This is a genomic window from Sphingomonas sp. ID1715, assembly GCF_013044515.1.
In the GTDB taxonomy this organism is placed as follows: domain Bacteria; phylum Pseudomonadota; class Alphaproteobacteria; order Sphingomonadales; family Sphingomonadaceae; genus Sphingomonas_B.
In genome coordinates, this window is the sequence record NZ_JABEPR010000001.1 from 56,691 (window position 1) to 112,173 (window position 55,483).

General features: G+C 66.2%; 56 protein-coding genes and 1 tRNA gene (2 of these 57 only partly in view). 30 read left to right on the forward strand and 27 right to left on the reverse strand.

The genetic code is table 11. The features are described from left to right. Window positions 1-249: the beginning of a UDP-glucose 4-epimerase GalE gene (gene galE, locus HJG53_RS00260; protein WP_171127249.1), read on the reverse strand. It extends 762 nt beyond the left edge of the window; 249 of the gene's 1,011 nt are visible here — the first part of the coding sequence; the start codon lies at window positions 247-249; its stop codon lies off the left edge, out of view. 74 nt (window positions 250-323) lie between these two features. Between galE and HJG53_RS00265 the strand changes: the two genes are divergently transcribed. Beyond that, entirely contained in the window at window positions 324-1,148 is an 825-nt protein-coding gene (locus HJG53_RS00265) for a metallophosphoesterase (RefSeq protein ID WP_171127250.1), read from the forward strand. An 86-nt stretch (window positions 1,149-1,234) separates the two neighbouring features. Here the strand turns inward: HJG53_RS00265 and HJG53_RS00270 are convergent, their stop codons facing one another. From HJG53_RS00270 to rplU, 3 genes are all read right to left on the reverse strand, one after another. Further along, window positions 1,235-1,786: a GNAT family N-acetyltransferase gene (locus tag HJG53_RS00270; RefSeq protein WP_171127251.1), complete on the reverse strand. Its 552-nt coding sequence runs from the start codon at window positions 1,784-1,786 to the stop codon at window positions 1,235-1,237. A 167-nt stretch (window positions 1,787-1,953) separates the two neighbouring features. Then, on the reverse strand, window positions 1,954-2,226 hold the full coding sequence (gene rpmA / locus HJG53_RS00275; RefSeq protein ID WP_171127252.1) for a 50S ribosomal protein L27: 273 nt from the start codon (window positions 2,224-2,226) through the stop codon (window positions 1,954-1,956). 29 nt (window positions 2,227-2,255) lie between these two features. Further along, window positions 2,256-2,651, reverse strand: a complete 396-nt coding sequence (gene rplU / locus HJG53_RS00280; protein WP_171127253.1) for a 50S ribosomal protein L21 — start codon at window positions 2,649-2,651, stop codon at window positions 2,256-2,258. Window positions 2,652-2,869: 218 nt separating this feature from the next. Here rplU and HJG53_RS00285 point away from each other — a divergent pair, with 218 nt between their 5' ends. The 4 genes from HJG53_RS00285 (at window position 2,870) to HJG53_RS00300 (ending at window position 8,259) form a co-directional block, all read left to right on the forward strand. Then, window positions 2,870-5,524 (forward strand): TonB-dependent siderophore receptor, encoded by a 2,655-nt coding sequence (locus tag HJG53_RS00285; RefSeq protein ID WP_171127254.1) that lies wholly within the window; start codon window positions 2,870-2,872, stop codon window positions 5,522-5,524. 125 nt (window positions 5,525-5,649) lie between these two features. Further along, window positions 5,650-5,913: a 30S ribosomal protein S20 gene (gene rpsT / locus HJG53_RS00290; protein ID WP_171127255.1), complete on the forward strand. Its 264-nt coding sequence runs from the start codon at window positions 5,650-5,652 to the stop codon at window positions 5,911-5,913. A 432-nt stretch (window positions 5,914-6,345) separates the two neighbouring features. Continuing rightward, on the forward strand, window positions 6,346-7,710 hold the full coding sequence (gene dnaA / locus HJG53_RS00295; RefSeq protein ID WP_171128059.1) for a chromosomal replication initiator protein DnaA: 1,365 nt from the start codon (window positions 6,346-6,348) through the stop codon (window positions 7,708-7,710). A 36-nt stretch (window positions 7,711-7,746) separates the two neighbouring features. Further along, window positions 7,747-8,259: a GNAT family N-acetyltransferase gene (locus HJG53_RS00300; RefSeq protein WP_171127256.1), complete on the forward strand. Its 513-nt coding sequence runs from the start codon at window positions 7,747-7,749 to the stop codon at window positions 8,257-8,259. A gap of 641 nt (window positions 8,260-8,900) precedes the next feature. On the opposite strand, the gene HJG53_RS00305 is transcribed toward HJG53_RS00300, so the two are convergent. Then, window positions 8,901-9,068: a hypothetical protein gene (locus tag HJG53_RS00305; protein ID WP_171127257.1), complete on the reverse strand. Its 168-nt coding sequence runs from the start codon at window positions 9,066-9,068 to the stop codon at window positions 8,901-8,903. Window positions 9,069-9,523: 455 nt separating this feature from the next. Here HJG53_RS00305 and HJG53_RS00310 point away from each other — a divergent pair, with 455 nt between their 5' ends. After that, entirely contained in the window at window positions 9,524-9,712 is a 189-nt protein-coding gene (locus HJG53_RS00310; protein WP_171127258.1) for a hypothetical protein, read from the forward strand. Window positions 9,713-9,971: 259 nt separating this feature from the next. Further along, window positions 9,972-10,181 carry a hypothetical protein gene (locus HJG53_RS00315; RefSeq protein ID WP_171127259.1) on the forward strand — a complete coding sequence of 70 codons (210 nt, stop codon included), beginning with the start codon at window positions 9,972-9,974 and terminating at the stop codon, window positions 10,179-10,181. Window positions 10,182-10,287: 106 nt separating this feature from the next. On the opposite strand, the gene HJG53_RS00320 is transcribed toward HJG53_RS00315, so the two are convergent. Then, window positions 10,288-10,956 (reverse strand): DUF4136 domain-containing protein, encoded by a 669-nt coding sequence (locus HJG53_RS00320; protein ID WP_171127260.1) that lies wholly within the window; start codon window positions 10,954-10,956, stop codon window positions 10,288-10,290. Between the two features lie 214 nt (window positions 10,957-11,170). Between HJG53_RS00320 and HJG53_RS00325 the strand changes: the two genes are divergently transcribed. Next, window positions 11,171-11,809, forward strand: coding sequence for a PEPxxWA-CTERM sorting domain-containing protein (locus HJG53_RS00325; protein WP_217352551.1), 639 nt, complete (start codon window positions 11,171-11,173; stop codon window positions 11,807-11,809). Between the two features lie 30 nt (window positions 11,810-11,839). On the opposite strand, the gene trpS is transcribed toward HJG53_RS00325, so the two are convergent. The 3 genes from trpS to secB all read right to left on the reverse strand — a co-directional run bounded on the left by trpS (window position 11,840) and on the right by secB (window position 15,050). Then, on the reverse strand, window positions 11,840-12,856 hold the full coding sequence (gene trpS / locus HJG53_RS00330; protein ID WP_171127262.1) for a tryptophan--tRNA ligase: 1,017 nt from the start codon (window positions 12,854-12,856) through the stop codon (window positions 11,840-11,842). 1 nt (window position 12,857) lies between these two features. Further along, window positions 12,858-14,450: a murein biosynthesis integral membrane protein MurJ gene (murJ, locus tag HJG53_RS00335; protein WP_171128061.1), complete on the reverse strand. Its 1,593-nt coding sequence runs from the start codon at window positions 14,448-14,450 to the stop codon at window positions 12,858-12,860. Window positions 14,451-14,543: 93 nt separating this feature from the next. Continuing rightward, complete coding sequence (gene secB / locus HJG53_RS00340) at window positions 14,544-15,050, reverse strand: protein-export chaperone SecB (protein ID WP_171127263.1); 507 nt, start codon at window positions 15,048-15,050, stop codon at window positions 14,544-14,546. Between the two features lie 173 nt (window positions 15,051-15,223). Between secB and HJG53_RS00345 the strand changes: the two genes are divergently transcribed. The 6 genes from HJG53_RS00345 (at window position 15,224) to HJG53_RS00365 (ending at window position 21,835) form a co-directional block, all read left to right on the forward strand. Then, window positions 15,224-15,877, forward strand: a complete 654-nt coding sequence (locus tag HJG53_RS00345; protein ID WP_171127264.1) for a Tim44/TimA family putative adaptor protein — start codon at window positions 15,224-15,226, stop codon at window positions 15,875-15,877. Next, window positions 15,874-17,118, forward strand: a complete 1,245-nt coding sequence (locus HJG53_RS18450; protein ID WP_368039471.1) for a murein transglycosylase A — start codon at window positions 15,874-15,876, stop codon at window positions 17,116-17,118. Before HJG53_RS00345 ends, HJG53_RS18450 begins: the two co-directional genes overlap by 4 nt. Further along, complete coding sequence (locus HJG53_RS18455; protein ID WP_368039472.1) at window positions 17,093-17,641, forward strand: Smr/MutS family protein; 549 nt, start codon at window positions 17,093-17,095, stop codon at window positions 17,639-17,641. The genes HJG53_RS18450 and HJG53_RS18455 overlap by 26 nt, the downstream gene beginning before the upstream one ends. A 63-nt stretch (window positions 17,642-17,704) precedes the next feature. Beyond that, window positions 17,705-19,372, forward strand: coding sequence for a bifunctional diguanylate cyclase/phosphodiesterase (locus HJG53_RS00355; protein WP_254447452.1), 1,668 nt, complete (start codon window positions 17,705-17,707; stop codon window positions 19,370-19,372). Window positions 19,373-19,516: 144 nt separating this feature from the next. Beyond that, window positions 19,517-20,860: an MFS transporter gene (locus tag HJG53_RS00360; protein WP_171127266.1), complete on the forward strand. Its 1,344-nt coding sequence runs from the start codon at window positions 19,517-19,519 to the stop codon at window positions 20,858-20,860. Window positions 20,861-20,932: 72 nt separating this feature from the next. Further along, the gene (locus tag HJG53_RS00365; protein WP_171127267.1) at window positions 20,933-21,835 is read left to right on the forward strand and encodes an iron-containing redox enzyme family protein; all 903 of its coding nucleotides are present in this window, start codon (window positions 20,933-20,935) and stop codon (window positions 21,833-21,835) included. Here the strand turns inward: HJG53_RS00365 and HJG53_RS00370 are convergent. From HJG53_RS00370 to HJG53_RS18465, 14 genes are all read right to left on the reverse strand, one after another. Next, on the reverse strand, window positions 21,829-23,091 hold the full coding sequence (locus HJG53_RS00370; protein WP_171127268.1) for a folylpolyglutamate synthase/dihydrofolate synthase family protein: 1,263 nt from the start codon (window positions 23,089-23,091) through the stop codon (window positions 21,829-21,831). The genes HJG53_RS00365 and HJG53_RS00370 overlap by 7 nt on opposite strands. Before the next feature lie 4 nt (window positions 23,092-23,095). After that, window positions 23,096-23,962, reverse strand: coding sequence for an acetyl-CoA carboxylase, carboxyltransferase subunit beta (gene accD, locus HJG53_RS00375; protein ID WP_171127269.1), 867 nt, complete (start codon window positions 23,960-23,962; stop codon window positions 23,096-23,098). Next, complete coding sequence (gene trpA, locus HJG53_RS00380) at window positions 23,959-24,777, reverse strand: tryptophan synthase subunit alpha (protein ID WP_171127270.1); 819 nt, start codon at window positions 24,775-24,777, stop codon at window positions 23,959-23,961. Before trpA ends, accD begins: the two co-directional genes overlap by 4 nt. Next, on the reverse strand, window positions 24,774-26,006 hold the full coding sequence (trpB, locus tag HJG53_RS00385) for a tryptophan synthase subunit beta (protein ID WP_171127271.1): 1,233 nt from the start codon (window positions 26,004-26,006) through the stop codon (window positions 24,774-24,776). Before trpB ends, trpA begins: the two co-directional genes overlap by 4 nt. Continuing rightward, window positions 26,003-26,641 (reverse strand): phosphoribosylanthranilate isomerase, encoded by a 639-nt coding sequence (locus HJG53_RS00390; RefSeq protein WP_171127272.1) that lies wholly within the window; start codon window positions 26,639-26,641, stop codon window positions 26,003-26,005. The genes trpB and HJG53_RS00390 overlap by 4 nt, the downstream gene beginning before the upstream one ends. A gap of 66 nt (window positions 26,642-26,707) precedes the next feature. After that, a complete protein-coding gene (pyrF, locus tag HJG53_RS00395; protein WP_171127273.1) occupies window positions 26,708-27,382 on the reverse strand; it encodes an orotidine-5'-phosphate decarboxylase in 675 nt (224 codons plus the stop codon). After that, the gene (locus HJG53_RS00400) at window positions 27,379-27,705 is read right to left on the reverse strand and encodes a hypothetical protein (protein WP_171127274.1); all 327 of its coding nucleotides are present in this window, start codon (window positions 27,703-27,705) and stop codon (window positions 27,379-27,381) included. Before HJG53_RS00400 ends, pyrF begins: the two co-directional genes overlap by 4 nt. A 32-nt stretch (window positions 27,706-27,737) precedes the next feature. Then, complete coding sequence (locus HJG53_RS00405) at window positions 27,738-30,029, reverse strand: patatin-like protein (RefSeq protein WP_171127275.1); 2,292 nt, start codon at window positions 30,027-30,029, stop codon at window positions 27,738-27,740. Window positions 30,030-30,052: 23 nt separating this feature from the next. Further along, the gene (locus HJG53_RS00410; RefSeq protein ID WP_171127276.1) at window positions 30,053-30,745 is read right to left on the reverse strand and encodes an endonuclease/exonuclease/phosphatase family protein; all 693 of its coding nucleotides are present in this window, start codon (window positions 30,743-30,745) and stop codon (window positions 30,053-30,055) included. A gap of 49 nt (window positions 30,746-30,794) precedes the next feature. Continuing rightward, window positions 30,795-32,741 (reverse strand): S9 family peptidase, encoded by a 1,947-nt coding sequence (locus HJG53_RS00415; protein WP_171127277.1) that lies wholly within the window; start codon window positions 32,739-32,741, stop codon window positions 30,795-30,797. 61 nt (window positions 32,742-32,802) lie between these two features. Continuing rightward, window positions 32,803-35,079: a UvrD-helicase domain-containing protein gene (locus HJG53_RS00420; protein WP_171127278.1), complete on the reverse strand. Its 2,277-nt coding sequence runs from the start codon at window positions 35,077-35,079 to the stop codon at window positions 32,803-32,805. Window positions 35,080-35,130: 51 nt separating this feature from the next. After that, window positions 35,131-36,048: a DMT family transporter gene (locus tag HJG53_RS00425; RefSeq protein WP_254447453.1), complete on the reverse strand. Its 918-nt coding sequence runs from the start codon at window positions 36,046-36,048 to the stop codon at window positions 35,131-35,133. A gap of 71 nt (window positions 36,049-36,119) precedes the next feature. Then, entirely contained in the window at window positions 36,120-36,641 is a 522-nt protein-coding gene (rsmD, locus tag HJG53_RS18460; protein ID WP_171127279.1) for a 16S rRNA (guanine(966)-N(2))-methyltransferase RsmD, read from the reverse strand. Continuing rightward, on the reverse strand, window positions 36,638-37,534 hold the full coding sequence (locus HJG53_RS18465) for a pseudouridine synthase (protein WP_254447454.1): 897 nt from the start codon (window positions 37,532-37,534) through the stop codon (window positions 36,638-36,640). Before HJG53_RS18465 ends, rsmD begins: the two co-directional genes overlap by 4 nt. A 122-nt stretch (window positions 37,535-37,656) precedes the next feature. Between HJG53_RS18465 and HJG53_RS00440 the strand changes: the two genes are divergently transcribed. Then, the gene (locus HJG53_RS00440; RefSeq protein ID WP_171127281.1) at window positions 37,657-38,097 is read left to right on the forward strand and encodes a response regulator; all 441 of its coding nucleotides are present in this window, start codon (window positions 37,657-37,659) and stop codon (window positions 38,095-38,097) included. A gap of 15 nt (window positions 38,098-38,112) precedes the next feature. Here the strand turns inward: HJG53_RS00440 and HJG53_RS00445 are convergent, their stop codons facing one another. Next, entirely contained in the window at window positions 38,113-39,240 is a 1,128-nt protein-coding gene (locus HJG53_RS00445; protein WP_171127282.1) for an aromatic ring-hydroxylating dioxygenase subunit alpha, read from the reverse strand. 84 nt (window positions 39,241-39,324) lie between these two features. Between HJG53_RS00445 and HJG53_RS00450 the strand changes: the two genes are divergently transcribed. From HJG53_RS00450 to HJG53_RS00460, 3 genes are all read left to right on the forward strand, one after another. Then, window positions 39,325-40,134 carry a phosphate/phosphite/phosphonate ABC transporter substrate-binding protein gene (locus HJG53_RS00450; protein ID WP_171127283.1) on the forward strand — a complete coding sequence of 270 codons (810 nt, stop codon included), beginning with the start codon at window positions 39,325-39,327 and terminating at the stop codon, window positions 40,132-40,134. A gap of 66 nt (window positions 40,135-40,200) precedes the next feature. After that, a complete protein-coding gene (locus tag HJG53_RS00455; protein ID WP_171127284.1) occupies window positions 40,201-40,614 on the forward strand; it encodes a DUF805 domain-containing protein in 414 nt (137 codons plus the stop codon). Window positions 40,615-40,661: 47 nt separating this feature from the next. Then, window positions 40,662-40,746, forward strand: a tRNA-Leu gene (locus tag HJG53_RS00460). Window positions 40,747-40,764: 18 nt separating this feature from the next. On the opposite strand, the gene HJG53_RS00465 is transcribed toward HJG53_RS00460, so the two are convergent. Beyond that, a complete protein-coding gene (locus HJG53_RS00465) occupies window positions 40,765-42,531 on the reverse strand; it encodes a cation:proton antiporter (protein WP_171127285.1) in 1,767 nt (588 codons plus the stop codon). A gap of 53 nt (window positions 42,532-42,584) precedes the next feature. Between HJG53_RS00465 and HJG53_RS00470 the strand changes: the two genes are divergently transcribed. Beyond that, the gene (locus tag HJG53_RS00470; protein WP_171127286.1) at window positions 42,585-43,796 is read left to right on the forward strand and encodes an FAD-dependent oxidoreductase; all 1,212 of its coding nucleotides are present in this window, start codon (window positions 42,585-42,587) and stop codon (window positions 43,794-43,796) included. On the opposite strand, the gene HJG53_RS00475 is transcribed toward HJG53_RS00470, so the two are convergent. Beyond that, window positions 43,793-45,013 carry an NADP-dependent isocitrate dehydrogenase gene (locus HJG53_RS00475; RefSeq protein ID WP_171127287.1) on the reverse strand — a complete coding sequence of 407 codons (1,221 nt, stop codon included), beginning with the start codon at window positions 45,011-45,013 and terminating at the stop codon, window positions 43,793-43,795. The genes HJG53_RS00470 and HJG53_RS00475 overlap by 4 nt on opposite strands. 112 nt (window positions 45,014-45,125) lie before the next feature. On the opposite strand from HJG53_RS00475, the gene HJG53_RS00480 reads away from it, so the two are divergent. Both HJG53_RS00480 and HJG53_RS00485 read left to right on the forward strand, forming a co-directional pair. Further along, window positions 45,126-45,860 carry a phosphatidylserine decarboxylase gene (locus tag HJG53_RS00480; protein ID WP_171127288.1) on the forward strand — a complete coding sequence of 245 codons (735 nt, stop codon included), beginning with the start codon at window positions 45,126-45,128 and terminating at the stop codon, window positions 45,858-45,860. Beyond that, window positions 45,860-46,660, forward strand: a complete 801-nt coding sequence (locus HJG53_RS00485; RefSeq protein ID WP_254447455.1) for a phosphatidylcholine/phosphatidylserine synthase — start codon at window positions 45,860-45,862, stop codon at window positions 46,658-46,660. The genes HJG53_RS00480 and HJG53_RS00485 overlap by 1 nt, the downstream gene beginning before the upstream one ends. Here the strand turns inward: HJG53_RS00485 and HJG53_RS00490 are convergent. Further along, entirely contained in the window at window positions 46,593-46,817 is a 225-nt protein-coding gene (locus HJG53_RS00490; protein ID WP_171127290.1) for a hypothetical protein, read from the reverse strand. The genes HJG53_RS00485 and HJG53_RS00490 overlap by 68 nt on opposite strands. Window positions 46,818-47,027: 210 nt before the next feature. On the opposite strand from HJG53_RS00490, the gene rpsB reads away from it, so the two are divergent. The 9 genes from rpsB to bamA form a co-directional block, all read left to right on the forward strand. Further along, window positions 47,028-47,801, forward strand: coding sequence for a 30S ribosomal protein S2 (rpsB, locus tag HJG53_RS00495; RefSeq protein ID WP_171127291.1), 774 nt, complete (start codon window positions 47,028-47,030; stop codon window positions 47,799-47,801). Window positions 47,802-47,924: 123 nt separating this feature from the next. Then, window positions 47,925-48,872, forward strand: coding sequence for a translation elongation factor Ts (gene tsf, locus HJG53_RS00500; RefSeq protein WP_171127292.1), 948 nt, complete (start codon window positions 47,925-47,927; stop codon window positions 48,870-48,872). Between the two features lie 135 nt (window positions 48,873-49,007). Then, on the forward strand, window positions 49,008-49,730 hold the full coding sequence (pyrH, locus tag HJG53_RS00505; protein WP_171127293.1) for a UMP kinase: 723 nt from the start codon (window positions 49,008-49,010) through the stop codon (window positions 49,728-49,730). Window position 49,731: 1 nt separating this feature from the next. After that, the gene (frr, locus tag HJG53_RS00510) at window positions 49,732-50,289 is read left to right on the forward strand and encodes a ribosome recycling factor (protein WP_171127294.1); all 558 of its coding nucleotides are present in this window, start codon (window positions 49,732-49,734) and stop codon (window positions 50,287-50,289) included. Window positions 50,290-50,363: 74 nt separating this feature from the next. Beyond that, window positions 50,364-51,032: a polyprenyl diphosphate synthase gene (uppS, locus tag HJG53_RS00515; protein ID WP_171128067.1), complete on the forward strand. Its 669-nt coding sequence runs from the start codon at window positions 50,364-50,366 to the stop codon at window positions 51,030-51,032. Next, window positions 51,029-51,814 carry a phosphatidate cytidylyltransferase gene (locus tag HJG53_RS00520; protein ID WP_171127295.1) on the forward strand — a complete coding sequence of 262 codons (786 nt, stop codon included), beginning with the start codon at window positions 51,029-51,031 and terminating at the stop codon, window positions 51,812-51,814. The genes uppS and HJG53_RS00520 overlap by 4 nt, the downstream gene beginning before the upstream one ends. Next, window positions 51,811-52,971 (forward strand): 1-deoxy-D-xylulose-5-phosphate reductoisomerase, encoded by a 1,161-nt coding sequence (locus tag HJG53_RS00525; protein WP_171127296.1) that lies wholly within the window; start codon window positions 51,811-51,813, stop codon window positions 52,969-52,971. The genes HJG53_RS00520 and HJG53_RS00525 overlap by 4 nt, the downstream gene beginning before the upstream one ends. Continuing rightward, a complete protein-coding gene (rseP, locus tag HJG53_RS00530; protein ID WP_171127297.1) occupies window positions 52,968-54,101 on the forward strand; it encodes an RIP metalloprotease RseP in 1,134 nt (377 codons plus the stop codon). Before HJG53_RS00525 ends, rseP begins: the two co-directional genes overlap by 4 nt. Before the next feature lie 100 nt (window positions 54,102-54,201). Next, a protein-coding gene (bamA, locus tag HJG53_RS00535; protein ID WP_171127298.1) for an outer membrane protein assembly factor BamA crosses the window boundary here: on the forward strand, window positions 54,202-55,483 show its start. 1,418 nt of this gene lie beyond the right edge of the window; 1,282 of the gene's 2,700 nt are visible here — the first part of the coding sequence; its start codon is at window positions 54,202-54,204; its stop codon lies off the right edge, out of view.

The window sequence follows — 55,483 nt, forward strand, 5'->3', positions numbered from 1 at the left end:
TGGGACAATGATAGAACCCGCGAAATGCATGATCGCGCCCACTTGGTGCTGGCGGAGCGTCTCCCGAACCAGCACTTCGTCGTCGATCGAGCCCTGGAAGAACGCCGCGCGCTCATCGACCGCCCAGCGAAAGCCGGTCACCAGGTTGTCGATCACCACCACCGGATAGCCGGCGTCGAGCAGCGCGAGCACGGCATGGCTGCCGATGTAACCGGCGCCGCCGGTCACCATCACGGTAAGCTTGGTCATGAAGTCCCCTTAGAACGGCGTGTTGACCGGTAAAAGCCTGCGACCCATTGGGGGTTCCTGCGTTAGGGGCCTCGATGACCAGACTCTTCCATATCAGCGACGTGCATTTCGGCTGCGAGGACAGCCAGGCCATCGATTGGGTGCGCGAACGCATCGCGGCCGAGAAGCCGGCGGCCGTGCTGCTGACCGGCGATCTGACGATGCGCGCACGCACCCGTGAGTTCCAGGCTGCCTGCGACTGGATCTTGTCGCTCGACGCGCCGGTGACGGTTGAGGTGGGCAATCACGACCTGCCTTATTTCAACCTGCTCGAGCGTTTCTTCACGCCTTATCGACGCATTCGCCGCATCGAGCGGCTCGTCGAGCGCGAACTCGCGCTGCCCGGCGTATCGATCGTGCCGCTCAAGACGACCGCGCGGGCGCAATGGCGGCTGAACTGGTCGCGGGGCTGGGTCGGCCCGCGCGCGCTTGCCCGCAGCCTCAAATGCATCGACGTCATTCCCGATCGCAAGGTGGTGCTGGTCACGGCGCATCATCCGTTGGTGGAGATGCGCCGCGGCAAGTCGCTGACCAAGGGCGGCGAGCGTGCGCTGGCCGCGCTCGCCGAGGCGCAGGTTACCGCCGTGCTCAGCGGCCATGTCCATGATCCGTTCGACCTGGTTCATGAGACGCCGAATGGTCCGATGCGGATGATCGGCGCCGGCACCCTGTCGAGGCGCGTCCGCTCGACGCCATGCAGCTTCAACGAACTGACGATCGAGGACGGCGAGGTGCGGGTGAAGGTCCGCACCTTCGGCGAGCAAGTGCCGACGCCCGAGATGCAGATCGACGACGTACCCCCGAACGCGCTGCCGCCCAAGGCCGGCGAGCCGGTCGCCCCAGTCGCGGCGAGCGTCTAACAACTCCGTTCGTTTCGAGCGAAGTCGAGAAACGCATTTGACGTCCTCGACGCTTCTCGACTTCGCTCGAAGCCAACGGTTGAAGGCTAGGCCGCCTCCAGGCAGCGCATGCCTGCCTCACATTCCGCCCCGTCCGCATACAGCACGCAGTCCACCTCGCCCCCGCGCGCGACGCTGTGACGCCGGACGACGCGGCCGGTCGGCCGAAAGCCCAGCTTGCGGAGCACTCGGCCGGAGGCGGGATTGTCGACGAAATGGCCGGAGCGGATGCAGTCGAGCTTCAGCGACTCCCGGCCCCCGCGCAGCAATGCCGCGGCGGCCTCGGTCGCGAACCCCAGGCCCCAATAAGAGCGGGCGATCCAATAGCCGAGCTCATGACCATTCCCGTCCGGATGAATGCCGACGCCGCCGACCAAGCGCGGCGCGCCTGACGTGCGGGCGAAGACGAGCAGGCTCAGCGGCCACTCGGCTTCCTGCTGGGCGCGGAGATACGCTTCGGCATCGTCGAGCGTGTAGGGGGAGGGGATGCGCGCGGTGTTGCGCGCGATCGCCGGATCGCTGGCGATGGCACGCTGCACGGCAGCGGCATCCTCGATCCAGCCGGGCCTCAGCAACAGCCTGTCGGTACGCACGAACATCCTCGCTCTCCTTTTATCGAGCGCGCCTTGCCGTCATTCGGTGACGGCGCGGCGACAATGGAGAGGGAGAAAAACAAAAGGGAGACCGGGGCTACCCGTCTCCCTCGTCATCCACCTTGGTGGACTTTCGGGTCGCCCCAGTGGCGACCCGTTTTCACGTTCGCCCGTTACTCGGCCGCTTCGGCCATAATCGCGTCGACCGAGACATATTTGCGGCCGAGCTTGCCCTGGTGGAATCGCACGCGGCCTTCCGCGGTCGCGAACAGGGTGTGATCCTTGCCCAGGCCGACATTGCGGCCCGGATAGGTCTTGGTGCCGCGCTGACGCACGATGATGTTCCCGGCGAGGACTTCCTCACCGCCGAACTTCTTCACGCCGAGGCGGCGGCCCGCGGAATCGCGGCCGTTGCGCGAGGAGCCGCCTGCTTTCTTATGCGCCATGACTAACTACTCCTGATCTTCGTTTCGGCTCAGGCCTCGGCGGCCGGGGCGGCAGCCTCGGCAGCGGGCGCTTCGGCGGCCGGCTTGGCGGCGCGCGCCTTCTTGGCCTTGGGTTCGTCGTTCTGCTGCGCGCCGACGCTCAGGATCTTGAGGATCGTGTGCTGCTGGCGGTGGCCGTTGCGACGGCGATAATTGTGGCGGCGACGCTTCTTGAAGACGATGACCTTCTCGCCCTTCGCCTGCGCGACGATCTCGGCCGCCACGGTCAGGCCGTCGGTCGACTTCAGTTCGCCGCCTTCGCCGGCCAGCAGGACGTCGCCCAGGGTCACCTTGGCCCCGGCTTCACCGTCGAGCTTCTCGACAACGATCTTGTCTCCTGCGGCAACGCGATACTGCTTGCCGCCCGTGCGCACGACTGCGAACATGGCCCTCATCAATCCATCAAAGCTGAACGCCGCGCGGAAACCCTTCCGCACGGGAAGTGGCGCAGCTAGGTGAGCCGGCCCGGCTTGTCAACCAAAACCGCGACTGTGGCGCAGCGGTCACAGCATTGCAGAATCGTGACACGCCGGCGCACGGACGCTTTGCGCCCGTGCCGAAACAGGACAGTCTCGGCCTATCACACGAAACGGGGAATTATCCTATGAACCGAATGATCTATCGTGCCGCACTGGTCGCCGCCGTGTCGCCGCTGGCGCTGTCGGCACAGCCGGTGTTCGCGCAGGCGGTGGTGAGCGCGGCCGACGACAATGCCCCGGCCGATGCCGATGCGACCATCGTGGTGACCGGCACGCGCCGGGCCGACCGCACGCTCGCCGACAGCCCGGTTCCCGTCGATGTGATCACGGCAGAGAGCCTGACCACATCGGGCTATACCGAGACGAACCGGCTGCTGAACCAGCAAATCCCGAGCTTCAACTTTCCGCAGCCGTCGATCACCGACGGGACCGACGTCGTGCGACCCGCGACGCTGCGCGGCCTGAATCCGGATCAGACGCTGGTGCTGCTGAACGGCAAGCGCCGCCACACCTCGGCGTTGCTCAACATCAACGGGTCGGTCGGTCGCGGCACCTCGGCCGTCGACATCAACCTCATTCCCTCGATCGCCCTCAGCCGGGTCGAAGTGCTGCGCGACGGTGCCGCCGCCCAATATGGCTCCGACGCGATCGCCGGCGTGATCAACTTCCAGTTGCGGGATCAGCCGGAAGGCGGGCGGATCACCGTCAACTACGGTCTCTATAATACCAATGTGCGCGGCATCCGCGACGTGACGGGCATCGTGCAGGGTCCTGGCGGCACGCCGCTGCTCAACCCGGACGGCACGCTGCAGGTCACTCGCGCGGACAGCGACCGGCATGTCACCGATGGCCACACGCTGACCGTCGCCGGCACGATCGGTCTCCCGATCGGCGATGGCGGTCACCTGAACCTTTCGGCCGAACTGCAGCGTCGGGGGCCGACCAACCGCACCGGTCCCGACGTGCGCCGCCAGTACAACCTGATCGCCGGCGCCTTCGATCCCCGCGAGCTCACCTTCGACCGCTACAGCCACCGCTATGGCGACGCGAAGACGTCCGACCTGAAGCTGTTTATGAACTTCGGCACTCCGCTCAGCGACGCGGTCGAGCTCTATGGCTTTGCGACCTATGGCTATCGTGACGGGGAGAGCGCGGGCTTCTACCGGCTTGCCAACGACGCCCGCAACGTGCCGGCAATCTATCCGGACGGCTTCCTGCCGTTCATCAACACCGACCTGAACGACTATCAGGGGCTGATCGGCCTGCGCGGCGAGGCTGCCGGCTGGCGCTACGATCTGTCGGGCAGCTATTCGCGCAACGCCTTCGACTTCAAGATCACGAACACGCTGAACCGCTCCTTCGGTGCGGCTTCGCAGCTTGCCTTCGATTCGGGCGGACTGCGTTACACCCAGGCCATGGCCAATCTCGATGTCAGCCGCGACTTGAGCGTCGGCTGGCTCAAGGACCTGACGGTCGCGGGCGGTCTCGAATATCGCCGCGAGACTTTCGACATCCGGCCCGGCGAAGTCGCCAGCTATGCCAATGGCCCTGCCGGCGGTGCGCCGGGCGCCCAGGTGTTTCCAGGCTTCCAGCCGGTGATCGGCGGCCAGCGCGTCGACCAGCAGCGGGCGCGGCACAATGTCTCCGCCTATGCCGAGGTCGACGCCGACGTGAACGACCGCATCAACGTCCAGCTCGCAGGCCGCTACGAGGATTATTCGGACTTCGGCTCCAGCTTCAACGGCAAGCTTGCCGGCCGCTTCGAGTTCGTCGACGGCTTCGCGGTCCGAGGCGCGATTTCGACCGGCTTCCGCGCGCCCTCGCTGCAGCAGCAATTCTATGCGGCGCAGGCGACCAACAACGTCAACGGCGTGCTGCTCGACACCGTCACGCTCCCGGTCGACAATCCGGTGGCGATCGCACTCGGCGCGACGCCGCTCGATGCCGAAAAGTCGCTCTCCTATTCAGCGGGCTTCGTGTTCACCGCCGTCCCGCGGCTGAACGTGACGGTCGACTTCTATCAGGTCGATATCGACGATCGCATCGTCGTCACCGACAACCTGACCGCCAGCCGCGATGCAGCCGGCAACCCCAGCGGCGCCAATCCGGGCCGCTCGATCGCCCAGATCCTCAACAATGCGGGCTTCAACACGGTCAGCGCCGCGCGCTTCTTCGTGAACGGCCTCGACTCGCGCACCCGTGGCATCGACGCGGTGGCGACCTACCGGTTCGAGCTGGGCGATTTCGGCCGGCTCAGCGCGACTGCCGGCTTCAACTACAACAAGACCAGCATCCGCCGCGTTCTCGCAGCGCCCGGACCGCTCGCCAACATTCCGGGCCTGGTGCTGTTCGGGCGCCAGGAACAGGGCCGCCTCGTCCGGGGCCAGCCACGCACCAAGATCAATCTCGGCCTCGATTACGATGTCGGGCGGTTCGGCCTGACGTTCCGCGCCAACCGCTTCGGCAAGGTGGAAGCGACCGGCGGCGAGATCGGCCCGGCCGGCAGCGGCGTGTTCAATGACAACTTCCTGAAGGCGCAGTGGGTCAGCGATGCGGAAGCCCGCTTCACCTTTGCCGAGCGGTTCGAGGTCGCGGTCGGCGCCAACAACATCTTCGACAGCTATCCGACCCCGGTGCCGGTCGGCCAGGCGGGCGTCAGCGCGACCAACGGCGCTGCCGTCTTCTACCCGCAGACCAATTATGTCGCGCCGTTTTCGAACTATTCGCCGAATGGCTTTAACGGCCGTTTCATCTATGCGCGCGCAACGGTGAAGTTCTGACGCCTTAAGCGGAGGAGCGAGCCGGTTGACCCGACTCGCCCCTCCCGCTATGGGGACCTGCTTCCGGGGCGCGGGCTCAAATCCGCGCCCCTGTCACATTCCAGCCGAACCCTAGAGGACCATCAATGGCGAATACGCCGCAAGCCAAGAAGCGCATCCGTCGCAACGCCCGTCGCGCCGACATCAACCACGCGCGCATCAGCCGCATCCGTACCTTCGTCAAGAAGGTCGAGGCCGCGATCGATTCGGGCGACAAGGCTGCGGCGACCGCCGCCATCGCCGCCGTCCAGCCGGAGCTGGCGCGGGGCGTCGCCAAGGGCGTGCTGCACAAGAACACGGCGTCGCGGAAGTTCTCGCGCCTGACGAAGCGGGTCTCGGCGCTCGCCTGAGCGCCTCCGCACGCCAGTTCAGCGGTTCGACAAAGGGCTCGTCGGCAGGGATGCCGGCGAGCCCTTTCGTTTGTGACGATGTCGTTACGGCCAAGTTACGGTTCTTCCATGATTCGTTCTGCGGCCATTTGGAACAACAGGTGAAAACCCGCAGAAATCGGCCGTTTTTCAGCGTTCAAACGGGAAAATGGCGGAAATCCGAGTCAACCTGGATTATTTCCGAAATGCGACAAAGCATCGCTTGATCGACTCACGAACCGAGCCCTACAACCCGATTCCCGGCGCTCGAATCGATGCTCCGGGGCCTAGTTTTGAGAGACAGTCAGCAGGCGCTGGAAACCTCGGTTTTTGGCGGTGGGACGACTTGTCTTCAGCAAACCGCCAGGCAGCCGGGGGGCTGGGACGGGCACAGGGGAGGGGCGATTGGGTCCAATGCTGGTGCGTGAGAAAAATATGGATCGGGGCGAACAGGTCTCGGGCGCCTGGGCGGCTATCCGGGAAGGCCTGAAGCGCGACTGCGGGGCACGGCTGTTCGACCATTGGTTGAAGCCGATCATGCTGTCGGGGATGAGCGACAAGGGCGACGTGGTGCGCCTGACGCTGCCGACGGAGTTCCACGCGAACTGGGTGCGCGCCCATTATGCCGACCGGCTGCTGCTGGCCTGGCGTGCGGCGCTGCCGAGCGTCCGCGAAGTCCGCATCGATGTCGCGCCGAACGAGATCGTTACCCGCATCTACACCGCCGACGAAGCCGAAGTGGTGCCGACCGCGCCTCCGGCGCCCGGCTTCGACGCGCGCCAGACCTTCGACCGCTTCGTCAGCGGCGACGAGAACCGCGTCGCGCTCAATGCCGCCAAGGCGCTTGCCAATGGCGAACTGAGCTTCTCGCCCTTGTTCATCCATTCGGCGACGGGGCAGGGCAAGACCCACCTGATGAACGCGATCGGCGCCGCCTATCGCGCCCGCGTGCCCTCGGCGACGATCCTGTTCATGTCCGCCGAGCGTTTCATGGTCGAGTTCGTCTCGGCGATGCGCGACAAGGATACGCTCAACTTCAAGCAGCGGCTGCGCTCGGCCGACCTGCTGATGATCGACGATGTGCAGTTCATCTCGGGCAAGGGCTCGACCCAGGAAGAGTTCCTGCACACGCTCAACGAGCTGACTGGCGCCGGCAAGAAGGTGGTGATCAGTGCCGACCGCGCCCCCCAGGCGCTGGACGGCGTCGAAAGCCGCATCCTGTCGCGGCTGGCGAGCGGCCTGGTGGTCGACATCAAACCCGCGACCTTCGCGCTGCGCCTCAAGATCGTGAAGGCAAAGCTCGCCACCATGGCCGACGTGCAGATGCCCGAGGCAGTGGCGGAACTGCTCGCCGCCCGCATCCAGACCAGCGTCCGGGAACTGGAAGGGGCGCTCAATCGGTTGACGGCCTATGCGCTGCTCAACGATCGGGCGATCGACCTTGCGTTCGCGCAGGAGGTGCTGGGCGAGATGCTGAACGCATCGACCCGCCGCATCACCATCGACGAGATCCAGCGCGCCGTCTCCGCACATTACGGCATGCGCCAGGCTGAGATGGTCTCGGCCCGCCGCGCCCGCGCCGTCGCCCGTCCGCGCCAGATCGCGATGTATCTGGCCAAGCGCCTGACGCCGCGCTCGCTGCCGGAAATCGGCCGGCGCTTCGGTGGCCGCGACCACACGACCGTGATCCACGCCGTCAAGCAGATCGAGCGGCTGCGCGGCGAAGACGCCGACCTTGACGCCGACGTCCGCACGCTGATCCGTCAGCTGGAGGCATAAGGCGCGGCGCTGCGGTCGCGGCGCTGAGAGGCGGCCGTGCCAGAAATCCGGACCGAACGGCTTCGGCTGCGACCCGCGCTGGCGTCCGACGTGGCGGCGTTTCACGACATCTTCAGCGACCCTGCCGCGATGGCATTCTGGTCCACGCCTCCGCACAGGGACCTGGCCGAAACCCAAGCCTGGGTCGCCGGGATGATGGCGATCGATGCCGGCGAAGGGGAAGACTTCGTCATCGAACGAGAGGGCCGGCTGATCGGAAAGGCAGGTCTGTATCGCTTTCCCGAGATCGGGTTCATCCTGCATCCCGCGGCCTGGGGGCAGGGCTATGCCCGCGAGGCTCTGATCCCGATCCTGGACCGCGCCTTTTCCCTACACCGGCTGCCCTTCGTCGAAGCGGACGTGGACCCCCGCAACACCGCTTCGCTCCGCCTTCTTGAGGGCCTCGGCTTCGAGGAGGTGGGCCGGGCCAGCCGCACCTGGAACGTCGGCGGAGTTTGGTGCGACAGCGTCTATCTGCGGCGTGATGCCGACAAGGCCAAGGGCAGCTAACGACCCGTAGCGGACCTTCATTGCACACTCGCCGCCGGACAAGCCGCGACGACCAGCCTTCGGCAGATCAGGCAGGCTTATCAAGCGGCCGAACGGGTGTGCCCTTTTTGGTAGGCGCGGACGCGTTCTGCTTGGGCGGTCCCTCCTTCTTCGCCTTACGTATCTCTTTGTTGCTCTTCCGCTGACCCTTGGCCATCTACTCTTCCTTTATTTCGTTCGTCGGGCTCTCCGCTCGAAACGCGCCATGCTCCCAGCCCGCCGCCCAACTTCTCGCCTCCACATGCGCATCCGGGAATGGACAGGCTCCACGATCGAGCTTGTCTCGGTAAGCGGCCATGCCCAACCAAAAGGGATCAGTGCGCACCGCTGGATGCTGGCCGTTGTCATTCACTCAGGGGGCTCCTCGGGTGCGGAGCGGCGTCCTCGTTATTCTCCCTTCCAGGATCTGGCTCTTGAAGGCTCTGGCAAACTGCGCTGCGGCATCGGCGCTCGCGAAAACGACCCTCGTCCCCGCCGGGTGGAGCGACTCTATGGACGTTATTCGCGCCTTTTGCCTCAGTGCCGTGGCTTCCACCTCGGCGCGGGTGGCACTCAGATTTAAAGCTCGGCTCATGCAAACGACTCCGACTGTTTGGCCCTGCTCAGACGGTTGCGATCTGGACCACGTTGCGGTGGGGGTACCGTGTTCCGGCCAGCCTCTCGGCGAAGCCGACCGCATCCGCGACATGCCTTGAGCGGCTCGCAAGCGCGCCAAACCTGGCGTGCAGCAACGAGTGCTGCTCGCCAGCCAAAAGCTTGATGATGTCCATGGTTCTCTCTTCCGTATGCGACAGCCGGGATCGGCGAAATGTCACGGGAAGCGCGCTACGACCGCACGTGATAGCTAGGCTGTACCATGCTTTCCTAAAAAGACCCCATGTAATCGCCAGTTTTCTGACGTGCGTGGCGAATGAGAGAAAAAAAAGACGAAGAATCTAAGAAATGTTGCGGTGTTTTCATCATTGGATGTTACAAGGGCCTATCACCGGAATGATTGACGCTCATCTCGTGCCAGAGGGGAATTGATCCTTTCGAAGACGAAGGAGCTTGTCGCATGAACATTCTCATAAGGCCCGCTCAGGACCGGGGCAGGCTTTCTCCGATTATCACGCCTGCTCAAGTGCTGCGCGGCCATGCTGCCCAAGCGGCGGCTCCTGTGACGGCGAACGTTCGCGGCACAAAGGGTGCGGGTCGGAAATTCTAAGCAAGTGGAAGGAGGCTTCGGATGGCCGATATCACCCGAACTGTGTCTAACCCGACTTCGAGCGACGCCGCCGAAATGGAGCGGCTGGGTATCACCGCGACGACCGCTACATATTTTCACTGGCGCGGCTATCGCTACACGACAGCAAGGGACGCATTGCACGCGGCGAGACATGCCGAGCGTGCCAGCCCAGCGACCGCCAGTGGCTAATCTGCTCCACAACCTCATTGGTCATCACAAGGCCGATCCGTCCCAGAATCACTGGAACCGGGGGCGCTTCGCCAGCGCGTGCGCAACATGCGGGCGCGCAATGGAAAAGCTCCCCGGCCTGGAGTGGAAGCTCACAGGGAAATCTCGACCATTCTGACAAAAGGGGTGGTTGTTCCGTTCGTGCGCGTCACGCTCCTCCCAGTCCCAGCTGGACATCGATCACATTCATCAATGCCGCACGCGGCAAAGGAGACTTACCATGGCTCTCGATTATGACCGAACGCTTTCGCAGCTCTACGATGAGCGCGAAGATATCCGCATCCGACTCAGCCTCGCCGGCGATGTGCCCCGCCCCGATACACGGGCCCTGCTCAACGGACGCGCCAGGCTGATCCTCCTGGAAGCCGACATCGTGGCACGCCGCCGCGCCCTCGGCCACGCGCAACCCATCCAAGTTGCGCTTAGGTAGCTCGGAAAGAACAACCGGCAGGTCTGCCACCTAAATGAGCCGAGGGCGATGTCTGCTTTCCACTCATTGCGGACATCCTCTGGAAGTCACGCGCTGACTTCCAACCCTACGATGCCGGACGCCTGCTCGGAAGCGGGATGCTGATCTTCACGGTCTGTCCGGAATTGCCGGGGAAGCCGGTGAACATCGCCTGGATTAGGTTCGGGACCAGCCAGGGCAGATCGTCGGAGCGGGAGGTCGCGCGCGCGGTGCCTTCGAACACGCGCTCGCCGCCATTGGTGCGGTTGATCTCCATCCGCAACTGGCTGTCATAGACGGTGTAGCTGCGCACTTCGCTGCCCCAGTCCGAGCCCCAGAACGGATCGTAGAAGCCCCAGCGGCCCCAGCCGCCTCGGCCCCAGCCTCCCCAGCCGCGATAGGGGTAACCCCAATAGCCGCCCCAGCCCCAGCCGCTGAAGCCGGGCGTGGTCGTCACCTTTTCGCGGCCATTGTCGACATAATAATCTAGCGAGACGACCAGATTGGCCGAGCGGGCGTCAGTGGCCGGGCGGTAGCCGAAACGCTGCAATTCCTGCGCGACCAGGCCAGCATAGGAGCGGAACTCGATGCTGCCGTCGAGCTTCGGGTCGACCGGCTGGATCGTGAACGTCTCGCCTTGCGGCGCGGGCAGCATCGAAAAGCGGTTCACCCGCGCATCGAATGTCTGCGCGCAGCCGCCAAGCGCCGCCAGCGCCAGCGGTGCCGCAGCGACTGCCAGCATCTTCTTCCTGAACATCGATCGACCCCTCGCGCGAATTTATGCGATCTGAATGGCTTGGTGCAGCTGAACTTCGCTTGAACGCCGATATAGCTCTTCTCATCGTCACTTTCGAGCCGGGCGTTGCCCCGACCGAGGGAACGGACCGCGCGAGTAATGGTTAACGCCCCAGATCGCGGCCAACGCGACACTGCCGGGTCGCACCCTGATGGCAATGATAAAGGGGTGTTCCATGGTCTATCGAAGAAGCGCTCTCGCAGCGGCGATGCTGATTGCGGGCACGGCCGTGCCCGTGGCGGCAGCGCCTTTCACCTATTTCACCGATTTCAGCACCGGCGTAGGCCCCGAGTTCACGCTGACCAATGTCGGCGTGAACAGCAACGACGCAGGGATACTGGGTCAGCTGGAAGGCGGGGTGGTGACGCTCGCGCAGACCACGCCCGGCGCCGGGTCGGGCACGATCCGCTTCGACCTGCTCGGCTTCCGCTCGATCGACGGGGCGAATTGCTGCACCGACACCTTCCGCTTTTCGGTCAATGACACCGAGGTGTTCAATGGCGTGTTCGCGCTCGGCGGTGGCGGCGGTGAAGGCTTTAACGGTCCGCCGGGCACCACCGTAACCGGCGGCGGGCCGGTGCGCACGATCACCATTCCCGTCACGCTCCTCGCCGGAGCCAACAGTTTCGCTTTCACTTATGGCACGCTGCAGGGCTTTGACGACGAAGCCTGGGGCTTGGACAATGTCGGCATCGACGCGCAGGTCGCCGTCAATGGTGTTCCCGAGCCTGCCACTTGGGTGGCCATGGTGGCCGGCTTCGGCTTGTTGGGCGGGGCGACGCGCCGGCGCGTCGCAAGGTCCGGGATCGCCTGACGCGAGAGGAGGCCGGAGCGTCCGGCCTCCTTATCCGCGCGAAGTGCAGAGGCCCAGCGCGGCATAGGCTCCGTCCAGCCGCGGCTGAGCCAGCGCCCGCGCACGGGCCGCGCCCTGCTCAAGGATGCGGTCGAGTGCTGTGGTGTCGGACCGCAGCTCCAGGAACCGCGTGCGGATCGGGCGTAGCGTCTCGACCAGCCGTTCGGCGAGTGCGGGCTTGAACGCGCCGAACCCCTGGCCTGCGAAGTCGGCCAGCACCTGGTCGACGCTCTCGTCATTGAGCGCTGCATAGATCGCGACCAGGTTCTTGGCTTCGGGACGGCCGTCCAGCTCAGCCGCGGTTGCGGGCAGAGGCTCGGGATCGGTCTTCGCCTTGCGGATCTTTTGCGCGATCGTGTCGTCGTCGTCGGCCAGGTTGATGCGCGACGCGTCCGACGGGTCGGACTTTGACATCTTCGCGCTGCCGTCGCGCAGGGACATGATCCGCGCCGCCGCCGGCGGGATGGTCGGCTCGGGCAGCACGAACAGCTCGGTGCCAAAATCCGTGTTGAACTTGGTCGCGATGTCGCGCGCGAGCTCCAGATGCTGCTTCTGGTCCTCGCCGACGGGCACATGCGTGGTGCCGTAGAGCAGCACGTCGGCCGCCTGTAGCACCGGATAGGCATAAAGGCCGATGCTCGCGCCTTCGCGGTTCTTGCCGGACTTTTCCTTGAACTGGGTCATCCGGTTCAGCCAGCCGATCCGCGCGGTGCAGAAGAGCAGCCAGGCGAGTTCGGCATGGGCAGGCACCCGCGCCTGGTTGAACAGGATGGCCTTGTCCGGGTCGACGCCCGCCGCGAGCAGGGCAGCCGCCATCTCGCGGGTGTTGGCGGTCAGCTCGGCCGGATCGTTGTACACGGTGATTGCGTGCAGGTCGGCGAGGAAGAAGAGCGTGTCGCCGCCCTTGGCCGCATTCTCGTCCTGCATCCGCACCCAGTTGCGAATCGCGCCCAGATAATTGCCCAAATGGAGATTGCCGGTCGGCTGGATGCCGGAGACGATGCGCATGTCAGTCCTTCGTTGCGGTCGCGGCGCGCCGGCTCACCAGCGCCCGCAGGTCGCTGACCCGATACGCACCCGTCGCAAAGCAGGCCAGAGCGTAAATCGCTGCACCGCCGCCGGTCAGCACGCCCAACGCCACGGCGCGCTGCAGGAGGTGGCCGGTCAGGTACGGCCAGGCGAGCGGCGCCAGCAGGTAAAGCGCACCGCCCATCAGCAATGCCGCGAGCGCAAGGCGCGGCAGCCGCCGCTTCAGCCGCGCATCGGGGGCGAAATGGCCGCGCTTCCTGAGCGTTCGGTAGAGCAGCGCGACGTTGATGCACGAGGCGAGCGCGGTCGCGAGGGGCGGGCCGACATAGCCGAAGCCGAGCGCGCCGAGGCCCGGGATCAGGAGCAGGTTGCCGACCAGGTTCACGCCGACCGACATGGTCGCGAACCGCACCGGCGTCCGCGTGTCCTCCCGCGCGTAAAAGCCCGGGGTCAGCACCTTCACCAGCACATAGGAGGGCAGGCCGATCGAGAAGGCCGAGAGCGCGAAGGCGCAGGCGCTTGTGTCTTCGGCGGTGAACGCGCCATGCTCGAACAGCCCGCGTACGATCGGCGCCGACGCGAAGATGAACGCGACGGTGGCGGGCAGCGTGAGGAACAGCGCCAGCTCGATGCCGCGATTCTGCGTGTCCATCGCCTCCGCTTCCTTGCCCGAGCCGAGCAGGCGCGAGATGGTGGGGAGGAGGATGGTGCCGAGGCCGATGCCGATGATGCCGAGCGGCAGCTGATTCAGCCGGTCCGCATAATAGATGTAGGAGATCGAGCCCGGATCGAGCAGCCCGCCGGCGAGGGCCGTCGAAATGGCGAGGTTGATCTGCACCGCGCCCGCTCCCGCGGCGGCCGGCAGGATCAGCTTCATCAGCTGCCGCACATCGTCGGTGAGCTTGGGCATGCGCAAGCGCAGGCTCGCGCCCGCCTGCCGGCACGCGATCACCAGCCAGGCGAGCTGCAACGCACCGCCGGCGGTCACCGAGACCGCCTGCGCCCGCGCCGTCTCATAGGGGCTGTCGCCGTGGAAGAAGACCAGGGCGACGATCATGGCGATGTTGAGCAGGATCGGCGCCGCCGCATTCACCCAGAAGCGGTTGAGCGAGTTCAGGATGCCGCCCAGCAGCGAAGCGAGCGAGATCAGCATCAGATAGGGGATGGTGATCCGCGACAGCGTCACCGCAAAGGCGAATTGCTCCGGCGTCGGATCCTTGAACCCGCCCGACAGCCCCCAGGTGATCGGCCAGGCCGCCACGATCATCGCCGCGGTGAAGAGCAGCAGCACCGGGAACAGCACCGCCAGCGCCTGTTCGGCAAAGCGGATGCCGGCGCTCGTCTCGCCCGTCTCGCCGACCTTGCGGTTGAACATCGGGATGAAGGCGGCCGAGAACGCCCCTTCCGCAAACAGCGCGCGGAACATGTTGGGCAGGCGGAACGCGACGAAGAACGCGTCCGAGGCAAAGCCCGCGCCGACATAGCTCGCCTGCAGCGTGTCGCGCACCAGCGCCAGTACGCGGCTGACGAGCGTCAGCCCGCCGACCGAAGTGAGGGAGCGGGCGAGGGACACCTTAGCCATGTGCCCGATCACCGTTCGCTTCGAGCGAAGTCGAGAAGCGTATCTCGACTTCGCTCGATACGAACGGAGCTGCGTTCAGCCGGCTCAGGCCTGCCCCGCCGCTTCGCCCTGGGCGAGCTGCCCGGCTTGCTGCGCCTGCTGCATGTAGAGGCCGGCAAAGTCGATCGGCTCCAGCATCAGCGGCGGGAAGCCGCCGTCGCGCACGGCATCGGCGAGAACCCGGCGGGCGAACGGGAAGATCAGCCGCGGCGCTTCGGCATAGCAGAAGGGCTGGATCTGCTCTTCCGGGACATTGCGGATGCCGAACAGCCCGGCATAGGAAAGTTCGACCGCAAAGGCGACGCCCTGATCGCCATGCGCCTTCACCTCGACCTTCAGCACGACTTCGTAGACGTCGTCGGCCGCCTTGTTCGAGCTGATGTTGAACTGCACGTCGATCTGCGGCTGCACCTGCCACTGGTAGACGGCCGGCGAGTTCGGGTTCTCGAAGGACAGGTCCTTCACATATTGGGAGATGATGCCGACCTGCGGCATGTTGTCGGCGCCATTCGCGAACTGTTCTTCGCCCTGCGCGCCCGTTTCCTCGACCATGAACCTCGAACCTTTCATCGGGATGATTAGGGGCCTTGCCCCATCGGAGCGGGCGGTTAGCAGCTAGGGGGCGGGCCGGCAATGCTCGGCGGGGGATCGGAACCGCTTGCCCAAGCATTTGAAACACGCGCGCGGCGCGCCTATGTTGCACAGGTTCTCGTTTCGGAGGTTAGGTGGTCGGCATCGTTCTGCTCGCTATGGTCGCGGCCTTTCTGGCCCTGCGGCTCTACATGGTGCTCGGCAAGCGCAGCGGCCATGAACAGGCGCTGCCGCCCAAGCCGGCCGAGGAACGGCTGGCGCCGGTCCAGGCGCCGCGCGCCACCGCCGAGCCGATCGCCGATGCCGGTCAGCCGAGCGACAGCGTGATTGATCCCGATGCGGCGCAGGGCGTCCGCGCGATCCTCTCGGCCGATCCGAATTTCGACGTCGCCCGCTTCGTCGAAGGCGCCAAGGCCGCTTACCGGATGATCCTCGAAGCCTTCTGGCGCGGTGACGAGGACGAACTTGCCTGGCTGGTGGCGCCCGATGTGCGCGAGGCGTTTGCCGTCGCCATCGCCGAGCGCAAAGAGGCTGGCCACACGCTCGACAATCGTCTGATCGCGATCGAGACGGCGCGCATCGTCGAGGCGCGGATGGAAGGCCGGGTGGCGTTCGTCACCATGCACTTCGTCGCCGACATCGCGGCGGTCACCCGCGATGCGGAAGCCAATGTGGTCGCCGGCACGCTCGAAGACGCGGTGTCGACCAACGATCACTGGACGTTCAGCCGCAACCTGCGCGAGTCCGATCCGAACTGGCTGCTGGTCGAAACCGACGAGGCGGCGTGATCCGGCGCCGGGGGGCACTCGGCCTCGCCCTGCTGCTCGGTGCCTGCGTCCCCAAGCCGAGCCCGCCCATCGCGCCGCCGCCGATTGCGCGTCCCGCTCCCGTGCCGACTCCGACGCCCAGTCCCGTACCGCCCGCCAACGCGCGTAGTCTCGGTCTGCGGCCTGGACCGGCGGTCGCATCGCTTCCCGTCTCCACAGAGGCTGCTCAGCGTGCGCTCGCGGCCTTTCGGATCAGTTGCCCCAGCCTCCTCCGTCGCAACGACACGTCCGGCATCCGCGCGGATTGGCGCGCCGCGTGCGATCACGCCCGCACCGAAGCCGACGCCCAGGCCTTCTTCGCCACCGCCTTCGAAACCGCACAGGTTGGCGACGGCGCGGCGATGGTGACCGGCTATTACGAGCCGGAAATCGCCGCCGCCCATGATCCGGCGCCCGGACTCGTCCCCGTGCTGCGGCTGCCGCCAGACCTGGTCGAACAGCAAGTGCCGGTCTGCCCGCCCGCGATCGATCCGCTCACCCAGCAGCCCAATCCGGCTGCCTGTCCGTTGCAGAAGCAGCGCGGCCGGATCGTCGACGGCCAATATATCCCTTATTACGACCGGGCGGAGATCGAACAGGGCGCGCTTGCCGGCCAGGGGCTGGAGATTGGCTGGGCCGATCCGATCGACCTGTTCTTCCTGCAGATTCAGGGGTCCGGGCGGCTGCGCTTCGCCGACGGCAGCATCGTGCGCATCGGCTATGCCGGTCAGAACGGTCATCCCTATACCGGTATCGGGTCGCTGATGCGGCAGCGCGGTCTGCTCGGTCCGGGCCAGGCGAGCATGCAGGGCATGGTCGCGTGGCTGCGCGCCAACCCGGAAGCGGGCACGGCGCTGATGCACGAAAATCGCAGCTATGTGTTCTTCCGCGAACTGACCGGAGCCGGACCGCTCGGCGCCCTCGGCCTGCCGGTCACGCCGCAGGGCAGCGTCGCGGCCGATCCGCTGTTCACGCCCTTGGGCGCACCCGTCTTTGTCGATGTCGAGCATCAGGTGGCCGACGGGCTGTGGATCGCGCAGGATACTGGCGGGGCGATCAAGGGACCGAACCGGTTCGATACGTTCTGGGGCGCGGGCGAGCAGGCCGCGCAGATCGCCGGCGGCCTGCTCAGCCGCGGCAAGGCCTGGCTGCTGCTGCCGATCGGCACGCTCGACCGCTTGGCGCAGGAGGGCAACAGTGCAGGGGCGCCGGCTCAGCGCTGAGGAAGCCGATCTCTGGGCCCGCGTGATCGCCAGCGTGGAGCCGCTGGAGGGGAGGGCGGCGCGCCAACCTCCCGACCTGCCGCTCCAACTTCCGAGCTCCCCGGCAAAAGCCGGGGCCCGGGAGTCCCCCCCACCGAGGCAAAAAGGAGCTGGACCCCGGCCTGCGCAGGGGAACGCGAACACCCTGGACGGCAGCTGGGACCGCAGGCTCGGGCGCGGTATCGTCCAGCCGGACTTTGCCGTCGATCTGCACGGCCACACGCTCGACAGTGCCTATCGCACACTGGATGCCGGACTCGACCGCGCGATCGCCCAAGGCGCGCGCGTTCTGCTGCTGGTCACCGGCAAGCCGCGGGCGCCCGGATCCGGCCGCGGTGCCATTCGCGCGGCGGTCGGCGACTGGCTCGCCGCTTCGCGTCACGCCGACGAGATCGCGGCGGTGCGCGGCGCGCATCCACGCCATGGTGGTGCCGGCGCGCTCTACATCATCCTCAAACGGCGCCGTGAGAGGGCAAGTTTTTAACTGTTTCTCAGCCACGATGTGCGCTTCGCAAGGTTGAAGGTGCGCGCTGCCACGATGGAGAGGATGACGCTGAAAAGCAGGGCGATCGCGTTCGCCTTTTGCACCGGCGCCGTCGCGTTCATCCTGGCGCTGCTGGCGACGGCACGCAGCGGCATCGAAAGCGGCGATTTCGGCCACTCGCTCATTATCGCCATCGTCTGCGGAGTGATGTGCTGGGCATCGGCCGAGCGCGCCATTGCGGGCTATGCCGAAGCCGTCGACGACTCGATCGAACGGCTCGCCCGCGCCGCGGACGGTGACCTGAGCACACCGACGCCGTCGCGCGTGGCCACGGTGCTGCCGGATCTTGCGACATCGCTCGACGGGCTACTCAGCCAGGTGCGGACCAACTTCGACCGCGTCCATTCGCTCGCGATGTTCGATCCGGTAACCCAGCTCCCCAACCGTACGCACTTCCGGCGCGAGGCGGCTGAGCTACTGGACGCGCTGGCACCTGCCGATCTCGCTGCGCTGTTCTTCATCGACCTCGACAAGTTCAAGTCGGTGAATGATAATTTCGGCCATGCTCAAGGCGATCAGCTGCTTGTAAAGGTTGCCGACCGCTTGCGGGCGGTGAGCGAATCCGGTGAGCGGCTCGGTTTCTGCCAACCGCCGCTGATCGCGCGGCTTGCCGGAGACGAATTCACGATGCTCGTGCCCCGCCTCGGCTGCGCCGAGGAAGCGGAGCGGATCGGCGATGCGCTGCTCGACGCGCTCAGCGAACCTTATGAGCTGCTCGGCATCGAAGTCGATGTCGGCGCCTCCATCGGCGTCGCGCTCAGGCCGGACCAGGGGCAAAGTCTGCACGAGCTGATGCGCGCGGCCGACATTGCCATGTACCATGCCAAGGCGAATGGTCGGGCGCGCGTCCAACTGTTCACGCCCAGTCTTGCCGCGAGGATGGCCGACCATCTGCGACTCGAGACGGAGCTGCGCCAGGCCATCGAGTCGGAACAGCTCGCCTTCTTCTTCCAGCCGCAAATGTGCGTCGCGACCGGGGCCGTCATTGGCGCCGAAGCGGTGTTGCGCTGGCGGCACCCGGCGCTTGGCTTGCTCACCCCCGACCGGTTCCTGCCGCATGCCGAGAAATCGGGCCTGATTCACGAAATCGGCTATTGGGCGGTGGAGGAAATCGCTGCGGCGCTCGGCAGATGGGAGCGGCTCGGCCTCACCACGCGCATCGCCGTCAACGTGAGTGCCCGTCAGATGGGGCGGCCGGATTTCTTTGCGCAGGTGCGCCACGCGCTCTTGCACCATCGTGCCTCGGCCGATCTCCTTGAACTGGAGATCAATGAATCGATCGCGATGCGCTGCGACGAGAGCGCGATTGCGGGCCTCAAGCGGCTGCGGGAACAAGGCGCGACCGTCGCAATCGACGATTTCGGCAGCGGCTATTCGAACCTGTCGCGCTTGCAGGACATGCCGATCGATCGCGTGAAGATTGCCGGCACGCTCATTGCCGATCTCGCCACCTCTGAGCAGACGCGCGCCGTGGTTCAGTCGGTGATCGCGCTGGTTCATGGCCTGGGCTTCGGCGTCGCGGCGGAAGGGGTGGAGAGCAGCGCCCAACGAACGATATTGGAAGTGGCGGGCTGCGACTATCTCCAGGGTGCCGCGATCGCCGCCGCGATGACCGAGACGGACTTTCACGCCTGGATCGGCGAGCGATCGAGCGGCCTCCGGCGCGCCTGAGCTTTTTCGCTGTCCTACCATGCGGTCGCTGTGCCAGCATGGGCGGATGAGCACTCTTTCCCGGACCTTCCCGACAGCGAAGATTCACATGTTGCACGTGCAGAATGTGCGGAATGTGCGGAATGTGCGTTTTGAGGTGCTGGCATGACGGACACGGCCGCGAGATCCGCGCCCCAGCCGGAGCCGGGATTGCTCGCCTCCATCCGCCCCTATCTTGAAAAGGCGCCGCTCGCCTCGCTGGCCCTGGGCCTGTCGTCCGCCTTTCCGCTGACGATGATCACCAGCACCCTGTCGAGCCGTCTGGCCGAAGCGGGCATCGACAAGAAAAGCGTGACCGCCTTCTCGCTGGTCCTGCTCGCCTATAACTTCAAATTCCTTTGGGCGTGGATCATCGAGGGCGTGAAGCTGCCGCTCCTCCACCGGCTGGGGCAACGCGTCTCCTGGCTCATCCTGCTAGCGGTGCTCGTCTCCGCGGCCGCATTCAACCTCGGCCTGGCCGACCCGAACACTTCGGTCATGCAGGTGGCGGTCGCCGCCATCCTGCTCGGCTTTGCAGGCGCCAGCTTCGACATCGTCATCGACGCCTATCGCATCGAACTGCTCGAACCCCGTCAGCTCGGCGTCGGCTCCGGCATGGGACAATATGGCTGGCGTATCGGCTCGGCGCTGGTCAGCGCCGGCGCATTGCTGATCGCGACCCGCGCCGGCTGGACGGCCGCCTATATAGCGAGCGCGGTCTTTGCGCTCCCGGCGGTGCTCACCGCCCTGATCATGGGCGAGCCCTCGCGGCACAAGGCCGTGCTCGGCCGCGATGACAGGCCCGGCATCGTCCAAGCCGTGGTCGGGCCTTTCGCCGAGTTTCTGAAGCGGCGGGGCGCCCTGCTGGTCCTGCTCTTCATCTTGCTGCACAAGATCGGCGACACGCTCGCCAACCTGACGCTGCGGCTACTGTTCAACGATCTCGGCTATTCCAAGGACGAGATTGCCGTCTACGATGTCGGCGTCGGCTTCTGGGCTTTGCTGATCGGGGTGTTCGTGGGCGGCGTGCTCTATGCCCGGCTGGGCATGAAGCGATCGGTGCTGTTGAGCCTCGTCCTGATGGCCGTCTCCAACTTCGGCTTCGCCGCTCTCGCGCTCGCCGGCCATAGCAACACCGGCATGGCGGGCGCGATCGGGTTCGAGAATTTCGCCAGTGGTATCGGCGGCGTCACCGTGGTCGCCTATTTCTCCGCCCTGACCGATCTGCGCTTCACGGCCGCGCAATATGCACTGATCTCGGCCTTTTCGAGCATCGTCGGCCGCGTGCTGACCGGCATCACCGCCGGCGCGCTGGTCGAATCCTTCGGCTATGTGAATTTCTATCTGCTCACCACCGTGGCGGCGGTGCCGGGCATCCTGCTGTTCTGGGCGATGATGCGGGCCGGGCTGATCGACTCGTCGATCGGCAGCGCGGGCCGCGAAACGGCTAATCCAGATCAGTCGGACTGAGGGGGAGGGGAACTCAAAACGTTGCCGGTCCGTTCTAGCGGCATACCTCGCCCCTGACGGAGCCCCTCAAAAGTGGCAACAAAGCTTAATGCGGCCAACACGCCGCAGTTCTTGAATAATGCCTTTCAGCGGACCCTCGCCAAGTGGAACCGCGAGCGGCTCGCCCCCGGTTTTCCAGACGAGGATTGGCGGCGCGGCTTCGACCGGCAGATGCAGATGCTCCGCCTCGAAGGCGCGTTCCTCGACGAGCTGCGCGCGGAAGTGCAGGACGACCTCGCCGATGTGCCGGAACAGGCCGACGCATTCGTCGCCTGGTTCGAGGCGCTGCAGGACAAGGGCCCCGGACAGAACCACCCGCTCTTCTCCTGGCTGGCGGAGACGGCGACCGAAGGCCAGATGCGCTGGTTCCTGACCCAGGAAGCGGCAGGCGAAGCGGGCTTCGACGATCTCGTCGCCATGACCCAGGTCAAGCTTCCGCATGGCCCGAAACTCGAGCTTGCGGAGAATTACTGGGACGAGATGGGTCGCGGCCAATATCGCGGAATCCACGGCCTGCTGCTCACCGAACTCGTCGAGACGATGCAGATCAAGCCGGACATCGATACCACGGTCTGGGAGAGCCTCGCGCTCGCCAACGCCATGACCGCGATGGCGTCGACGCGGCGCTATGCCTGGCTGTCCGTCGGTGCGCTCGGCGTCGTCGAGCTGACGGCGCCGTGGCGGTGCGAATATGTGTCGGCGGGCCTGAAGCGCCTCGGCTACGGTCAGCGCGAGCGGCTTTATTACGACCTCCACGCCAAGATCGACATCAAGCACAGCGAAGGCTGGAACAACAACGCGCTGAAGCCGCTGGTCGAAGAGGATCCGCGCCGGGCCCGCTTCATCGCTGAAGGTGCGCTGATCCGCATGCGCTGCGCCGAACGCTGCTTCGAACGCTATTCGGAGCTGCTGGAGAACGGCGCCGAAATCTACTGAGGCAGTTCGCCGTTCAGCTCCAGGATCTGGCCGGCGAGGTAGAGCGAGCCGGCGATCAGGATTGGCGACTCCAGACCCGCGAGCGCTGCCGGCACATCTGGCGCGGTGCTCGCGCCCAGGCTTAGGCCTCGGGCGAGGGCAGCAATGTCGTCCGGCGCGTGGTGGTCATGCCCGTCGATCGGCACCGCAGTCACTGAGCGGACCACCGGCGCCAGCAGCCGCAGGAAGGACGACACGTCCTTGTTGGCGAGCATGCCGATGACGAGGTGCAGCTTTCGTCCGGCGAGCGCCGCTGCCAGCGCTTCGGCAGCCGAAACATTGTGACCGCCGTCCAGCCACGCCTCGCGGCTGCCGACCAGTGGTCCGGCGCCGAGCTGCTGCAGCCGCGCCGGCCAGCGCGCGCCTTCTATTCCTGCGAGCATCACCACGTCGGGAAACCGGATCGCTTGCTGGTGCCGCAGCATGGCGACGGCCAGGGCAGCATTTTCCAGCTGATGGGCGCCGGCGAGCTGCAGGGGAGGAAGGACGAGTTCGCCGTACCCGTCGCGATAGAGCCGACCTTCGAGGAACCATGCCTCGCCCCGCTTCAGCCGTCGCGCGCCTGCTCGGACGACAGCCGCGTCGACGCTGCGCTCCGCCTCATCGGGGTAGGCGAGCGTGACGATCGGCACGCCTGACCGCGCGATGCCTGCCTTTTCGCCGGCAATCTCGGCCAAGGTGTCGCCGAGAAAGCTCTGGTGGTCGATCCCGAGGGCAGCGATGCCGCAACAGGCAGGGGCGGGAACGACATTGGTCGCGTCGAGCCGCCCCCCCAAGCCGACTTCGACGATGCAGGCGTCCGCCGGTGTCCGGCTGAACACGAGGAAGGCTGCGGCCGTCGTCACTTCGAAGAAGCTGGCGTTCAGATCCTCCGCCCGGTCGAGCACTTCCTCCAGCAGCGCCGCGAGCATTGCGTCTTCGAGCAGCGCGCCCGCGACCCGGATACGCTCGTTGAACCGCACCAGATGCGGGCTGGTATAGACATGGGCGGTAAGGCCCGCGGCTTCGATCGCCGCGCGGAGAAAGGCGCAGGTCGACCCCTTCCCATTGGTCCCGGCGACATGGAAGACCGGGGGCAGGCGCCGTTCGGGGTTGCCCAGCCGCGCGAGCAGCGCCGTGATCCGCTCCAGCCCCAGAATGTCGCGACCGGGCGAGAGGCGGGCGAGCCGCTCCAGCTGCCGCTGCACGGCAGGATCGGCCGAGCGGGCAAAATCCATCGGGCTAGGCGGCGGCCTTCACCGGCGCGAGATAGGCGAGCAGCCGCGCAAGCGTGGCGGGCAGCTCCTTACGCTCCACGATCATGTCGAGCATGCCGTGTTCGAGCAGATATTCAGAGGTCTGGAAGCCCTCGGGCAGCTTCTCGCGAATCGTATTCTCGATCACGCGGCGGCCGGTAAAGGCGAGCGTCGCCTTGGGCTCGGCCAAGTGCACGTCGCCGATCAGCGCATACGACGCCATGACGCCGCCCGAAGTGGGATCGGTCAGCACGACGATATAGGGCAGACCCGCTTCCTTCAGCTCGGCGACAGCGACCGTCATGCGCGGCATCTGCATCAGCGAGAGGATGCCTTCCTGCATGCGCGCGCCCCCGGACGCCGTAAAGACGATGTAGGGCAACCGCTCGGCAATGGCCGCGTGGATGCCGGCGATAAACGCCTCGCCGACGCCGACGCCCATCGAGCCGCCCATGAAGGCGAAGTCCTGCACGCCGACGATGGCATCAAGCCCGCCGATCGCGCCGCGCGCGTTCAGCAGCGCATCGGGTTCATTGGTGCTCGCTCGCGCGGCCTTCAGCCGGTCGGCATAGCGCTTGGAATCGCGGAACCTCAGCGGATCCTCGGGCACCTTCGGCGGCGGCAGCAGCGTGAACCTGCCCTCGTCGAAAATCTGGCGGAAGCGGGTGCGTGCGCCGATGCGGCCATGATGGTCGCAGCTCGGGCAGACCGACAGATTCTCTTCATATTCCTTGGTGAAGATCATCTGCCCGCAGCCGGGGCATTTGTGCCAGAGATTGTCTGGCGTGTCCTTCGCGGTGACGGATTGCGTGACCGACGCGATGGCGTTGCGGACGCGATTGAGCCAACTCATGCGGCTTGCTCCTGGCGAGCGCCGGCCAAAGCCTGGGCCAGCGAAGCGGTGAAATGACGTACGGCGCTGGGCGCATTGGCGCCCTCCGAACCGACCAGCTCGACGATCGCGGAGCCGACAACGACGCCATCGGCCACACGCCCGATTGCAGCAGCCTGGTCGGGGCTGCGGACGCCGAAACCGACGGCGATCGGCAGGTCGGTGCCGCTCCGCAGGCGGGTCAGCGCCGCCTCGATCGACTGCTGCGCGGCCTGCTGCATGCCGGTAATGCCCGCGACCGAGACATAATAGACGAAGCCCGACGCGCCCTGCACGACCTGGGGGAGTCGCGCGGCATCGGTGGTGGGAGTGGCCAGGCGGACCAAGTGGAGGCCTGCATGGCGGAGCGCGGGCCCGAGCGCATCATCCTCTTCGGGTGGCACATCGACGCAGATCACGCCGTCGACGCCAGCTGCTGCGGCTTGCCCAGCAAACCAGTCGGCGCCGCGGGCGAGCATCGGGTTGGCATAGCCCATCAGCACCAGCGGCACCTCTGCGTGGCGCGCCCGGAAGCCGCGCGCGATCTCGAGCAGATCGGCAGTTCGTGTGCCGGCCGCCAGCGCGCGGAGGTTGGCACGCTGGATCGCGGGCCCGTCCGCCATCGGGTCGGTGAACGGCATGCCGAGCTCGATGATATCGGCGCCGCCCTCCACAAGCGCGTCGAGAATCGCGGGTGTCTCGGCGGGAGAAGGGTCGCCGCCGGTGACAAAGGTGATCAGGGCGGCGCGGCCCTGGCCCCGGCACCGCGCAAAGGTCGCGCCGAGCCGGTCCGTCACAGCTTTACCCCAAGCGCGTCCGCGACCGTGAAGATGTCCTTGTCGCCGCGGCCGCAGAGATTGGCCAGGATGATCTGGTCGTTCTTCATTTCCCGTGACTTGCGAACTACTGCTGCGATAGCGTGGGAAGGTTCGAGCGCCGGGATTATCCCTTCGGTCCGGCACAGGAACTGGAACGCGTCCAGAGCTTCGCGGTCGGTCGCGCTCTCATAAGTGACGCGGCCGATCTCGTGCAGCCAGCTATGCTCGGGGCCGATGCCCGGATAGTCGAGCCCAGCGGAGATCGAATGCGCCTCGGTGATCTGCCCGTCTTCATCCTGCAGCAGGAAGGTCTTGTTGCCATGAAGGATGCCGGGCCGTCCGCCGGCAAGGCTTGCGGCATGAGCGTGAGTATCGAGGCCATGTCCTGCCGCCTCGATACCGAGCATTGCAACGTCGGGATCGTCGAGGAAGGGGTGGAACAGGCCGATCGCGTTCGATCCGCCGCCGATCGCGGCGACCAGCAGATCCGGCAGGCGGCCTTCGCGCTCCAGCATCTGAGCGCGCGCCTCGCGGCCGATGACCGATTGGAAGTCGCGGACCAGTTCGGGATAAGGATGGGGGCCGGCGGCGGTGCCGATGATGTAGAAAGTGTCCTCAACGTTGGCGACCCAGTCGCGCATCGCCTCGTTCATCGCATCCTTGAGCGTGTGCGCGCCGCTTTCGACCGGCCTCACCTCGGCGCCGAGCAGCTTCATGCGGAACACGTTCGGGCTTTGCCGCTCGACATCGCGCGCGCCCATATAGATCGTGCAGGGCAGGCCGAAGCGCGCCGCCACAGTCGCGGTCGCGACGCCATGCTGGCCAGCGCCGGTCTCGGCAATGATGCGCGTCTTTCCCATGCGCCGCGCGAGCAGGATCTGGCCGATGCAGTTGTTGATCTTGTGCGCGCCGGTGTGATTAAGCTCGTCGCGCTTGAAATAGATCTTCGGGCCGAAACCTGGCGGAGCACTCTCGCGCAACGCTTCGGTCAGCCGCTCGGCGAAATAGAGGGGGCTGGGCCGCCCTACATAATTTGCGAGGAGATCGTCGAACTCGGCCTGGAATGCCGGATCGGCCTTTGCCGCGCGATAGGCGGCTTCCAGTTCCAGGATCAGCGGCATCAGCGTCTCGGCGACATAGCGGCCGCCGAACTGGCCGAAATGCCCGCGTTCGTCGGGCTGGGTTCGGAGCGAGTTGCTGAGCGTCATAGAGCGGCGACCGCTTGGAGGAAGCGCGCGATCTTGTCCACATCCTTGACGCCGGGCGCGCGCTCGACGCCGGAGGACACGTCGACCAGGCGTGCGCCGGTCACTGCCGCCGCTTCGGCGACATTGTCCGCGTCGAGCCCGCCAGACAGTGCCCAAGGCGCCGGATGCGTAAAGCCGTCGAGCAGCTTCCAGTCGAAGCGCAGGCCCATGCCGCCGGGGAGACCGCCTTCCGGTGTCTTCGCGTCGTAGAGAATCCGGTCGGCCAGCCCCCGCCAGCTTGTGGCCTCGTTCAGGTCGCTTCGGGTCCGGACCGGAACAGCGACCCAGAGCGGCAGCCGGAACCGCGCCTTGATGGCCGCAGCGCGAGCGGGGGAAACCTTATGAAGCTGTAGCGCGTCCAGCCGTCCGGACTCGACGGCACAGGCAAGCAGGGGATCGTCGGGCTCGACGAACACGCCGACCCGCTTCACCTGCGCCGGCACCCGCCCGGCGAGCCCCGCCGCTTTCTCCAACGTCAGGTGGCGGGGACTTGGGGGAAAGAAGACGAAGCCGACATGGCTCGCGCCGCCACCGATCGCCGCGTCGAGCGTCGCTGGCGTGGAAAGGCCGCAAATCTTGGCTTGGAGGCGAGGCAAGACATATTCCTGAACGATAGAGCGGTATCTTTACGCCGTCCGGGCGTCAGATTTATGCAGCTGCCGTCACAATGTGGCCTCGATCGCCCGCGCGGCAATATCGGGGTCTTCGGCACCCGTGATCGGACGGCCGATGACGAGGATCGATGCACCGTCATTCAGCGCCTGGCGGGGCGTGACCACACGCTTCTGATCGCCCGCGCTCGCATCGGCGGGGCGCACGCCGGGAACGACGAAGAAGCCGCCGGGCCAGAGCCGCCGCGCCGCCTTCACTTCCGCACCCGAACACACCACGCCATCGAGGCCGGCTTCGCGCGCGAGGCTGGTCAGCCGCTCCACCTGGGCATGCGGATCGGCGGCCACGCCGACCGACTGCAGATCTTCGCCGTCGAGGCTGGTAAGCACCGTCACCGCCACGACCTTGGTATTCGCCGGTGCCGCCGCCTTCGCATCCTCCATCATCGCCCGACCGCCGGCGGCGTGCACGGTCAGCACCGCCGGCTCCAGATCGCGGAGCGCCTGCACCGCCTTGGCGACGGTGTTGGGAATGTCGTGCAGCTTGAGATCGAGAAAGATGGGCAGGCCGAGATGCGCCATGTCCCTGACGCCGGACTGGCCGTTGGCGGCGAAGAACTCCAGCCCGAGCTTGATGCCGCCGACATGGTGGCGGACGCGGGTGGCGATCGTCTTGGCTCGCTCCAGGTCCGGTGTGTCCAGCGCGACGAAGACAGGGCCTTTCATGCGCCCCCCGGCGGCACCGGCGCGATCGGGGCGGCGGACGGCAGCGGATCGGAAGCGGCTGGCGCGGCGCTCTCACGCGGCGGCGCGACGACGAAGCCCGTCGCCGCATGCTGTTGTTTGCGCAGGCGGTAGCGCGTCGCCTGCCACAGCAGCAGCGGCGGGATCAGCCCGAGCAGGAAGAAAAAGCCAAGCAGCAGCGGCAGCTTGGCCTCCAGGATCATGCCGTTCCACAGATTGACCGGCACCATGTTCCAGTTGTTGAAACAGAAGAGCGCGACGGTGACCGCCACTACGATCCAGAGCAGGGTCTTCAAGAACGACATAGCGTGTTCTTACGGCGTCGAAGCGAACTAGGCTAGCCGATCTCCGCTCTGAGTCTGGCGACGAGGCCGGGCACGGCTAGCAGCCGCGGCGCCTCCTCGTCGAGGATGGCGTGGAACAGGCTGCGCTTGAGTTCGGCGGCGGTGCCGGGTGGCAGAGTGCGGTGAGGGGGAAGGGTGGAAAGCACGATGTCGATCAGGCGGTCGGCCCCGTGCAGCCGGCCCCACAGATAGTCGTTCTCGCGATAGCCGCGGCTGAAGAACGCGCCGAAGCTGTTGAACCGGATGCCCTTCAGCGTCGCCTCGGCACCGCCGGCGCGGATCGTGGTGGCATCGTCCGGCGAGATGCGGTCGACCTTTACCGCTTCGAACTCGCCGTCGCGCTCGCCGATGATCGACAAAGTGGTGAGATCGTAAAAGGCAAAGCCCAGATAGGCGAACAGCATCTCGCGCTTTTCCGAACGCGGCAACTCACTCAGCGCTTCAGAGAGCATGCGGTCGGCTTCGTCGTCGATCCGGCGCAGATCGCGCGCCACCCCGATGGCGTCCAACACCGCCCCGGCATCCTCCTTCACTCCACAGGCGAGGCCGCACACGTCCTCCGAGAAGAAGCCGGCGACCTCGCGCTCGAGATAGAGGGCGAGGATGGCGTAGATGCAGCGCTCGAACGCCTCGCAGGCGGGGGCGAGCCGCGCGTCACCCTCCTGGATCATCGCCAGCTTGCGCGCCAGAAAGCGCAGGCGGCGGATGCGGAAGCCCAGATCATGTTCGCGGAAGAAGGCGATGGCCGGCGGCGTGGCGCCGCCGCCGCGCGCGGTCACCCGGTCGAGGCCACGACGCTGCAGTTCCGCCCAGATCGCCTCCCGCGCCTGGGTGCGGGTGGGACCGACGCCGCGCGGCGTCAGGCGCCGTACAAGACCGGCCAATTCCTCTACGATGCCGGAGAGCTTCAGATGGCCGTAAGCCGCGTAGGCAGGGCCGGCCCGCCGTGCCGCCTCAGTCTGGGCCCGCGAGCGCCAGGTCGCAATGCGTGCCGGTGTCGGGCTGTCGAGGAAGAAGCTGCCGCCGAACAGCTGGACGATCGCCTCGTCCACTTCGTCCTTCAACGCATCGATGACCCGCCGCATCCGCTCGCTGCGCTCGGACCGGCCCTGCAGCGCCTCGAGATTGTCGCGGATCGGCTGTTCGCGCGGGATTTCGGCGAGGGCGCCGAGGATCGTCGAGAAAAATCCGGGCGCGTCGCTGCCGCCGGTGCCGCCGACGCGAATGCTGCGGATGCCGGGCTTTGGATCGATGTAGACGAAGCGGCGGTCGATCTGCCGGCGCGCGGAACGGTTCTTCAGCGCGTCCATCGCCGGCTTGAACGGCGCGTTGGAGAGCACCGAACCGTCGATCAGAACGGCTTTGTCAGCCATCGCCGCTGCGGCGTGACGGGGCAGGGCGCGGGCCAGGAAGGCGTTGCGCTCCGGCCAGTCGACGCCGCGGCGCTTCAGGACCGCGTCGAGCTCGGCAACGGTGAAAGGCGGAAACGCGCCCGGGAAGCTCGCCGTTGCCCGGGCGGCAAAGGCCAGTTCCGCCGCCACGCCCAGGTTTCGCTCCGGCCCGCCCCGGTCGGAGAAGCCGACGATCAGCCGATGCTCGGTCTCCGCCACTTCCGCCGGGCTGTTGAGGCGCAGGCGCTGCGGATGGCCGCGGAAGTCGGTGACGGTGACGAACAGGTCGAGCGGCTGTTCGTCGGGCAGGAGGGGTGGCCCCGCTGGCGACGCCGCCATGGCGTCGAGGGCGTCGAGGAGCAGGCCGGTGAACACTTCGCCGCCGAAGGGCGGTTCGAACCAGCGCGAGCGAACGAAGCCGGACAGCTTGCGCCGCACCTCGGCACGGGTATCGGGGTCAACGCTCTCCATCGCCTCGCCGCCGCGATCGGCGAGCATGGCCAAGGGGATCGCCCAGAGCTTGGACAGGCGGGTCGCCCGCGCTTCAGGATCGATCAGGCGCTCGACATCGGCCTCTTCCAGCCACAGGTCGGTCAGCGGATCCAGCGACTGGCCGGTGGCGATTGCCTGGGCGAGGAAGATGCCGTTGATCCCGCCCGCGCTCGCCCCCGCAATGATGTCCGAAAAGACGCTGAGTCGGAGGCCGGTATGGGTCTCCACCCGGTCGAGCAACTGGCGGTAGACTTCCTGCGAGCCGGTGCAGAAGCGGCCGTCGTGGAAGGAGCGGCTGGCGCGGGCGAGGCGCCAGATCTCCTTGGTGATGCCGTGCATGTAGACGGCAAGGCTGATCCCGCCATAGCAGATCAGCGCCAGCCGCAGCTCCTTCTCCCGCATGGGCGGAGCGTGACGCAAAGCCGTCAATCTGTCGAGGCGAAGTCTGCCCAGATGGGCAGATGATCCGACGCCCGGCGTGCGGCGGGCGATAGGTGGACACCGCATTCGACGAGTTCGAGGCCGGAGAACATGATTCGGTCTAATGCCGCGACCTGTCGCCGCGTGTGGAAGCTGCGCCCGGTGGGGGCGAAGGCGAAGTGATGGCTGAAATCGCGCAGGCAGCCGCCCTGCGGCGTCCATTCGTTCAGGTCGCCCATCATCACCGTCGGCAGCTTGGCGCGATGTTCGACATGGTTGAGGATCGCCCGGCTCTGCCGCCGCCGCCACAGCCCCGACAGGTCGAGATGCATGCCCACCGCGCGGATCGTCGTGCCGCGCACGACCAGGTCCGCCGTGACTGCGCCGCGCGGCTCGAGTGCCGGGATGTGGAGCGCGTCGCACGCCGCGATCTCGACATCTCGGCGCACCAGGATCGCATTGCCGTGCCAGCCAATGCCGCCGGTGCGATGGGGCAGGGCGACCGGGCGATAGGGACTATGTTCCTCGAGCAGATGCGCCGGCAGCGCACTGATCCGCTCGCCGAAGCGGCGGTCCGCCTCCTGCAGCGCGATTACGTCTGCGTCGAGTTCGCAGAGCACTTCGATCGTGCGTTCGGGATTGCGCCGGCGATCGGTGCCGATCGCCTTGCGCATGTTGTAGCTCGCAACCCGGATCATCGCCGCTGCCCTAGGCACGAAGCGCGGGCGCGGCAACGCTACGCTGTCGCTATTTGGCAGGCGCGGGCTTCAGATAACGATCGAACCATTCGAGCGTGCGCCGTCGCGCATCTTCCTGATTTTCGGACTTGGCAAAGCCATGGCCCTCGGCCGGATAGAAAACGGCGTCCACGGTCCGGCCATTCGCCTTGACGAGCTTCACGACCTCTTCCGTCTGGCCCTTGGGCACACGCACGTCGTTCTCGCCCTGCAGGTTGAGCAGGGGCGCGCGGATCTGGCGCACATAGGTGAGTGGGGATTGACGCTCGTAAGCCGCCTTGTCCTTGATCGGATCGCCGACCAGCCCACGCTGATATTCGCGCAGGCCGCCGACCGCATTCTCCCACATCGAGAACCAGTTGATGATGCCGTATTGATTGACGCCGGCGGCGAAGACGTCGGGCCGCTTGGCGAGCGCCATCAGCGTCATGAAGCCCCCATAGCTGCCGCCGGTGATCCCGATCCGCTTTGGATCGACATAGCCCGTCGCGGCCAGAAAGCGGGCGCCCGCCACTACGTCTTCAAGGTCGGCGCCACCCAGGTCCTTGACGTTGGCCTGCTGGAAGTCGCGGCCATAGCCGGTCGAGCCGCGGAAATTCGGTTGCAGCACGAAATAGCCACGCGAGGCGAACATGGTCGCCTGACGCGAGAAATAATCCTGCGCCTGACTGGTCGGTCCGCCATGGGGAATCACGATGGCGGGATTGCTGCCGTCGCGCTGCAGGTTGAACGGAATCGTCAGGATCGCACTGATCGGCGTCCCGTCCGCGCTACGATAGGCGATGATGCGGGACTTCGGCAGGCCGGCCGGATCGAGGCTGGCGATCGACAGGCGAGTCACCTGCTCGGCTGCACCGCTTATGGGATCCACCGCCCATAGATCGCCTGGAGCGTCCGCGCCGTTGCGGAGGACAAGCAGCCGCCCGTCGCGAGTCCAGGGCTGGGCCGAGTTGCCGAATGCGTTGACCCCCGGCGCGAAGGCGAGAGGGCGCTCTTCGCCGCTCGCCACATCGACGATAGACAGGTCGGAGCGGCCATCGGCATTGGTCTGCACGGCCATCATGCGCCCATCGGGCGAAAAGCCGCCGGCGAACTGCTCCCAAGGCGTGGGCCTGACCCAGCGGACCTTGCCTGTCGCCAGGTTCATGATGCCGGCGTGGAGCTGGCCGGTGCCTTCGTTCGAACTGAGCGCCAGCAGCTTGCCATCGGCCGATACGCCGGCGCCCAGCACGATCGCGCCAGCTTCCTCCTTGCTCAACGGCGTGGCCCTGCCGCTCGCGAGGTCGATACGGTAGAGAGTGCAACGGCTCGACGTGATCTCGCCGCGATTGGCGATCAGCGTGCGGCCGTTGTCGGTGAAGCCCACGGGCTGCCACACCCGCGACGGGTCCGCCTCGCGTGTCAGCAAGCGAACGGTGCCGATCGCGCGGTCGAGGATGGCGAGATCGACGACGGTTCCCGTCTTTGCCCGCCTGGTCATGACGATACCCTTGCCATCCGGCGTCAGCCGCGGATCGCTTTCCGCCGCGTCGCTGGTGCTGGTGAGGTTGACCACCGCGCCGCCGGCGAGAGGTACGGCATAGATGTCGAACAGTTCGTCGCCGCCACTGTCCTGAGTGAAGAGCACCTGATTGTCCGGCGTGACCTCGAACGGAGTCTGGGCTTCGTTCGACGAGGTCAACTGGACGGGAAAGTTGCCGCCCAAGTCGACACGCCACAGATTATACCGTCCAGTCAGGTTGGGCGCGATGACGACGGATTTGCCATCCGGCGCCAGCGCCGCCCCGAACATGCCCCGCACGGCCGACAAGTCGGTCAGCGGCACCGCTTTGGCCTTCGGGTTCTCCGGCGAGGTAACGGACTTCGGATCGGTGATCGTCTTTACCGGCGTGGCGATCGGTGCGGCCATTGCCGCCGTGCCAAGCAATGCGGCCGAAGCCAGTAGAATCCCGCGCATGATTTCTCCCCTGTTTTCAGGGAAGAGGCTAAGCGGGCATCAGCTTTGCGGCAATCCGCAATCAGGTCACCGCCACAAAGCTGTCCATCACGCGTTTCCGCCCGGCCTGTTCGAAGTCGATCTCCAGCTTGTTGCCTTCAATCTCGGCGATGGTGCCATAGCCGAACTTCTGGTGGAAGACGCGTTGGCCGAGCGCGAGGTCGCTGCGGCCCTTGTTGCCGAGGCTGACGGCGGAGGCGCGGGCTTCGACGACGCGGGCGGGGGCGGGATTGAACTGGTCGCCGCTCACCGCCCGCTGCCAGCCGGGGCCGCGGGTGGCACCGCGGGCGACGTTGGCAAAGGGGTCGGCGCGTTCGGACCAGTTGGCGCGCCACAGGCTTTCGCCACCGGTCATGCTGGTTTCTTCCTCGACGTGGCCGGCCGGCAGTTCGGCGACGAAGCGGGACGAGATCGAGCTGGTCCACTGGCCGTAGATGCGGCGATTGGCGGCGTGCAGGATGAAGCACTTACGTCGCGCTCTTGTGATTGCGACATAAGCGAGGCGGCGTTCTTCCTCCAGGCTGGCGACGCCGCCTTCGTCGAGCGCGCGCTGCGAGGGGAACAGGCCTTCCTCCCAGCCCGCGAGGAAGACGGTGTCGAACTCCAGTCCCTTGGCGGCGTGGATGGTCATGATCGTGACCTGCGCCTCGCCCGCGCGCTCGTCATTGTCCATGACGAGGCTGACATGCTCGAGGAAGGCGCCAAGCGTCTCATATTCCTCCATGGCGCGGACGAGTTCGGTCAGGTTCTCGAGCCGGCCGGCGGCCTCGGCCGAGCGATCGGCCTGCCACATCGCCGTGTAGCCGCTCTCGTCGAGGATTTGGCGGGCAAGCTCGGCATGGGGCAGCTGCGCCGCCATGTCGCGCCAGCGAGCGATGTCGCCGATCAGATTGCCTAGCGCGCGCCGCGCCTGAGGCGTGATCTCGTCGGTATCGAGGATACGCGCCGCGGCGAGGGTGAGCGGCACGCTCTGGGCGCGGGCGAGGGCGTGGACCTTCGCCAGTGCCTTGTCGCCAAGCCCGCGCTTGGGCGTGTTGACGATGCGTTCGAAGGCGAGGTCGTCGCTCGGCTGATGGACGACCCGAAGATAGGCGAGGGCGTCCCGAATCTCGGCCCGCTCGTAGAAGCGGAAGCCGCCGATGATCCGATAGGGGATGCCGATGGCGATGAAGCGGTCTTCGAACTCGCGCGTCTGGTGCTGGGCGCGAACGAGGATGGCGCAATCGTCGAGGCTGCCGCCCGCGCGCTGCTGATCCTCGATCAGCTCGCCGACGCGGCGCGCCTCCTCGGGCCCGTCCCAAACGCCGAGCACGCGCACCTTCTCGCCCTCGCCATGTTCCGTCCAGAGCGTCTTGCCGAGCCGGCCGGAGTTCGCCGCGATCAGCCCGGACGCCGCGCCGAGGATGTGGGGCGTGGAGCGGTAATTCTGCTCGAGCCGGATGATAACGGCGCCGGGGAAGTCCTTCTCAAACCGTAATATGTTGGCGACTTCGGCGCCGCGCCAAGAGTAGATGGACTGATCGTCGTCGCCGACGCAGCAGATGTTCTTGCGCGCCTGCGCAAGCAGCCTCAGCCAGAGATATTGGGAGGCGTTGGTGTCCTGATATTCGTCCACCAATATGTATTTGAAGCGCTGCTGATAGGATTCGAGCACATCGCGGTGCGTCTTCAGGATCACCAGCATGTGGAGCAGCAGGTCACCGAAATCGCAGGCATTCACGGCTTTCAGCCGCGCCTGATATTGGGCGTAGAGCTCGGCCCCACGGCCATTTGCGAACAGCTCGGATTCGCCCGCGTCGATGTCCTGCGGCGTCCAGCCCCGATTCTTCCATTTGTCGATCAGCCCCGCGAGGCTGCGCGCCGGCCAGCGCTTCTCGTCGAGATCGGAAGCGGCGATCAGTTGTTTGAGGAGCCGTAGCTGGTCGTCGGTGTCGAGGATGGTGAAATTGGACTGGAGGCCGACCAGCTCGGCATGGCGGCGCAGCATCTTGGCGGCGATCGAATGGAAGGTGCCGAGCCAGGGCATACCCTCGACGGCGTCGCCCACCATGCGCCCAATCCGCTCGCGCATTTCCCGGGCGGCCTTGTTGGTGAAGGTGACCGCGAGGATCTCGGACGGCCAGGCGCGGCGGGTATAGATCAGGTGGGCGAGGCGCGCGGTCAGCGCCGCCGTCTTGCCGGTGCCGGCGCCGGCCAGCACCAGCACTGGTCCTTCGGCGGTGAGCACCGCTTCCCGCTGCGGCGGGTTGAGGCCGCGGAGATATGGAGGCTCGGGCGCGTTCGGGGCAAGCTGACTCACGCAGGAACAGCTAGGGAACGCGGGCGCCTGCCGCAACCTCCTAACGCCGTCCTAGCGGCTACTCACATCCTTCCCTCTTCGCTTTGCGACCAGGCGGCCGTCGATGGCGGCGAGACCAAGGGCGATGAGCGCCATGCCGGCATAATGACGCGGCTCCAGTGCCTCGCCGAGTGCGAAGGCGCCGAGCAGGATAGCGGTGACGGGGATGAGGAAGGTGACGAGCAGGGCATTGGTCGCGCCGGCGCTCTCCAGCAGCCGGAAATAAAGCCAATAGGCGAAGCTGGTGCAGATCAGCGCGAAGCCGGCGATCGACCACCAGGTGACGGCCGCGGGCATGGGCAGGCTCCAGGGCTGTTCGAGCGCGAGGCTGAACGGGAGGAGCAGCAGGCTCGCGCCGATCAGCTGGCCGGTCGCCACCGTGAGCGGCGGGATGCCGAGCGGCTTGAACCTTCGCGCATAAACGGCGGCGAAGGCGTAGCTGAGCGTCGCGCCGAGGCACATCAGGATGGCGATCGCCTCGCCATCCATGCCGGATTTGGCGCCGATCATCAGCGCGACGCCCGCAAAGCCCAGCAGGACGCCTGCGATCTTCGGGCCGCTCGCGCGCTCGTCTCGCGTGAGGAAATGGGCGACCAGCACGCCCCAAAGCGGCGTCGTGGCGTTGAGGATCGAGGCGAGGCCGCTTTCAATCCTTAACTGCGCATAGGCATAGAGCACGAAGGGCAGGGCGTTGTTGAGCAGGCCCAGCGCCAGGAACATGCCCCAGATGCGCGGGGTGCCGGGCAGGCGCTCGCCGCGTAAGGCAAGGAAAGCGAGCAGCGGCAGCGCGCCCAGGCTGACGCGGAGCAGCATGATGGTGATCGGCGGCAGTTCCTTCAGCGCGACGGCAAGAAAGAAGAAGGACCCGCCCCAGAGCACGGAAAGCAGCAACAGGATGGCCCAGTCGCGGCCGCTCATCGCGTTGTTCATGGCCAAGGTGTGGCACCGCACGGGAGCGGAGGCCATCCCGATCCTTGCGGGCAAAGCATAAGTCCAGCTTGTTACTGCCGGCGCAGCAGCGTGACCTTGGCCTTGCCGTGCGTGCGGACCGCGTCAGTGTCAAAGCCGGGCACCTCGACATCCTCGGTGAACGCGGTCTCGATACTGACCCAGGCGCCGGTTTCGAGCGCCAGGCGGGGCAGCACCTTCTGGCCCAGGCTGGACCCGTAGGGCGGGTCCATGAAGACGATATCAAACGGCCCGCCGGCAAAGCCCTCGGCCGCCTGTGCACGGATGTCGGTGCCGATAGCGCCGAGCTTGTCGATATTCGCTTTCAGCGCTGCCAGCGCGTTGCGATCGCGCTCCACGAAGGTGCAGTGGCCGGCGCCGCGCGAGAGCGCTTCCAGGCCCAGTGCCCCGGTGCCGGCAAAGATGTCCGCGACGCGCAGATCCTCGAAGCTGCCGACGCGGGAGGTCAGCATCGAGAAGAGCGCCTCGCGCGTGCGGTCGGCGGTGGGGCGAGTGGCGTCGCCCGGTGGAGCGATCAGGGCGCGCCCGCGCCAGCGCCCGGCGATGATCCTCACTTCTTGGGTCCTACCCGATCCGGGGAGGGGGACCGCTCGCGCAGCGAGCGGTGGAGGGGCCGAGCCGGAGGCGAGGATCCACGCTTCGCTTCGCTCCGCCCCCCTCCACCACGCTTCGCGTGGTCCCCCTCCCCGTGCCGGGGAGGAGCTTGCTTCAGTGATTTCCTGAACACCACCAGGTCGTGCTGGCGCACTTCGTCCACCGCGCCGGCGGGCATGTCGGCGAGCGCGAAGGGACCGTAGGCGGTGCGGATCAGGCGGGAGACGCGCAGGCCGAGATGCTCCAGCACGCGCCGCACTTCGCGGTTCTTGCCCTCGGCGAGCGTGAGTTCGATCCAGACATTGGCGCCGGTGCGGCGTTCGAGATTGGCGTCGATCGAGCCGTAGCGAACGCCCTCGATCTCGATGCCGTCGATCAGCTCCTCCAGCTGTGCCTGCGTGACATTGCCATAGGCACGGGCGCGATAGGTGCGCGGTACGCCGGTGGACGGAAGCTCCAGCTGGCGCTTCAGCTCGCCATCGGTGGTGAGGAGGAGCAGCCCTTCGGTGTTGAGATCGAGCCGGCCGACCGGCATCAGGCGAGGCAGGTCCTTGGGCAGACGGTCGTAGATGGTGGGGCGGCCTTTCGGATCGCGCTCGGTGGTGAGCAGGCCGGCGGGCTTGTGATAGCGGAACAGGCGCGCAGGGGTGGGCGGCTTCACCGGCTTGCCGTCCACCGTCACCCCATGCAGCGATTCGAGCAGGGTGGCGGGCGTGTCGATGACCGTGCCGTTGATGGCGACGCGACCCTCGGCGATCATCCGTTCGATCTCGCGCCGCGACGCGACGCCGGCGCGCGCCAGCAGCTTGGCGATCCGTTGTTCTTCCCGTGGCTTAGTTGGCTTTTCGGCCAATTTACCGCTCCCAAAATCTTTTGTGTGGCGCGTTTCGATTTCGTTCTTCATGCGTTGTGATCGACGGAGAGGAACGCGCGCGGTCAGGCCGCGCTCCATGACGGAGGAAAAGCGGGGCGGCAATGCTGTTCGGGAGGAAGGTGCAGCGGATCAAGCGGATCCTCATCGTCGAGGATGAGCCGCTCATCGCCTTCGATACCGAGCATTCGCTGACCGAATCGGGCTATCAAGTGGTCGGCACGGTCGACTCCGTCGAGGCCGCGCTCGAGTTGGTCGCCAAGCAGAAGATCGACCTGCTCCTCGTCGATCTTGGCCTGACCGACGGCGGCAATGGAGTCGAGGTGGCGGCCGAAGCGCGCCGCTATGGCATGCACGTGCTGTTCGTCACCGGCCGCTGCCCCAAGGGCGCCGAGTCGCTCGGCATCGGCTGCCTGGAGAAGCCATTCACCCAGCGCGACCTGAAGGCGGCAATCGATTCGATCGAGACTTTGCTCAGCCGCGGATCGGTGAAAAAGGTGCCGCCCGGCTTGACCCTGTTCGGAGAGAACGCCTCGGCGGCGTGATTGCCCGCTGGGGAACTACAGCCGCGCTTCGACCTGATCGTGGAAGGCGCGAATGCCGGTTTCCAGCGTGCCGAGCGTCAGCTGTTCGATCGCGCCCGTGCTAAGGCCCTGCTGCCCAAGCGCGGCCGCGCGGAAATCCTCGCCGCCGAACACGCCCTGATCGAGCAGACGCCAGCTGCGCCGCCAGTGGGAGAGTGCCTTTTCGGTCTGCGGCGGTTCCGGGATTAGCATGAAATCCTCGACCAGCGTGCGGTCCACCGACTGCGGCATCAGCACCATCAAGTTCACATAATCCGGGCTGGCGATCAGGATGCCGCCGGGAAAGATCTGATAGGCGTAGGTGATCGCCGAGCGCAGCGCCCCCCAGTCGCTCAGGTCGATCTCGTCGAGCTGCGCGGCGCGGCCGACGGCCGAGCGTTGGTGCGGACCGACCCTGTCGCCGGCAGTCACCCCGTCCTGGAACATCGGGCCGATCGTCTCCGCATGCAGGCGCTGGACGTGATAGCTTTCCGAGAAGGCATCGACGATCAGCTTCCAATTCGCCTTCACGTCGTGCGTGTTGCGGGCGAAGAGATGCTGGCCGGCGAGGTTGAGCGCATCGAAATCCTGGGCGAGGGCCTTCACCTCGGTGAAGTCCGCCGCCTCGTCGAACGCGAACCAGATCAGGCCGCCCGCTTCGAGCGAAGGCAGCTCCCTCAGCCCGTGTGACGCCTTGTCGAGGCCGGGGAAGGTGTCGGGGCGCGGCAGGCCGGTGAGCCGCCCGTCGAGCGCGTAGGACCAGGCGTGGTAAGGGCAGATGAGGCGCGGGGCACAGACCGGCCCGTCGCCTTCGATCAGCCGCGTGCCACGATGCCGGCAAACGTTCAAGAAGACATGCGCGACGCCGGCCTTGTCGCGCGTGACAAGCAAGGGCTGACCATAGCCATCGTGCGGCACCGCCATGTTCGGCTCGGGCAGGAGCGCGGACGGGCAGATGACGTTCGGCAGCCTGGAGAAGAGCGCCGTCCACTCCTGAGCATGCCGCGCCGGGTCGGTGTACGCGGAGGCAGGCACATGGGAGATTGCCTCGCCGCGCGGCATCGTGCCCCCCGCGAGAGTGTCGGCAAGGGCGAGTTGGCCAGCGGTGGGCGTAAGCGCATTCATGGTCGCGAAGTGTGCGCCGACTCGCGCAAGGGCTCAAGTGCGCACAGCTTGAAAGCGGGACGGCGATCGGGAAGAGCGTTGCGAATGCTTGCTCTCGCATTGGCTTTGGCAGCGGCCGCACCTGATGGGCCGGTCCGCCTCGCCACTTATCACTACCCGCGCTACGATCGCGCCAAGGCATTGGAGCCGCTGCGCGTGCTCCTTCAACAACGGCTCAGTCGCCCCGTTATAGTGGAAGTGCTGGCCACCCCCGATGCGCTGCGCGATGCCGTAAGGGCAGGGACGGTCGATATCGCGATGACCAACTTGTCCAGCTATTTGGGTATGGCCGGAACGCGTCGGCTGGATGCTGTTGCCGTCCTCGACGTGCCTGCGGCGACGCTGGAGCGTTATCGCGGCGTGTTGCTCGCGCGAAAGGAAGCGGGGGTGGAAGCGCCCGCTGCGCTGCCGGCCCGCGCAGGCGCGCTCCGCTATGCGGAGGTGCTGCCAGGATCGACGTCCGGCGCTTTGGTGCAATCCATTTATCTTCGCTCCCTGTCCACCGACCCAGCGCGATTCGCCGTGAGGCTATGGGCGGGCACTCATGACGGTGCATTGGCAATGCTGCTCGACGGCAGGGCCGATGTCGCGGCGCTGGCCGAAGAGCCTTGGCGGAATGCGTCGCCTGAGGTGAAGGCGCGAATGGTTCAGCTCTGGCGCTCCGAGCCGCTGCCGCCGGGACCGCTGATCTGCGTCAGTCGCGTCGGCTTCGACTGCGGCGCAGTGAAAAGGCTGGTGCTGAGCAAGGCAGCCGCGCCTGCCGCAGCCGAACTGGCGCGCGGCTGGTCGGAGACGGAGGGCGCCGCTCGGTTCAGGAAAGTCCGCCGCGACTATGCTCAGTTCCGCCGGTTGTGAAATGCAGGCAAGATGATAGGCTTGGCTGCGAGCCGCAGGGAAACGGCTCCCAAAATGGAGGGGCAGATGGAGTGGGCGTTGTTGCCGCTAAAGCGCTATGCGGATTTCAGCGGGAGGTCGCGGCGCAAGGAGTTCTGGTTCTTCACCCTGCTGGTCTGGCTGGTGGCAATGGTGCTGCTGTTCGTCAGCGGGCTGGGCGCGGCGATCACGGATCCCACGTCCTTTGCGGCGCAGGGTGGATTCGGATTGGGCTTGATCCTGCTGATCCTGTTCTCGCTGGCACTCTTCATCCCCGGATTGGCGGTTCAGGTCCGCCGCTTTCATGATCAGGACAAGTCCGGCTGGTTCGTGCTGCTCAACTTCATCCCCTATATCGGCGGCATCGTCGTGCTGGTGTTCATGTGCCTGGAAGGCACGCGCGGGCCGAACCGGTATGGCCCGGACCCCAAGGAAGGCGACCTAGCAGCGGCCGCCGAATAGGACGTTGCGAGGCCGCGCGCCCTAAGCTACGGAGTGCGGCCTTCGCTGCGGGCGTGGTGAAACTGGTAGACGCGCCGGACTCAAAATCCGGTTCCGAAAGGAGTGTCGGTTCGAGCCCGACCGCCCGCACCACCTTCTTCGTTCAATGATTTAGAGGCCTTTCGCCTCGTTCAGGTCCTGCAGCCGCGTGCGGGCCAGCCGCGGCTCACGGTCGAGTGCTCCGGCCAGCTTGATCTCCCGGCGCAGCTCGTCGCGCTTCTCATGGATCGAGGCGATGACCGGGCCCATGGCGACGCCAAGATCGACCAGCACCGCCTCCGACAGCTGCAATGAGCTTTCGAGTGTCTCCGGCACGGCATCGGTCACGCCGGCGCGGTAGAGTTCGGCGGCATGATCCGTGTCCCGGGCGCGTGCGACGATAGTCAGGTCCGGAACCCAGCCGCGCACGCGCCGGGTCAGCCGCACGCTCAGCACCGGGTCGTCCATGGTCAGCACGAGCGCGTCGGCATGCCCGAGCCGCAGCCGATCGATGAAGTCGGGCCGCGAGGCATCGCCGAACAGGACGTTATAACCGTCCTTCCGGGCGGCCGAGACCGCGTCGATATCGCTTTCGACCGCGGTGAAGGGCTTGCCGTGCATGCGCAGCAGGTCGGCGACCATGCGGCCGACCCGGCCGAAGCCGATGATCACCGTGCCGACGCTCGCCTGCTCAGGCGGTTCGTCGGCGGCATGTTCGAGACGCCGCGCCAGGTCCTTGCCGACGCGAGCGAGCAGCGGCGTCAGAGTAAGACCGATCGCGGTCACCGTCTGCCAGAAGGCGGCGGTGCTGGCGCCGATCAGGCCGGCACTCGCTGCCGCTCCGAGCACAATGAGAGTCGTCTCCGACGGCGACGCCATCAGAATGCCGGTCTGCAGCGCCGCGCCGCGCGTCGTCCTGATCAGCCGCAGCAGCAGGAAGGTGACCAGCGTCTTGAGCAGCATGACGCCGACCACGGCCATGACGAGCGACTGCCAATTGGCCGCGATCGCGCCCAGGTCGAGGCTCATGCCGACCGTGATCAGGAACACGCCGAGCGCCAGGCCACGGAAGGGCGCGGTGATCGATTCGACTTCGCCGCGATAGTCGGTCTCGGCAATGCTCAGGCCCGCGATCAGCGCACCGACGATCGGCGACAGGCCGGCGGCGCTGGTCGCGAGGCTGGCGACGATGACGGCGAGCAGGCTTGCCGCCAGGAACAGCTCCGGATTCTTGGCACGGGCGGCCTGGGCGAACAGGCGCGGCAACAGGAATCGTCCGGCGAGGAGGAGAGCCGCGACAACGAGGATGCCGAGCAACGCGGTGGAGCCGAGGCTCGCGAGCGTGGCCGCGCCGCCGAACGCGCCGAGCACGAAGATGATCGGCACCAGCGCCACATCCTCGAACAGCAGCATGGCGAATGCGGGTCGCCCGACCGGTCCGTTGATGCCGGTCATCGGGAGCACCAGCGCGGTGGAGGAAAGGGCAAGGGCGAGGCCGAGCCCGAAGGCGCCGGTCCAGGGCTGGCCGAGCGCCAGCAGCGCGCCGCCGATCAGCAGTGCGGAGAGGCCAAGCTCCGCGGCTCCCACGCCGAACACCAGTGCCCGCATGTCCCACAAGCGGCGCAGCGATAGCTCCAGGCCGATGGCGAACAGCAGCAGCACGATGCCGAGCTCAGCGAACGGCTCGATCGCGTGCGGATCGGAGATGGTGAGGTAATAGAGCCAGGGCGCCTGATCGACCAGCCGGCCGAGCCCGAAAGGACCGACCAGTGCACCGACCAGGATGAACCCGATCACGGGATTGACGCGGACGCGCGCAAATGCGGGAATGACGATGCCCGCGGCGCCAAGGATGACGAGAGCGTCGGAAAAGCCGGTCGAGTTCAGACTGAGTGCCACGGCGACCTCTTAAGCAGCCGAGGCGCCGCTTGTCAGCCATAAGGAGGCGAGAATTGGCCGAACATCAGCTCGTCATCGCCGGCGGCGGTCCGGCCGGGATGATGGCCGGCCTGTTGTTCGCGCGCGCGGGCGTCCGGACGCTGGTGCTCGAGAAACATGGCGACTTCCTGCGCGACTTTCGCGGCGACACGGTGCATCCGTCGACCCTGGACCTGATGGACCAGCTCGGCCTGCTCGACCGCTTTCTCGAGCGCCCGCATGACAAGGTGCGGACGCTCGGGGGACGTGCGGCCGGGCGCCAGCTCACCATCGCGGACTTTTCGCATCTGCCGGTGCGCGCGCCCTATATCGCGATGATGCCGCAATGGGAGTTTCTCGATTTCCTGGCCGATGAAGCGCGGCGTTATCCGAGCTTCACGCTGCGGATGAACGCGGAGGCGGTAGGCCTCCATATGGAAGAGGGTCAGGTTACGGGCGTCGAACTGGCCTGCGGCGAGATCTGCGCGGCGTGCCTCGTCATTGCCGCCGACGGGCGCCGGTCGGTGCTGCGCGGGGCCGCCAGCCTGCCGCTCAGGGATCTTGGCGCCCCGATCGACGTGCTGTGGTTCCGCCTGCCGCGAAAAGCGGGCGATCCGGAGACCACCGGGGGCACCTTTGGCCCCGGCACGCTCGTCGTGCAGATCAACCGCGGCGATTACTGGCAGTGCGCCTATGTCGTTCCGAAGGGCGGCGCCGAAGCCCTGCGCGCCGCCGGGCTCGACGCATTCCGGCGGACCGTCGCAGCCGCCAGCCCGACGCTGACTGAGGCGGTGCAGGCCCTGACCGACTGGGATCAGCTGAGATTGCTTTCCGTATCGCTCGACCGGCTTGAGCGCTGGTGGATGCCCGGCCTGCTCGCCATCGGCGACGCCGCGCACGCCATGTCGCCGGTGGGAGGCGTCGGCATCAACCTTGCCATCCAGGATGCCGTCGCGGCGGCCAACATCCTGGCGGAGCCGCTCGCCCAAGGTGCACCCGTATACTCGTTGCTGGCGAAGGTGCAGCAGCGCCGGTTGCTGCCGACCCGCATCATCCAGCGCGCGCAGAAGACGATTCACGATCGCTTGCTGAAGCCGCTGATTTCAGGCCAGATCAGCTTCGAGAAGCCACCGCTTGCGATGCGGCTGCTGAACCGCGCGCCGCTGCTGCAGCGCATTCCCGCCCGGTTGGTGGGCCTGGGCGTCCGGCGCGAACATATCCGCTCGCCGGACGCCTTTGGGAGTTAAGCCCAGCTCGCCATTTCCTTTTCGAGATTGGCGCGGATGGTTTCGAAGAACTGCTCGGTGGTCATCCAGGGCTGATCCGGGCCGATCAGGATGGCGAGGTCCTTGGTCATCGCGCCCTGTTCGACGCTGGCGATGCAGACGCGCTCGAGCGTTTCGGCGAAGCGGGTAACGTCCGGCGTGTTGTCGAAGCGGCCGCGATATTTGAGGCCGCCAGTCCAGGCGAAGATCGAGGCGATCGGGTTGGTCGAGGTCGCCTTGCCCTGCTGGTGCTGGCGGAAATGGCGGGTGACGGTGCCGTGCGCGGCTTCCGCTTCCACGGTCTTGCCGTCGGGCGAGAGCAGCACCGAGGTCATCAGGCCGAGCGAGCCGAAGCCCTGCGCGACCGAGTCGGACTGCACGTCGCCATCGTAATTCTTGCAGGCCCAGACAAACTTGCCGCTCCACTTGAGCGCGGAGGCGACCATGTCGTCGATCAGGCGATGTTCGTAGACGATGCCAAGCTTCTCGAACTGAGGCTTGAATTCATTCTCGAACACTTCCTGGAAGATGTCCTTGAAGCGCCCGTCATAGGCCTTGAGGATGGTGTTCTTGGTCGACAGATAGACCGGCCACTCGCGTAACAGGCCGTAATTCATCGAAGCGCGCGCGAAATCGCGAATCGAATCGTCCAGATTGTACATGCCCATGGCGACGCCGGAGGAGGGGAATTGGAATACCTCCTCATCGATTACGGTGCCGTCATCACCTTCGAAGACCATGCGCAGCTTGCCGGGGCCGGGTACGCGGAAGTCGGTCGCCTTATACTGGTCGCCAAAGGCGTGGCGGCCGACGACGATCGGGTCGGTCCAGCCGGGGACCAGGCGGGGGACGTTCTTGATCACGATCGGCTCGCGGAAGACGACGCCGCCCAGGATGTTGCGGATCGTGCCGTTCGGCGACTTCCACATCTTCTTGAGGCCGAATTCCTCGACGCGCGCCTCGTCCGGGGTGATGGTCGCGCACTTCACGCCGACGCCGTATTTCTTGATCGCTCGGGCGGATTCGACGGTGATCCTGTCCTCCGTCTCGTCGCGCTTTTCGATGCCGAGATCATAATATTCGAGATCGATGTCGAGATAGGGCAGGATCAGCCGCTCGCGGATCCACGCCCAGATGATCCGCGTCATCTCGTCGCCATCGAGTTCGACAACGGGGGTTTTCACCTTGATCTTGGCCATGGCGTGCGTCTTCCTGAATATGGGTTGCCGCGGCTCTTAAGGGTGGCGTGCGGAACGATCAACGGCCCATCCGGCGTTGTGCACGGGCAACCCCACGCCTAAGCAGGTCGCCATGGCATCTTTAGAAAAGCCGCCGGTCGTCACCACCAACGTGAAATGGCGCTGGCCCTCGGTCCACCCGGACGGACGCAAATTCGTCCTGATCTCGGCGGTTCTCGCCTTCATCTTCGTCTTTTTCGTGTGGGACGAGCTCGGCTTTGCGCTGATCGGGCTGACCATCTGGGTGGCGGCCTTTTTCCGCGATCCGATCCGCAGCGTGCCGCAAGGGGAGGGGCTGGTGATCGCGCCGGCCGACGGGCTGATCACGCTGATCCAGAGCGTGCCGCCGCCGCGGGAACTCTCCGGACCGGATGGCCTCGGCGAAGCGCCGATGATCCGTGTATCGATCTTCATGAGTGTGTTCGACGTGCACATCAATCGCAGCCCGATTGCCGGCACGATCCGGCAGGTCGTCTATATCTCGGGCAAATTCCTCAACGCCGATCTCGACAAGGCGAGCGAGGACAATGAACGCCAGCATTTTCTGGTGGAAGGCGCCGACGGCACGCGGATCGGCTTCACCCAGATTGCAGGCCTCGTCGCCCGCCGAATCGTGCCGTTCGTGAAGCCCGGCGATACGGTCGGACGTGGTCAGCGGGTCGGGCTGATCCGCTTCGGCAGTCGCGTCGACGTCTACCTGCCGGCGGGTACGACTCCACGGGTGGCGCTCGGCCAGCGGACGATCGCCGGCGAGACGGTGATCGCGAAGATCGGCGAGAGCGAAACCGTCACCGGCATTCCGCAATGATGCCGGAACGCCCCCGCCGCGGCATCTCGCTGCGCGCGATTGCGCCCAATGCCGTGACCGCGCTCGCGCTCTGCACCGGCTTGAGCGCGGTGCGGTTCGCGATCGCCGACCAATGGGCGCTGGCGGTCGCAATGACGATCACCGCGGGCGTGCTCGACGGCATGGACGGACGCATCGCCCGTGCGCTGAACGGCCAGAGCAAGTTCGGCGCCGAGCTCGATTCGCTGTCGGACGTGATCGCGTTCGGCGTTTCGCCCGCGCTCGTGATGCACCTTTGGGCGCTGCAGCAATGGCCGCGGCTCGGCTGGATCTTCGCGCTTGCCTATGCCGCCTGCATGGCGCTGCGCCTTGCCCGCTTCAATGCACGCATCGATGTCGAGGACCAGCCGCACAAATCGGCGGGCTTCCTGACCGGCGTCCCTGCCCCGGCGGGGGCGGGGCTGATGCTCTTGCCGTTGATCCTGTGGCTCGCGTCGGATCAGCACTGGGATTGGCTGCGCGACTATCGCCTGGTCGCCCCCTGGGCTGCGCTGATCGCGTTTCTGGCGATCTCGAGCGTGGCGACCTTCTCCTGGGGCTCATTGCGGCTCCGGCGAAGCGCGAGGCTTCCTGCGCTCGTCATCATCGCCGTGGTGGCCGGCGCACTGGTCTCCGCGCCATGGGAGACGCTGACCGTCGTCTCCATCGTCTATCTCGCGCTGATCCCGTTCAGCATCCGGTCCTATGGCCGCGTCAAGCGGCGGCGGCGCGCCGCTGCGGTATCGCCCGAAGCTCAGGCCGGCTCCACGCCCGCTGCCTGACGCGCACGCGGGGCGCGGCGGCGCGGGCACCGGCCAGTTCCTCGCCGCTGAGGATTGCCATGACGCGCTGCCATTCGCCCCGCAGCATGGCCGTGATCATCCCAAGCGCACCGAGCGCCGCCAGGGTGAAGAAAAGAGCCGAGAAAATCTGCGCCATCCGAACCTCCCTGAGGTCAGGAGCATCAATGCCCCATGACTCCGTTGGTTCCTATGTTCCCGATATGTTCCACGTCTGTCAAGCTTGCTTTTGACTCAGCTCACCGCTAAGGGGCCGCGCATTCCGCATGGATGGCACACATACCGGTGCCCTGAACTTGCTTCAGGGTCACAGCCGTCCAGAGGTATAACCGGGTAGGAGATACATATCATGGCGGCACCCACCGTCTCGTTGCAGGCGCTCATCGAAGCGGGCGCGCATTTCGGTCACCAGACGCATCGCTGGAACCCCAAGATGAAGCCGTACATCTACGGCGATCGCAATGGGGTCCATATCCTCGACCTCTCGCAGACCGTGCCGCTGTTCGCGCGCGCGCTGGACTTCATCAGCTCATCGGTTGCGGCCGGCGGCAAGGTGCTGTTCGTCGGCACCAAGCGCCAGGCGCAGGAGCCGATCGCCGAGGCCGCGCGTCGTTCGGGCCAGCATTTCGTCAATCACCGCTGGCTGGGCGGCATGCTCACCAACTGGAAGACGATCTCGAACTCGATCAAGCGCTTCAAGGCGCTCGAAGAGCAGCTGGCGGGCGACACGCACGGCCTGACCAAGAAGGAAGTGCTGCAGCTGACCCGCGAGCGCGACAAGCTCGAGCTGTCGCTGGGCGGCATCCGCGACATGGGCGGCATCCCGGACGTGATGTTCGTGATCGACGCCAACAAGGAAGAGCTCGCGATCAAGGAAGCCAACACGCTGGGCATCCCCGTCGTAGCGATCCTCGACTCGAACGTGTCGCCGGACGGCATTGCGTTCCCGGTGCCGGGTAATGACGACGCCAGCCGCGCCATTCGTCTGTACTGCGACGCGGTTGCGACGGCGGCGACGCGTGGCGGCCAGCAGGGCCAGGCGCAGCGCGGCATGGACATCGGCGCGATGGCCGAGCCGCCGGCCGAGGAAGCGCTGGCTTCAGAAGAGCCTGCGGCAGCCTGATATTTTCACCGGTTTGGGCTGAGCTTGTCGAAGCCCTCCCTTTTCTTGCCTCGGTGTAAAGAAAGGGAGGCCTTCGACAGGCTCAGGCCAAACCGGATTGAGACACATTCGAAGGAGCATGACATGGCGGAAATCACGGCCGCGATGGTGAAGGATCTGCGCGAGCGCTCGGGCGCCGGCATGATGGACTGCAAAAAGGCGCTCGCCGAGACCAATGGCGACATCGAGGCGGCGATTGACTGGCTGCGCGCCAAGGGGCTCGCTTCGGCGGGCAAGAAGGCCGGGCGTACCGCCGCCGAGGGCCTGGTGGGCGTGGCGACCCAAGGCACCAAGGGTGTGGTGGTCGAGGTGAACTCCGAGACCGACTTCGTTGCCAAGAACGAGCAGTTCCAGGCGTTCGTGCGCGACGTGACGCAGCTGGCGCTGACCACTGGCGACGACGTTCAGGCGCTGCTCGGCGCGACGCTGAACGGCAGCACGGTGCAGGAGGTGCTGACCTCCAACATCGCGACGATCGGAGAGAACCAGAACCTGCGCCGCGCCAAGACGCTGAGCGTCGGGCAGGGCGCGGTCGTGTCCTATGTCCACAACGCCGCGGCGCCGGGCATGGGCAAGATCGGCGTGCTGGTCGCGCTGGAAGGCGATGCGCCTGCCGACAAGATCGAAGCGCTCGGCAAGCAGCTGGCGATGCACATCGCGGCCGCTGCTCCGCTGGCGCTCACCGGCGAGGGCATCGACCCGGCGATCATCGAGCGCGAAGCCGCCATCGCCAAGGAGAAGGCAGCCGACAAGATCGCCGGCAAGCCGCCGGAAGTGGTCGAGAAGATCGTCAAGGGTCCGGTCGACAAGTTCCGCAAGGAGAATGCGCTGCTTTCCCAGGCGGTGGTCTTCGACGGCAAGACGCCGGTGCAGGACTTCGTCGCGGCGGAAGCCAAGGCGGCGGGCGGCTCGATCCGCATCGCCGACTTCGTCCGTTTCCAGCTTGGCGAAGGCATCGAGAAGCAGCAGAGCGACTTCGCTGCCGAAGTCGCGGCGACCGCCGGCGTGAAGAAGGCCGACCCGGTCGCTTGATCCTGTGCCCCGGCTCAGGCCGGGGCCCATACTCGTTAACGCCTGGACTCCGGCCTGCGCCGGGGTGCAGGCTATGCTTGGCAGCGGCTCCGTCGCTGACTAAGAGTCCGCGCCTTGCCTCCCGATCGGAACGTCATGACTCGCCCCCGCTTCAATCGTATTCTCCTGAAGCTGTCCGGCGAAGTGTTGATGGGAGACGGGCACGCGATCGACCCCGCCGTGACCGCCCGCGTCGCCCGCGAGATCGCGGACGTGAAGGCGCAAGGATATGAGATCTGTGTGGTCGTCGGCGGGGGCAACATCTTCCGCGGGTTGGCGGCGGCCGCCAAGGGCTTCGAGCGGGCGACGGCGGACTATATGGGCATGCTCGCGACCGTGATGAACGCGCTCGCCGTGCAGAACGCGCTGGAGCAGATCGGCGTCGACACGCGCGTCCAGTCCGCCATTCCCATGGCGTCCGTCTGCGAGCCGTTCATCCGACGCCGTGCCGCGCGGCACCTGGAAAAGGGGCGGGTGGTGATCTTTGCCGCCGGCGTCGGCAGTCCGTTCTTCACGACCGACTCCGGCGCGGCGCTGCGCGCGGCCGAAATGAAGTGCGACGCGTTGTTCAAGGGCACTTCGGTGGACGGCGTCTATGATGCCGATCCGAAGAAGGTTGCGACCGCAAGGCGTTTTGATACAATCAGTTACGACCGTGTTCTCGCCGATAATCTGAAGGTGATGGACGCTTCGGCCGTTGCCTTGTGCCGCGACAACGATATTCCGATCGTGGTGTTCAACATTCGCGAGCAGGGAAATCTGGCGCGGGTGCTGAACGGAGAAGGCACGGCGACGATCGTACAGACGCAAGGGGAGTAGGATGCCAGCCTATAGCAAGAGCGATATCGAGCGCCGCATGCATGGCGCGGTCGAGTCCCTGAAGCATGATCTGCAGGGGCTGCGCACCGGACGTGCGTCCACGACCATGCTCGATCCGGTGAATGTCGAGGTCTACGGATCGCACATGCCGCTGAACCAGGTCGCGACCGTCTCGTCGCCCGAACCGCGCATGCTGTCGGTGCAGGTGTGGGACAAGTCGAATGTCGGACCGGTCGACAAGGCGATCCGCTCGGCGGGCTTGGGCCTGAATCCGATCGTGGACGGCCAGACGCTTCGTCTGCCGATCCCCGACCTGACCGAAGAACGGCGCAAGGAGCTTGCGAAACTCGCCTCGCAATATGCTGAAAAGGCGCGGATTGCGGTGCGAAACGTCCGCCGCGACGGCAATGATGCGCTCAAGCAGGACGAGAAGAAGCACGAGATCAGCGAGGATGAGCGCAAGCGGCTCGAGACCGAGGTCCAGAAGCTGACCGACGCGACCATCGCTGAGATCGACACAGCGACTGCGGCCAAAGAGAAAGAAATCCTGGGCAAGTGATCCCGCTCAAGGTCAGCCCCGATCAGGCGCCGGCAAACGGCGCGGGGGTTCTGCCGCGCCACGTTGCGATCATCATGGACGGCAATGGCCGCTGGGCGAAGGCTCGGAGGCTGCCGCGCGTGGCGGGACATCGCCGTGGAGTGCAGGCGGCACGCGAAGTGGTCCGCGCGGCGGGCGATCTCGGCCTCGAAGTGCTGACCCTCTATGCCTTTTCCTCGGAAAACTGGCGGCGTCCCGCCGAGGAAATCTCGGACCTGATGGGCCTGCTGCGGCGGTTCATCGTCGACGATATCGACGAACTGGCGGACGCTGGCGTAAGGCTGCGCGTGATCGGTGACTATCAGGCGTTCCAGCCTGACGTGGTGCGCCTGATCGACGGGGCGATCGCGCGCACGGCATCGAACGGTAAGACGACGCTGGTGATCGCGCTCAACTATGGCTCGCACAATGAGCTCGCGCGCGGCGCGCGGCTGCTCGCCGAACGGGTGCAGCGCGGCGAGATGGCGCCGAGCGAGATCACGGCCGAGACACTGTCGGAGGCGCTCTACACTGCCGATCTGCCGCCTGTAGACCTGCTGATCCGCACTTCGGGTGAGCGGCGACTGTCCAACTTCCTGCTGTGGCAGACGGCCTATGCCGAGCTGCTGTTCGTCGACACGCTCTGGCCGGACTTCGGCAAGGTGGAGCTGGCCGCGGCATTGCAGGATTTCGGCCGGCGGGAGCGCCGCTTCGGCGGACTATGAGTTCGAAAGGCAGCGGCGGCTCCGACCTGGGCGTGCGCACCGTAAGCGGTGTGGCGATGATCCTGGTCGCGCTTGCTGCGCTGTGGTTCGGCGGGATCGCCTTCTGGGTGCTGACCTCGGTGGCGGCGATGCTGATGCTGGCCGAATGGGGCGATCTCGTCCAATCCGATCCCAAGCATAAGCGGCTGGCACTGTTCGCGGCGTGCGTGCCGCTTGCGATCATGTCGCCGCTTGCCGCCGGCGTCGATTTCTTCGCCGTCGGGCTGATCGTGGGCGCTGCCTTTTTCGTGACGATCATCACGCGGAAGCCGCGGCTCGGTTTCGGCGTCGCCTATGTGGCTTTTCCGGCGCTCGCGCTGCTGTTCCTGCGCGGACAGGAGAATGGCCTGCTGCTCGCTCTGTGGACGCTCGCAACCGTCTGGGTGACCGACATCGGCGCTTATGCGGCCGGGCGGAGCATCGGCGGCCCGAAGCTGGCACCGAGCGTCAGCCCGAACAAGACCTGGGCGGGACTGATCGGCGGGGTCGCGGCGGCACTGGTGTTCGGCCTGCTGCTGTGGCGCTTCGCCGGGCTGCGGCTGCAGCTTGCCTTTGCCAGCCCGATCCTCGCCGTGATCGCACAGATCGGCGATCTCTATGAAAGCTGGCTGAAGCGGCAGGCTGGCGTGAAGGACAGCGGCACGCTGCTGCCCGGCCATGGCGGCCTGCTCGACCGGCTGGACGGGTTAGTGCCGGTGGCGCCCGCCGCGGCGGGCCTGATCCTGCTGGACAAGTTACTGTGACGCGCAGCGTCTCGATTCTCGGCGCGACCGGCTCGGTCGGCAGTTCGACCCTCGACCTGATCGAGCGCGCGCCGGATCAGTATCGGCTCGTCGCCGTCACCGCGAACTCGGACGTACGTAAGCTGGCGGCAATCGCCCGGCGAACGGGTGCCGAACTGGCGGTGATCGCCGACGAGCGGCGCCTGCCGGAGTTGCGCGACGCGCTCGCCGGCACGCAAACCCGCGCTGCCGGGGGCGAGACTGCAGTGATCGAAGCGGCGAGAGCTGGCGCCGATTGGACGATGGCGGCGATCGTTGGCTGTGCCGGGCTCCAGCCGGTGATGGCGGCGGTCGAGCAGGGCGGCACCGTCGTGCTCGCCAACAAGGAGCCGCTGGTATCCGCGGGCGACCTGATCCTCGACGCGGCGCGGGGGACCGGCGCCACGATCCTCCCGGCCGACTCCGAGCATAATGCGATCTTCCAATGCTTCGACTTCGCCCGGCCGGAACGGGTGCGGCGCGTGATCCTGACGGCGAGCGGCGGGCCTTTCCGTGACTTGAGCTTGGCCGAAATGGCGAACGTCACCGTCGAGCAGGCGGTCGCCCACCCGGTCTGGTCGATGGGCGCGAAGATCTCGATCGATTCAGCCACGCTGATGAACAAGGGGCTCGAGCTGATCGAGGCCGCGCGCCTCTTCCCGGTGCCGGCCGAGCGGATCGAGATCATCCTGCACCGGCAGTCCGTCATTCACTCGTTGGTCGAATATGTCGACGGATCGATGCTGGCGCAGCTCGGCTCGCCGGACATGCGGACGCCCATCGCGCACACGCTGGCCTGGCCGGACCGGATGGAAACCCCGGTGGCGCCGCTCGATCTGGCGGCAATCGGCCGGTTGGACTTTGCCGCGCCAGATTCCGAGCGTTTTCCGGCTCTCCGTCTTGCCCGGGAAGCGCTGGAGGCGGGTGGGGCGCGGCCCGCCGTCCTCAATGCCGCCAATGAAGTGGCGGTCGCCGCATTTCTGGATCGGCGCATCGCGTTCCTCCAAATCGCCGCAATTGTGGAAGAGACGATGGAGCGCTATGACCCGGCGGCGCCTCGACGGATCGAAGACGTGATCGCGATCGATCGAGAGGCCCGCTCCCACGCCGCCGAGGCGATGAAGGTGTTCGTCGATTGAGCCACGCTCCCGGTCTGCTTCTCACCGTCCTGGCCTTTCTTGCGGTGATCGGACCCCTCGTGTTCGTGCACGAGCTCGGCCATTATCTCGTCGGCCGCTGGTTCGGCGTGAAGGCGGAGGCATTCTCGATCGGCTTCGGCCGCGAGATGTTCGGCTTTACCGACCGGCTCGGCACGCGCTGGAAGTTCGGCTGGCTGCCGCTGGGCGGCTATGTGCGCTTTGCGGGCGACATGAACCCGGCCAGCCAGCCCGACCCGAAATGGATGATGCTGCCGGCCGAAGAGCGCAACCGGACCTTTTATGCCAAGCCGGTATGGCAGCGCGCGCTGATCGTCGCGGCGGGTCCGATCACCAATTTCCTGCTGGCGATCCTGATCCTGGCCGCGTTCGCAATGGCGATCGGCGTCAATCGCACCCCGCCGGTCGCGGGCGCAGTCCAGCCCGGCAGTGCCGCAGCTGCGGCGGGCATGCTCGCCGGCGATAGAGTGGTTTCGGTCAACGGACGCCGGATGAGCGACTTTGGCGACTTCGCCGAATATGTGATCGCCCGTCCCAACCAGTTGCTTAACGTGGAGGTTCTGCGCGGCGAGCGTGAGCTGACCCTCTCCGTCACCCCAAAGACGCAGTATCGCGTGGACCGCTTCGGCAACAAATATCCGTTTGGCCGGCTCGGCGTGGCGTCGCCCCGGCCGGTGATCGAGCGCGTCGGCCTGCTGGAAGCACCCGGCGTCGCCGTCGAACAGACGATCGGCATCGTGCGGATGATGATCGACGGCCTTGGGCAGATCGTCACCGGCATGCGCAGCGCCAAGGAACTGGGCGGACCGCTGCGCATCGCGCAATTCTCAGGGGAGGCCGCGAGCGCGGGGGCGATCAGCTTCGCTTATCTCGTGGCGCTCATCTCGATTAATCTCGGATTCATCAACCTGTTGCCAGTTCCGATGCTGGATGGCGGCCATCTGCTTTTCTACGGACTGGAGGCGGTGCGGCGGAAGCCGGTCGACCCGCAGGTCCAGGAATGGGCGTTCCGGTCCGGGCTGTTGCTGCTGTTGGGATTGATGCTGTTCGTGACGTTCAACGACCTGTCCGCCTTCGGCCTTCTGCGCGGGCTTAGCGGCTTGATCGGCTAGGCGGGTTCGGGCAGGGCGCGAGCGACTTTTTCTTTGCACAATCCAGCATGATTTTCGGGGTGGGTATCGGGTGACGGCCTCAGTGAAGCAGAATAATCGCATGCGGCCGCTCTCCGCCTTGCTGGCGGGCACGATGCTGACCGGGCTGTCCGCGCCGCTCGCCGCCCAATCCACGGGCGCGCCTGCCCCTGCGCAGCCGGCACCCGAAGCGCAGCCAGCGTCGGTCGCCGCGCCGGCCGAAACCATCACCCAGATCAACGTCGTCGGCTCGCAGCGCATCGAGCCGGATACGGTGCGTTCCTACATCAAGCCGCGGCCGGGCGATCCGTATACGGCCGAAGTCGGCGACCAGATCATCAAGGACCTGTTCGCGACCGAGCTGTTTGCGGACGTGACGGTGCGCCAGGCCGGTGGCGTGGTGACGATCGAGGTGAAGGAAAACCCGGTCATCAACCGCATCATCTTCGAGGGCAACAAGCGGCTGAAGGAGGACAAGATCCTCAAGGAGATCCGGCTCGCGCCGCGCCAGATCTTCACCCGATCGAAAGTGCGTGCCGACGTTGCCCGGATCATCGAGCTTTATCGCCGCCAAGGCCGTTACGCGGCGACCGTCGATCCGCAGATGGTCATGCTCGACCAGAACCGCGTCGACATCGTCTATGCGATCGTCGAGGGCGCCAAGTCGCGCGTCCAGCAGATCAACATCATCGGCAACGAGAAGTTCAAGGACGATCGGCTGCGCGGCGAGATGGCGACCAAGCAGTCGCGGCTGACCAGCTTTTTCAGCTCGAACACCAGCTTCGATCCAGACCGGCTTGCCTATGACCAGCAAAAGCTGCGGCAGTTCTACCTGACCGAGGGCTATGCCGATTTCCGCGTCGTCTCCGCCATCGCCGAACTGACCCCCGACAAGCGCGACTTCATCATCACCTATGTCGTCGAAGAGGGCGAGCGCTACAAATATGGCGACGTGAAGGTCGAGAGCGACCTGCGCGACTTCAAGCCGGATTTCGCCAAGACCATCCTGCCGATGAAGAAGGGCGACTGGTATAACGCCAAGCAGGTCGAGGACACGGTCAACGGCCTGAACGAGACGGCCGGTCTGCTCGGCTATGCCTTTGCCGAATCCGACCCGCAGTTCGAGCGCGACGCCGAGAAGAAGGAGATGAACCTCACCTTCCGCATCGCCGAGACGCCGCGCGTCTATGTCGAGCGGATCAACATCAACGGCAACACGATCACCCAGGACAAGGTCGTGCGGCGCGAGTTCCGCCTGCAGGAAGGCGATCCGTTCAACAGCTTCCAGGTGAAGCGTTCGAAGGACCGCATCCAGTCGCTCGGCTATTTCCAGGAAAAGTTCGAGATCGACCAGAAGCCGGGAT

Excerpts from the sequence above, each read along its gene's own strand:
- HJG53_RS00265 (WP_171127250.1), top strand. The coding sequence starts at position 324 with ATGACCAGACTCTTCCATATCAGCGACGTGCATTTCGGCTGCGAGGAC.
- HJG53_RS00490 (WP_171127290.1), bottom strand. The coding sequence starts at position 46,817 with ATGGCGCAGATTTTCTCGGCTCTTTTCTTCACCCTGGCGGCGCTCGGT.
- HJG53_RS00360 (WP_171127266.1), top strand. The coding sequence starts at position 19,517 with ATGACGGACACGGCCGCGAGATCCGCGCCCCAGCCGGAGCCGGGATTG.
- HJG53_RS00405 (WP_171127275.1), bottom strand. The coding sequence starts at position 30,029 with ATGCGGGAGAAGGAGCTGCGGCTGGCGCTGATCTGCTATGGCGGGATC.
- HJG53_RS00480 (WP_171127288.1), top strand. The coding sequence starts at position 45,126 with ATGGCATCTTTAGAAAAGCCGCCGGTCGTCACCACCAACGTGAAATGG.
- trpB (WP_171127271.1), bottom strand. The coding sequence starts at position 26,006 with ATGACGCTCAGCAACTCGCTCCGAACCCAGCCCGACGAACGCGGGCAT.
- pyrH (WP_171127293.1), top strand. The coding sequence starts at position 49,008 with ATGACTCGCCCCCGCTTCAATCGTATTCTCCTGAAGCTGTCCGGCGAA.
- HJG53_RS00315 (WP_171127259.1), top strand. The coding sequence starts at position 9,972 with ATGGCTCTCGATTATGACCGAACGCTTTCGCAGCTCTACGATGAGCGC.
- frr (WP_171127294.1), top strand. The coding sequence starts at position 49,732 with ATGCCAGCCTATAGCAAGAGCGATATCGAGCGCCGCATGCATGGCGCG.
- accD (WP_171127269.1), bottom strand. The coding sequence starts at position 23,962 with ATGAGTTGGCTCAATCGCGTCCGCAACGCCATCGCGTCGGTCACGCAA.
- tsf (WP_171127292.1), top strand. The coding sequence starts at position 47,925 with ATGGCGGAAATCACGGCCGCGATGGTGAAGGATCTGCGCGAGCGCTCG.
- rpsT (WP_171127255.1), top strand. The coding sequence starts at position 5,650 with ATGGCGAATACGCCGCAAGCCAAGAAGCGCATCCGTCGCAACGCCCGT.
- HJG53_RS00450 (WP_171127283.1), top strand. The coding sequence starts at position 39,325 with ATGCTTGCTCTCGCATTGGCTTTGGCAGCGGCCGCACCTGATGGGCCG.
- HJG53_RS00475 (WP_171127287.1), bottom strand. The coding sequence starts at position 45,013 with ATGGCCAAGATCAAGGTGAAAACCCCCGTTGTCGAACTCGATGGCGAC.
- dnaA (WP_171128059.1), top strand. The coding sequence starts at position 6,346 with ATGCTGGTGCGTGAGAAAAATATGGATCGGGGCGAACAGGTCTCGGGC.
- HJG53_RS00410 (WP_171127276.1), bottom strand. The coding sequence starts at position 30,745 with ATGATCCGGGTTGCGAGCTACAACATGCGCAAGGCGATCGGCACCGAT.
- rplU (WP_171127253.1), bottom strand. The coding sequence starts at position 2,651 with ATGTTCGCAGTCGTGCGCACGGGCGGCAAGCAGTATCGCGTTGCCGCA.
- HJG53_RS00355 (WP_254447452.1), top strand. The coding sequence starts at position 17,705 with ATGACGCTGAAAAGCAGGGCGATCGCGTTCGCCTTTTGCACCGGCGCC.
- HJG53_RS00520 (WP_171127295.1), top strand. The coding sequence starts at position 51,029 with ATGAGTTCGAAAGGCAGCGGCGGCTCCGACCTGGGCGTGCGCACCGTA.
- HJG53_RS00455 (WP_171127284.1), top strand. The coding sequence starts at position 40,201 with ATGGAGTGGGCGTTGTTGCCGCTAAAGCGCTATGCGGATTTCAGCGGG.
- HJG53_RS00325 (WP_217352551.1), top strand. The coding sequence starts at position 11,171 with ATGGTCTATCGAAGAAGCGCTCTCGCAGCGGCGATGCTGATTGCGGGC.
- HJG53_RS00415 (WP_171127277.1), bottom strand. The coding sequence starts at position 32,741 with ATGCGCGGGATTCTACTGGCTTCGGCCGCATTGCTTGGCACGGCGGCA.
- HJG53_RS00485 (WP_254447455.1), top strand. The coding sequence starts at position 45,860 with ATGCCGGAACGCCCCCGCCGCGGCATCTCGCTGCGCGCGATTGCGCCC.
- pyrF (WP_171127273.1), bottom strand. The coding sequence starts at position 27,382 with ATGAAAGGCCCTGTCTTCGTCGCGCTGGACACACCGGACCTGGAGCGA.
- HJG53_RS00370 (WP_171127268.1), bottom strand. The coding sequence starts at position 23,091 with ATGGATTTTGCCCGCTCGGCCGATCCTGCCGTGCAGCGGCAGCTGGAG.
- uppS (WP_171128067.1), top strand. The coding sequence starts at position 50,364 with ATGGACGGCAATGGCCGCTGGGCGAAGGCTCGGAGGCTGCCGCGCGTG.
- HJG53_RS00445 (WP_171127282.1), bottom strand. The coding sequence starts at position 39,240 with ATGAATGCGCTTACGCCCACCGCTGGCCAACTCGCCCTTGCCGACACT.
- rpsB (WP_171127291.1), top strand. The coding sequence starts at position 47,028 with ATGGCGGCACCCACCGTCTCGTTGCAGGCGCTCATCGAAGCGGGCGCG.
- HJG53_RS00425 (WP_254447453.1), bottom strand. The coding sequence starts at position 36,048 with ATGAACAACGCGATGAGCGGCCGCGACTGGGCCATCCTGTTGCTGCTT.
- HJG53_RS00320 (WP_171127260.1), bottom strand. The coding sequence starts at position 10,956 with ATGTTCAGGAAGAAGATGCTGGCAGTCGCTGCGGCACCGCTGGCGCTG.
- trpS (WP_171127262.1), bottom strand. The coding sequence starts at position 12,856 with ATGCGCATCGTCTCCGGCATCCAGCCGACCGGCAATCTCCATTTGGGC.
- HJG53_RS00285 (WP_171127254.1), top strand. The coding sequence starts at position 2,870 with ATGAACCGAATGATCTATCGTGCCGCACTGGTCGCCGCCGTGTCGCCG.
- HJG53_RS00440 (WP_171127281.1), top strand. The coding sequence starts at position 37,657 with ATGCTGTTCGGGAGGAAGGTGCAGCGGATCAAGCGGATCCTCATCGTC.
- HJG53_RS00305 (WP_171127257.1), bottom strand. The coding sequence starts at position 9,068 with ATGGACATCATCAAGCTTTTGGCTGGCGAGCAGCACTCGTTGCTGCAC.
- HJG53_RS00400 (WP_171127274.1), bottom strand. The coding sequence starts at position 27,705 with ATGTCGTTCTTGAAGACCCTGCTCTGGATCGTAGTGGCGGTCACCGTC.
- secB (WP_171127263.1), bottom strand. The coding sequence starts at position 15,050 with ATGGTCGAGGAAACGGGCGCGCAGGGCGAAGAACAGTTCGCGAATGGC.
- rpmA (WP_171127252.1), bottom strand. The coding sequence starts at position 2,226 with ATGGCGCATAAGAAAGCAGGCGGCTCCTCGCGCAACGGCCGCGATTCC.
- HJG53_RS00310 (WP_171127258.1), top strand. The coding sequence starts at position 9,524 with ATGGCCGATATCACCCGAACTGTGTCTAACCCGACTTCGAGCGACGCC.
- HJG53_RS00270 (WP_171127251.1), bottom strand. The coding sequence starts at position 1,786 with ATGTTCGTGCGTACCGACAGGCTGTTGCTGAGGCCCGGCTGGATCGAG.